We start from the raw sequence: 57671 nt of genomic DNA, 5'->3' as shown, positions 1-57671 counted from the left end.
TGTAAAGGATCTTTTGCTGCAAATTCTTGACCAAGTTCAGTGGTCACATTATCAAAAAGCCAATTTAAACGATCACGTGCTTTCATTTTCAAATGTTCATCGCATGATGGACAAACATAGGCATTGAAAGACATTGCAGTACGAGTCACGAGTGCATGACATTCAGGGCACTCAATGGTTGGTTCTGTAAACGTCGCTTTGAGTGTTTGTTGTTGGTCAGGCATATGGATGCCTGGAACTGTACGATCTGTCCACGGCGTTGTTGCGCTGAGGATTTTCCCTGATTTCACTTCTTGATTCATACTAACTCATCGAGCGCGGCTCGAAGCTCCTTGACTTTATTCACTGCTGCTTCAACAGCTTGTTCTGGTGCAAGATTTGCAAATGGTTTGACAAAAGCACTTCCGACAATCACTGCATCAGCAACTTGACCTACTGCTTTTGCAGAAGCGGCATCACTAATCCCAAAACCTACCCCAACTGGAATATCGGTAAAGGTTTTGATTTTTTCAATACGTGCTGCAACTTCCGTTGTATCCAATGTTGCTGCACCCGTTACGCCTTTTAGAGACACATAGTAAATAAAGCCACTTGCTTGTTTCACTACATGCTGAATACGTTCATCGGTAGAGGTTGGTGCAAGCAAGAAGATTTGATCCATATTGTACTTTTGCAATACTTCATCTAAATCTTGTGCTTCTTCAGGTGGTAAATCCACAAGAAGTACACCATCAACACCACAGTCATTCGCATAAGCCACAAACTTTTCATAACCAATCACTTCAACAGGGTTTAAATACCCCATTAAAACAACTGGCGTTGTTGTGTCTTTTTGGCGAAATTCTTTAACCATATTCAAGGCATCAAAGGTATTGGTACCCGCAGCTAAAGCGCGCTCTGCTGCAAGTGCAATCACTGGACCATCTGCCATAGGATCGGAAAATGGCAATCCAAGTTCAACTACGTCTACGCCTGCTGCAACCATTTGATGTAACAATGGTACGGTTACATGTGGTTGAGGATCACCCGCCATAACATAAGAAACCAAAGCCTTACGCTGTTGAGATTTAAGCTGTGCAAAACGAGTGGCTAAACGTGACATAGGATTGTACATTCCTTGAATTGTTCAAACTTGAGGAGTTTTTAGATCATTAAACACCAGTAAATAAATTCAAAATGGATTTATTTACGGTTTAATCATCCAAATGTATAAATACAAGACACTGCATTGTAACGCTATTTTTTACTCAAAGGATAGAGTCACATAGTCGCTCTCGCGTATCTTGTTTTATATCACAAATAATAAAACAACCCATGGATACATTTAGCGCTATTTTCAAGTTGAGGACAATGATCAAAGCTACCTATTTTCAAGCTTGTAAAAAAATATCATTATGAGTAAAAAATAAAGTTAAATCATCACCCTACAGCCAAACACCCTATCACCTACATCACTTAATTATTTTTCAGAAATTGCAAAAGCTGTTTATACTAGTCAGGATTCTGATTTTTTATCTCCTCTTATGACCACACATTCTCAGGCTAAAGTGCAAGCCAGCGTGCTTGCGCTCTTGCCGCTTATTGTTTTTTTAGCCATTTTTTTAGGCAGTGGTATTTATCACACGATCATTGGTACTGAGTTTGCTTTTTATCAAGTGAAAGCCCCTATTGCTGCTCTTCCTGCAATTATTTTGGCCATCCTGCTGTATAGAGGGAAAATCAATGCCGCTATAGAAACATTTTTGCATGGTGCAAGCCATCCCAATTTAATTTTGATGTTTATGGTCTTTATGCTTGCAGGTGCCTTTGCCAGCGTAACCAGTGCAATCGGTAGTGTGGACTCCACTGTTCAATTTGGTTTATCGATTATTCCATCTGAATTTGTCCTCCCGATGCTTTTCATCATTTCGGCCTTTATTGCCACAGCAATGGGAACATCGATGGGAACCATTGCTGCATGTGCGCCGATTGCTTTTGGTTTTTCTCAAGCAACGGATATTCAGCCCATTTATGCAATTGGTGCTGTGGTCAGCGGGGCAATGTTTGGTGATAACTTATCCATGATTTCAGACACCACCATTGCAGCAACTCGAAGTCTAAATGTAGAACTGCGTGATAAATTTCGGGTGAATATCTGGATTGCACTGCCTGCTGCGATTATCACTATATTAATTTATATTTTGACCAGTCATCATGCACAAACCATTGAATATAAAAACTATAACTTATGGCTTATTTTGCCTTATGTGATCGTGTTCTTTTTAGCATTTACACGTTTACATGTACTTGCAGTGCTGACCATCGGAATAGCACTTTCGGGTTGTCTTGGCATCATTGAAAATCCTGAATTTACCCTGCTTAAGTACAATGCCGCTATTTATGATGGTTTTGTGGGTATGTTTGAAGTTGCCTTACTTTCTATGTTCTTAGGTGGTTTATCTGCGATTATGCAAAAAGAAGGCGGTTTAGAATGGTTAATTCAACGTATTTATGCCTTAACTCGCCGATTTAAAATCGGTCAGCAACGTGCGGGAGAAATTGGAATTAGCTTCCTTGTGGTTTTCTCAAATGTGTTTGTCGCAAATAATACGGTTGCCATCATCTTATCTGGAGACATGGCACGAGAAGTTGCCAAAGAATATGCTGTTGATCCCAAACGTGCAGCTGCATTTATGGATATTTTCTCTTGTGTGGTTCAGGGCTTGATTCCATACGGTGCACAACTATTACTTGCATGCTCAATTGCCAAACTGTCCCCTGTTGAGCTGATTGGTTCGATTTATTATTGTTGGGTATTGGCGATATTTGCAATCTTGGCAATCGTATTTAGATTTCCTAAATTAAAGATAACTTGAAATCATGCTGAATCATGGTTTTAAAAAACCAATTCAACAATCAGATCAACCTGTGTTTTGTGAATAAATTAAAAAATTACAATCATACTAAGCACTTAGATAGTAGCAATACTATCTAAATGCTTTTTTTTAAAGCATAATTTATTTGAACTGTTTTTTCACAATGACTTCAACTGTTGTTTTTTCTCGAGCAGGGTCTGCCCACTAAAAGCCTTATATGCTCTGGTTAAAGCTGACTGATCTGAATAACCTAACTGCATCGCAATTTCACTGAACGGCATGTGGCTTTCCAATAAAAAATCACAACGCTTCATCCGTTCAATCTCTACAATTTTTTTAAACGACGTCTGTAAGTCACTTAACTGTCGTTGTAAAGTCCGGGTGGATATATGAAGTTCTTGAGTAAGTTCTTCAATTTTTGGGGCTTGTTGTTTTAACTTTAAATATTCTGCCACAATCAAATGTAAACGCTGAGCAATGGTTTCATAGCGAGGTTTAGATGCAATAGCTTCCTCTGCCTGCTTGACCAAAAGCTGCATTAAGGATGGATCTGCCTGTTGGATTTTTAAATTTAAACCTGCTGAGGCTAAGACAAAACTGTATTGCGGTTGATGGAAAGAGACTTCACAGCCGTAGAACTTTTGATAATGATAGAATGCCATCTGTGGTGCATGAGCAAAATGCACCGCATGCAATGGAAATTGATTTGGCGGTACAATTTTACGCGCGAGATGCATCATTAACGCATTGGTAAATTCATTAATAAGAATATATTTTTCATGATGAAAGGGCCAAATTAAATGTACATATTCTCCCTTGAGCTGCATTTGCATTGGAATAACTTCGTCACCATCAATCACCAAACGGCTAAAGCGCATAATATTTTGTAAAGCTTCTGCCACGGTTGTACTTCGTGATGCCATATAGCCCAAAACACCAAAATGCTCAGGTCGCACATATTCTGCCATTTCAAAAACGATCTGAGGGCAATCTAGCGCTTGTTTGGTTTTTTCAATCAGTTGATGAAAGAAGAAATAGGAAGATTGTGTATCAATCGGCTGTGACAAAATTCCAATTAAATGTTTTTTTTCATCCGCTTGTAAGAAATCAAGCGTCGCAAGATCAATCCCTCGTTCAGACAGATACATCTGCCAGAGATGAAAATAACCATTTGGGATCTGTAATTCCTGCATCGTCTTGCACTCTTTTTAATCCTTTAACTTAGAAAATTGACATTGCAAATTTTCATTTTGTCGTAAAATGTATAAAAAATGGCAATATCTGTCAAAACAAACTTGCAAAATCCCGACATACTGAAATCATCAACAGTGATGCAAGTAAAATAAAATGAATGCATTAGTTACATATCAGATCGATCCAGTGGTTCGAACCAAGCTCAACTTTAAACTTGAAGAAGTGCCACGCTTCTGGTTTGGTGGAGATCCCTTCCGCACACGACTATTTGACGCACTCAGTCTGACCTTCCCGGATGGTGAGCGCTATTTCATAGAAAGTGTCCGGCTCTTCCGTGACAAAATCACCGATCCAGATTTACAACAACGTGTTGCTGACTTTATTCGTCAAGAAGCCCAACATGGTATTGCGCATGACAAAATGAATCAGGTCATGAAAGATCAAGGCATGCCTGTCGATCAATTTATCCAACTTTTAAGTAAGATTTTTAAATTTGAATTGAGCCAACGCTCGCCTCAATACAATATTGCGATGACAGCTGCTGCTGAACATCTCACCGCTTTGATGGCAGAAACATTTTACCGCCATAAAGCAACCTTATCTGAAGCACACCCTTATGTCCGGGCCTTACTGGCGTGGCATTCTATTGAAGAAATGGAACATCGAGATGTGGCCTTTGATGTGATGCAACAAGTCGGTGAGGTCCCTGACAACTTACGTCGATTTGCTTTAGCCTTTACCACCATAATGATGTTCAACTTTACCCTCTACCGTGCCAATATCATGCTTAAACATGATGGATTCAGCCGTATAGAACGTTTAAAAATGGCAACGCAAGGATTGCCTTGGTTCTTCGGTAAAAAAGGGATTTTATCTGCAATGAAAAATGAATATTTAGACTTGTTTAAAAAAGATTTTCATCCGAGCCAACACCCTGTAATTCGACAATATCAAGTTTGGGTCGATACGATGGCTGAAACCAATGATCCTATTCAAGCAGGTGAAGCATTTTGGCAGGCTGGACTATAGCTGTCTTGATATAAACCGATCAGTTCTATCCTGAATAGGGATTTGAACTGAATAATGCGAGAAATAAAACAATGAATGCATATGTAAAACACCAAGTTGATCCTGTGGTTCGTAGCAATTTAGATTTTAGATTGAATGAAGTTCCACGCTTTTGGTTTGATAATGACCCTTTTCGTACCCGTATGTTTGATGCGCTGAGTTTGACCTTTCCTGTAGGGGAAAGATATTTCATTCAAAGTGTTCGTGCACTGCGTGACAAAATCACCGATCCAGATTTACAGCAACGTGTCACGGATTTTATTCGACAGGAAGCACAGCACGGTATTGCACATGACAAAATGAATGAAGAAATGCTGCACCAAGGCATGCCTGTTGATCAGTTTGTAAAATTTATGGGTGCACATTTCGAGCATATACTGAAACATCGTTCCAAACAGTACAACATTGCCATGACTGCCGCAGCAGAACATCTTACCGCATTAATGGCAGAAACTTTTTATAGTAAACAAGAGACTTTAGCGGAGGTCCATCCTTTTGTTCGTGCTCTATTTGCTTGGCATTCAATCGAAGAAATGGAACATCGAGATGTCGCTTTTGATGTCATGAAAGAGGTTGGAGAAGTTCCTGAAAACTTACGTAAATTTGCGCTTGCCTTTGTCACTTTACAAATGTTTGGATTTACCTTTTACCGTGCCAATGTCATGCTTAAATACGATGGATTCAGTCGTTTGCAACGTGCTCAATTTGCACTCAAAGGTATTCCATGGTTTTTTGGCAAACACGGTAAATTATCAGCAATGCGTGAACAATACCTAGATTGGTTTAAACCTGATTTTCATCCGAGCCAGCACCCTGTGATTCGACAATATCAGGTTTGGGTCGATGTTTTGGCCGAAACCAATGATCCGATTCAAGCAGGTGAAGCGTTTTGGAAAGCCGCGTTATAAGGTTAAAAAAGCTTTAAATTAGAACAGCCTTACCATTTCGCGTAATGCTGTTCCAACAAGCCATAGGCTTGGTCTAATTGAATACACTCACCAACTTCAGATTCGACCGTACCACTAATGCGTGATTGCCATTGGCTAAACTGACTACCCACCAAACGTAAATTTAAGTTTTCAAATCTCCGCCAGCCGGTTTCAACTGTCAGATTTAATTTCTGGTCTAAAGAACGAATTGACCAAAGGTTCGCATCTATCTTTTCAAACAGTACATCGGCAACTGCATATAGAACACCATTGACCCACAGACAATTTTCATTGCCAAAACTTTCATTTACACCCGAAGCGAGGTTTAAGCCTATACGGTTTCCTTGCGTATCCCAAAAGTTACACGATAACCAAAACCACGCTGTTTCGGGTCTTAGAAATCCACAGGTGTCATCGAGAGATGCCAATGTTTTTTCATTAAAATCTATACGCGCTTTATCTTTATTGATAAAGAAGCCTTCTACAGCCAAGGTGGTTTTCTTTTGCGTATAGGTCCAACCATTAATACCATTGGGACTGCATAAGCTTAAAGGCTCTGTTCCTGCACAAAAAATGCGGGCTTTTAACTGCTCTTCACCATTTCGAGTTGCCCGTATATAACGCACACCATTGGCATGTTGCATTTCAAATTCAAAAGGTGATTTACTAAAGTGACTTTGGCTATACAAAGGCTGCTCATCTAAGCTTGTCCCTCGCCCTAAAATCGTATTGGCATTCCATTCTAAAACTTCATTCGTTGAATGGTCATAGACATAAATAAAGCCATGCCCTGCCCAACCAATATCTGCAATTGCAATACCGATAGAATAGTGTTCATGCTGGATACCACAAAACTTAAACTTTTTATATTTTAAATGTTTACGCCAACCTGTTAATACTTTGCCATACGGGGTTTTGTAGATATATTGATTAACATTAATCTTACTTGGCACATCTTTAAAACGCCCATAACGGGGTTGACCATTGCTTTGTATTAAATCCATGTGAGTTCCCAATCCTTTTATAAGGGAAGTATCAGACTTTAGTCGGTCCTTCGATTATTGCTATTTTTTCAAATTTAGCAACACCATCACACACCAAATCAATCCACTTTTATCACGATTTAACCTATAAAATATTCGCTTGATAGATAAAATTTAGCTTTGATTTAATTCATAAAAAATAGGGCAAATGCCCTATTTTTTAATCTGAAAAAATTACTTTGCAGGACCACCCCATTGATTTGTTTCAGGTTTGGTATCTGAAGCAAACCAGTAAATTAAAACAAAGGCACCAAAAGGAACAAAGATAAGCAGATACCACCAACCTGTCTTTCCTATATCATGTAAACGGCGAGCTGCAACTGAAATTGAAGGCACGATCAGTGCTAATACAGTGATCAAATACAACACAAACGGTTTTTTAAAAATGATTGAGTCTAAAATCACTGCAATGATCAGTACAACAAACTGTATCAATACAAAGTACCAATATTCTTTACGGCGAGCACGCCCAGAAAAGTTGGCATAATTACTTAGACATTTTTTAAACCAATCAATCGCATTATATTGATCTTCGGTTTTATTTTGTGACATTGCTTTTCTCTCTTTATTTTATAAGTGTTACTGACATTTTTTGTACTAAAGCTGTAGCCAGATACTAACTGGTTTTGCATGTTTTTCATACACTTTTATTCTATAAAAAGTAAAATCTATTCGAAAAAAGAAAGAGGTACTTGACCTCTTTCTGTGCAAATCATTGTCTAATCTATGCTTGAGACATTCATCTACAATTTTTAAAGCAATATATAAAAATCAGATAATCTTTCCATGTGGAATTTGATCAATTAACTTTTGCGGTGCTTTAAAACGTTCGCCATATTTTGCTTCAAGCGAGTTCGCTCGAACTAGAGCTTTTTCTAAACCATACTGATTTAAGAATTGAATCGCACCACCCGTCCACGGCGCAAAGCCAATACCAAAAATCGAACCAATATTGGCATCAATCACAGATTCCAACACATGCTCTTCATAGCAACGTAAGGTATCTAAAGCTTGAACAAATAGGAAACGGTCGATCATTTCCTGCTCAGAAATATCAACATTTTTCGTCCAATGGCTTAAGCCATCCCAAAGATGCTTTTTGCCACCTTCCGGATACTCATAAAAACCAGCACCTGCAGCCTTGCCTTTACGTTCAAAGGTGTGAATCATAGTTTCAATAACATCATCAGCACCTGAAAGCGGTAAATCCTTACCTTCAGCCTGAAGTGCTTTACGGGTTTCTTTGGCCACATGCTCAGAAAGTGTTAATGCCACTTCATCTTGAATCGCCAATGGGCCAACAGGCATACCTGCTTTCAGTGCTGCCATCTCAATACGTGCAGGATGTACGCCTTCATGCAGTAAACGTAGACCTTCTTGCACAAACGTTCCAAACACACGGCTGGTGAAGAAACCACGGCTATCATTGACCACAATTGGCGTTTTGCCAATTTGTTGCACATAGTCATAGGCTTTTGCTAAGGTTTCGGCAGAGGTGTTTTTACCTTTGATGATTTCAACCAATTGCATTTTATCGACAGGACTAAAGAAATGTAGACCAATAAAATGCGTATCATCTTTAGAGGCTTTGGCTAAACCTGTGATCGGTAATGTTGATGTATTTGAGGCCATGACACCATTATTGGCAAGAAATTGTTCCGCTTCTTGAGTCACTTTGGCTTTTAATTCTTGATTTTCAAATACAGCTTCGATAATCAAATCACAGTCTTTTAAGTCTTCTGCAGATGCTGTTGCGGTAATCAAACTTAAAACTTGATCACGCTTTTCCGCGCTCATACGACCTTGCGAAACACGTTTATCCAATAGTTTTTGACTATAAGCTTTACCCTTTTCAGCATTTTCCACAGAGACATCTTTTAGCACAACTTCAATGCCTTTGATTGCTGTCGAATATGCAATACCCGCCCCCATCATGCCTGCACCAAGTACACCCACTTTGGTCGCTTGCCACTTAGCAATGTTTTTAGGACGACTTGCACCTGCTTTAATTGCATTCAAACCATGCCAGAACGTGCCAATCATATTCTTGGCAACTTGCCCTGTTGCAAGATAAGTGAAGTAACGGCCCTCTATTCGGAAAGCTGTATCTACATCAACTTGAGCGCCTTCAACCGCGGCAGCCATAATCGCTTCAGGCGCTGGATAACAGCCCTTGGTTTTATCACGTAGCATTGCCGGTGCAATTGCCAGAATCTGAGCAACCGCAGGTGTTTTAGGATCGCCACCCGGAATTTTATAACCTTTCATATCATAAGGCTGTTGAGATTTTGGATTGGCTTTGATCCAAGCAATCGCTTTGTCCAGCATGTCTTGCTCGCTATCCGCAAGCTCATTGACCAAACCTAAAGACTTGGCTTTATCTACCCCGAATTGCTTACCTTCCATAAGGAATGGGAATGCATTCTGTAAACCCAGCAGGCGCACCATACGCACCACACCACCGCCACCAGGAAGTAAGCCCAGTGTTACTTCTGGCAAACCTAATTTGGTTTTTGGATCATTTAAAGCAATACGATAATGGCAACTTAAAGCAATTTCCCAACCACCACCTAGCGCTGTACCATTAATCGCCGCAACCACAGGAACACCTAATGTATCAATCGCACGAAGATCACCTTTTAGCTTGGCAGTCATTTTAAAGAATTCAGTGGCATGTTCTGGCGTTGCCTCAATCAGCTCATCCAAATCACCGCCGGCAAAAAAAGTTTTTTTCGCAGAGCGATAAATCACACCTTTTAAATCGGTTTCAGATTTAAGTTTAGACACAACATTTTCTAAAGCCACACGAAAATCAGCGTTCATGGTATTTGCAGACTGGTTTGGAGAGTCCATCGTTAAAATAACAATGCCATCCGCATTTTTTTCATATTGAATTGCACTCATTATTATTCTCCTTATACCAACTCAATAATGGTCGCAATACCCATGCCACCACCTACACACAATGTTGCTAGACCACGTTTTTTACCCTGACGTTCTAATTCATCAAGTAGCGTACCAAGAATCATTGCACCTGTTGCGCCCAATGGGTGCCCCATTGCAATTGCACCCCCATTTACATTGACCTTTTCAGCAGGAACTTTAAGTTCAGTCATAAAACGCATCACCACAGATGCAAAGGCTTCATTCACTTCAAAGAGGTCAATATCTTCAATAGTGAGACCTGCTTTTGCCAGCGCCTTACGCGCAGCAGGTGCAGGACCTGTGAGCATGATGGTTGGATCTGTTCCAACCAATGCCGTTGCCAACACTTTTGCACGAGGTTTTAAGCCTTGCTCTTTGACTGCTTTTTCAGAAGCAATCAGCACCACAGCTGCGCCATCTACGATGCCCGATGAGTTTCCAGCATGATGTACATGGTTAATTTTTTGCGCTTCTGGATATTGTTGTAATGCAATCGCATCAAAGCCCATTCCACCCATCATTTCAAAACTTGGATTGAGTTTTGCCAAGCCTTCAGCAGTTGTGGTCGGTTTAATGAATTCATCTTTGTCAAGAATCGTAACACCAGCTTTATCTTTAACCGCAACCACGGACTGATCAAAGCGTCCCGCGGCCTGAGCAGCAGCAGCTTTACGTTGTGAGTTGGCAGCAAACTCATCCACATCTGTACGGCTATAGCCATCGAGCGTGGCAATTAAATCCGCGCCAATCCCTTGAGGAACAAAATGTGATTTTAAATTTGTTTCAGGATCCAGTGCCCAAGGTCCACCATCGGAACCCATTGGAATACGTGACATAGACTCTACGCCGCCAGCAACAACAATATCTTCCCAGCCTGAACGTACTTTTTGAGCAGCCATATTGACAGCTTCAAGACCTGAAGCACAAAAACGGTTGATTTGCACACCGGCAACATCATTGTCCCAGCCTGCCGCAATTGCAGCAGTTTTAGCAATATCACCGCCTTGATCGGCAATTGGTGTTACACAACCCAGTACGATATCGTCTACTTTTGAAGTATCAAGCTGGTGACGATCTTTCAATTCATTGAGCAATGTGGTTAATAATGTAATTGGTTTCACTTCATACAGTGAACCATCTTTTTTTCCTTTTCCGCGTGGTGTGCGAATGGCATCAATGATGTAAGCCTCGCTCATAGCTGTTCCTTCTTATGACTTCTAGGTTGTTATCTGCTTTGAGTGTACGTTATAAAGTTGAGAGTTCAATGACGAGAACGAAATAGTCAGTTGATATTTTTTGTCAATTGGCTGGTTTGCTCTGAATGGGTAAACAAAAACAAATCGCGTATTTCAATTAAGCGCCAATCTCATTGCACATCTGCTGTTACGAGAAAAACCATATGCAACTTCATGCTCAAGTTTATGCTCAAGATAGAGAGGCATCTCAAGCGCATTGATCTTTTCAAAGCCTAATTTTTCATAAAATGGTCGATTCCAAATCACATCATGAAAGGTGGTTAAGGTCACAGCATCACAGCCCTCTCCCTGAGCAGTAGCAATCACATATTCAATCAATTGCCGACCGATCCCTTGTTTTTGAAATGCGGCACTCACATCTAACTCGATAATATATAAATCAAGCGCTTGTCTTTCTGCATATAAAAAACCTGTAGCTTGATTCTTTTGATTAATCGCAACAAATGCATAAGCAGAAGAAATCAATTGCAAATGATCTTGTGCTGACAACACTGGGCTTTCGACAAGCCAAGATAACTCGGGAATACTTGAAAATGCTTGAGTAGCAGATTTTTCTATTTCGATCAGTTGCGCTATATCCGAAGGGTCAATTTTTCTAATCAAACATGTCATCTATATATCCAGTATAAAAATATTTAAATATCATCTAACTAATTAGCTCAAACCTAAAATAAGCAGGTCCGATATTCTCTTTTTTCATAATCATCACAATCATAGCGAAGATTATTCAATGCGCTATTGAGTGGATAAATCTAAATGATAGAACTGATTGAAATCAGACTCTTGATATTCTGAAAAAGAAGCACCTTTGATAAAGCCAAATTTTTTATACAAGCAAATTGCGGGTTCAAAAGATGAGTGTGTTCCCGTTTCCAAACTCAATTTTTGGTATTCACGTTGTTGTGCAATCAATAAAAGATGTTTCAGCATTTCTGTTGCAGCACCTTTACGTAAATGTTTGGGATGTGTCCGCATAGACTTTAATTCAGCATGTGTAGATGACAACTCTTGAATTGCACCACAAGCTAAAAGTTCATTTTGTTCCCAAAGGGTAAAAAAGCTAATTTCGGGTTGTTGTAACGCAGTTAGATCTAATGCAAAACTATGCTCAATCGGTGAGTTTTCATGCATACCATGTAAATGAATTCTGAGTAAATCTTGTACTTGCACATCATCAAACTCAGCAAGTCTAATCATTTTTTAATACCCTATTCTTGAAAATTCTTTCACTTTATCGCTTATATCTTACAAGAAATTTTAGGTGAAATGATCAGGCATAAAAAAGCCCAAGTATCACTTGGGCTTAGGATCAGCAAAATTACTTTTGAATTCATCTATGTCGAATTAATGATAACCATGCAATTGACGATAAAGTCCTGGGGTAACCCCTGTCCATTTTTTAAATGCGCGATGGAAGGTACTGGTTTCACTAAAGCCCACTTGTTGTGCTACATCTTCCAAGGTTAAATCCGGATTTAACAACAAATGAATCGCAGCATCTCGACGTAAGGCATCTTTAACACCTTGGTAACTCTTACCTTCTGCTGCCAAGCGACGGCGCAAGGTTTGTGGTGATAAATACAACATTGAAGCCACATCATTTAAGGTTGGCATTTCTTCACCAATTTGACTCTTTAAGACTTCACGAATACGCGAAGTTAAAGAATTGGTGTTTTTGAACTTCACCAAAAGCTGAGCAGGCGCAGCTTTTAAAAACTCTTCTAAACTTGCTTCATCCTGACGAATCGGTAAATCCAAATAGTCTGCGGCAAAAGTAATTTCAGTACGTGGCATATCAAATTGCATCACAGGTGCAAAGAACAGCGCATCATACTCATCTGCATGATTTGGACGCGGGTAACCAAAATGTACCCGTTCTAAAGGAATACGACGTTCAATTAACCATGAAGCTAGACCATGCCAAATCATCAACATACTTTCAGTAATAAAATGATCAGGGTCCATGGTTTTTGGAATCAATGGTACTAAACGCGCTTCATGTTTATCACGTTCAACCGCGACCGACCATTCGTCACCAAATAATTTATAAAATTGTGATGATAACTCTAAAGCATCACCCAAAGTTTTAGCGTGGATAATCAATTGGCACATGATGGCAAAAGATCCCAAACGACGAGGTTGGATATCAAATCCAACATGTTCATCTTGGGTTACCATCCACAGCATTTTCACAAAACGTGTATATTGCTCTGGTGAAATACGTGCTTTAGGTTGGCGAAGTAATTCTGCTTCTATGCCAACATGTGAAAGTAAGGTGTCAACGTCCATTCCTAGACGCTTCACACCTGTTAAGGCGGCATTCACAAAATGGATACTGATCGTATCACGACTCATGGTAAATCCTTCACTCTCTTTGATGTTCACTAACAATTGACCTAAATGACGCTAAAAAATGTTTTATTGGCGATTTACAACAGTGCAGATCACCTTTTTACATCATAAATTGCCGAAATGATCAAGGTAAATGGCTGAACATGACATTGTTTTGTTAATTTTATATTTCTATTATGGGTGTAAAATCAAGACAGTATTGGTAAAAACAATTATGACAACAGCTTTAAAGGGATTGAAAGTACTCGATTTTTCCACTTTATTACCAGGTCCATTTGCAACTTTATACCTTGCAGACCTAGGTGCAGAAGTGATCCATATTGAATCGCCAACGCGTCCAGATCTGGTACGCTTGTTCCCGCCTTATGCCAATGGACAAGCGACTTCACACAGTTATCTCAACCGAAATAAACAATCCGTCACTTTAGATTTAAAAGATCCTGCCAGCATTGAGCAAGTTAAACAGAAGATTTCTGAGTTTGATATTGTCGTTGAACAATTTCGTCCGGGGGTGATGCAACGTTTGGGTTTGGATTATCAAACTTTGGCTGAAATTAACCCACGTTTAATTTACTGTTCAATTACGGGTTATGGCCAAACAGGTTCATATAAAGATAAAGCTGGACATGATATTAACTATATTGCCCTGTCTGGTATCGCTGGACACTGTGGTCGCCAAGACAGTGGACCACCGCCGATGGGGATTCAAATCGCAGATGTAGCAGGTGGTTCCTTACATGCTGTCATCGGTATTCTTGCTGCTGTAGTTGAACGCCAAAATAGTGGTCTGGGACAATATATTGATATTTCCATGACCGATTGTGTGGTGGGGCTCAATAATATGGCAGCCGCAGCCAGTTTGGCTGGTGCTCAACAGCAGCAACGTGAATCTGAACAGCTTAATGGCGGGACCTTTTATGATTATTATGAAACGGCCGATGCTCGTTACTTATCTATTGGTAGCTTAGAGCCACAATTTATGAATGGACTGGCAAGCGCCTTAGAATTGCCAATCCTTCTACAAAAAGGTGCTTCTTTCGATACCGAAGATCGTCAAATACTCAAGCAAGCGATTCGAGATAAAATTAAAAGTAAAAATCTGGCTGAATGGAATCAACTGTTTGAACAACTGGACGTTTGCGTAGAACCCGTACTGAGTTTAGACGAAGCACTGCAATCCCAAATTTCTCAACAACGTAATTGGGTGGTCAATGTGCCATTGAAGCCTAATTCTGATCAAACTGAACCACAGTTAGCCTGTCCAATTAAGTTTTCAAGATCACAAATGCAATATCACTATATTGGTCAGCAACTGGGTGAAGGGAAATGGTAATTGCCCATTTAATACAGCACAATTCAAGTTAAATAAAATTACAATTCTGTCATTTTACTTACAATTTGTATAATTTGTAACCATGGCATCCTGTGTAATCTTAATTCTAAATACGTTACACAGGTACCCTGTTCTTCTCAGATCAATTTTAATCCATGGTTTTTCAATTAATTTTTAAATAAAATTTAGTATTTTAAAAACAATAGATTAAATTGACCAAAAACATTCAAAAAGCCAATATTCATTTATTAAAAAATTATCACCATGAGATAAAATACTCACATTAATTACAATTAAAAGTCAAAAATAATAGATTTTTATACAAATATGAGAGTATTATAAATAATTAGTTACAAAGTGTTATCAAGGTCACCAAATATGAATAAATCTAAAGGTCACTTTTATTGGGCTATCAGCTTATTATCTTTATGTAGTTCTTTTCAAAGTGCTCATGCAGCTGAAGCATTTAATGCAGAAAGCCCATGGATGTTTGGTGATTGGAACAGAAAAAGAACCAAGCTCCAACAAAAAGGTTATGACTTCAGCTTCGGCTATACCGGCGAATTAGCCACCTTATTAGATTCAAAAAACCATTCAAGCCATGGTACTGAGTATGCAGATCAGTTTGCGATTGGTAGTCATGTAGACTTGGAAAAAGTGCTTGGATGGAAAGACACAGAAGCCCAAATCACCATCACTGAACGTAATGGTCGTTCATTGTCGCAAACCTCTGATGCCCTTGCAGGACAACTCAGCTCAACCCAAGAAGTTTGGGGTCGCGGTCAAACTTGGCGCTTAACTGATTTTTGGATCAAGAAAAAATTCTTTGAGCAAAAATTAGATATTAAAGTGGGTCGTTTTGGCGAAGGCGAGGATTTTAACAGCTTTGACTGTGATTTTCAAAACCTTGCACTTTGTGGCTCTCAAGTGGGTAACTGGGTAGGCGACCAATGGTATAACTGGCCTGTTAGCCAATGGGCTGCGCGAGTTAAATATAACATCCAACCTGACTTATATGCTCAAGTCGGTGCTTATGAATACAATCCTGAAAACTTAGAACGTGGCAAGGGGTTTAACTTAAGTACAGACGGTTCACATGGTGCAATTATTCCTGCGGAAGTGGTTTGGCAACCAAAACTCAGTGCTGCAAAATTGCCAGGCGAATATCGTTTGGGCTATTACTATAGTACTGTCGATGCACAACGCATTAAAAATCCAAATGAAACAGATCATAAACAAGGTGGATGGCTGGTTGCCAAGCAACAATTTACAGCACATCACGGTGATGTACGTCGCGGCTTAACGGGTTTCATTAATTTAACCCTTCATGACTCAGACACAAACACTGTCGACAATATGCAAAATATTGGACTGGTCTATAAAGGTCCTTTCGATGCGCGCCCTCAAGATGATGTCGCAATCGGTTTTTCTCGTATCAGCATCAACAATGATGTGAATGATACTCAAATTCGTCAACAAGATGAAGAGTACAACACTGAAATTTACTACGGTGTACATGCAACAAATTGGCTGACGATCCGTCCAAATGTGCAATATATTCGTCATGTTGGTGCATATAAAGATGGCGAAAATGCATGGGTTGGCGGTATCAAATTCCAAACTGCATTCTAGTGTTATAGATCATAAATATTTCGATGCAATTTTAACTCTTCTCTCCCCTCGCATCGAAATATTTAAAATCTAAAAATTTAAACAATGTGCTTCATTAATCCTCAATGGAAAGGTAAAGCGTAAAAAATTAATCAAATAGATAGGTGGTCAATATGCAAACTCCATCTTCAGGACTCAGAACCCTAACAGTTGTGATTGCAATTGTTTTCGGTGTAGTTCTATTAGGCGGCGGAGTATGGCTGGCAGCACTGGGTGGGTCTTGGTACTACATCATTGCCGGGATACTTTTCATTGCAACAGCAATTTTATTACGCAAATTAAATAGTTCTGCTTTATACGTTTATGCAGCCTTAGTACTCGGCACAGTTGTCTGGGGACTATGGGAAGTCGGTTCAGATTTCTTCGCGCTTGCACCGCGTTTAGATATTTTAGGTGTGTTTGGCTTATGGCTACTCATTCCAGCAGTAACACGTGGTTTCGATGCCAAAAGTGCTAAAATTGCACTTTCAGGTACATTGGCAATCACCATTGCGGTTATGGCTTATTCTATCTTTAATGATCCACAAGAAATTCGTGGGACTTTAACCAGTAAACAACCAACGCCAGCAGCGATTGATGGTATTGCAGATGCAGACTGGCCGGCTTATGGTCGGACTCAATCTGGTTTACGCTATTCTCCGTTGAACCAAATCAACTCAGAGAACGTTAAAGATCTTAAAGTTGCTTGGACCTATCGTACAGGTGAATTCAAGACCGAAAATGATTCAGGCGAAACAACCAATCAGGTCACACCGATTAAAATCGGGAATAACATGTACCTGTGTACAACCCATCAAAAATTGGTTTCTCTTGATCCTTCTACAGGTAAAGAGAAATGGGTATTTGATCCAAAACTCAAAGCTGATAATACCTTCCAACATTTAACTTGTCGTGGTGTTTCTTATTACGATGCAGACAATACCGTTGGTTTCGCTGCAAGTTTACAAGCAAAAAAATCCTCATCTACCGAATGTCCGCGTAAAGTTATTTTACCAGTCAATGATGGTCGTATCGTTGCGGTAAATGCTGAAACAGGTAAAGCATGTTCTGACTTTGGTCATAACGGTGAAGTTGATTTACAAAAGGATATGCCATTCCCTTATCCGGGTGGTTATATTCCAACATCACCACCTGTTGTCACAGGCACCACAATTATCATTGGTGGTTCAACGACAGATAACTATTCGACTCAAGAGCCTTCTGGTGTTATCCGTGGTTATGATGTAAATACTGGTGCATTACTTTGGGTATTTGATACAGGTGCTGAAAATCCGAATCAGATTCCGGGTCCTGGTCAGAAATATGTCCAAAACTCACCGAATGCATGGGCTCCGCTTGCATATGATGCAAAACTCGATATCGTTTATGTACCAACAGGTGTAGGTACGCCAGATATTTGGGGTGGTAACCGTACAAAACTGCATGAACGCTATGCAAACTCAATGTTAGCAATCAATGCAACAACGGGTAAATTGATCTGGAACTTCCAAACGACTCACCATGATTTGTGGGATATGGATGTACCATCACAGCCAACCTTAGCGGATATCAAAGACAAAACTGGACAAACTGTTCCAGCAATCTATGTATTGACTAAAACAGGGAATGCCTTTGTTTTAGACCGCCGTAACGGTAAAGCAATTGTACCGATTAACGAACGTCCAGTACCACAAAGTGTAAAACGTGGTCCGCAAACTAAGGGTGAATTCTATTCTCCAACGCAACCGTTCTCAGACTTTAACTTAGCACCTCAAGAAAAATTAACGGATAAACAAATGTGGGGCGCAACCATGTTTGACCAGTTAATTTGTCGTGTGTCATTCCACAAGTTAAATTATGACGGTATTTATACTCCACCTTCAGAAAACGGAACTTTAGTTTTCCCTGGTAACTTGGGTGTATTTGAATGGGGTGGCTTATCACTTAACCCTGATCGTCAAATCGCAGTCATGAATCCAATTGGCCTACCTTTTGTCAGTCGATTGATTCCTGCTGATCCTAATCGTAAACAAACAGCCAAAGGTGCAGGTACAGAAGCGGGTGTTCAACCCATGTATGGCGTCCCTTACGGTGTTGAAATTAGTGCATTCCTTTCACCATTTGGCCTACCATGTAAACAACCTGCATGGGGTTATGTTGCTGGTGTAGATTTGAAAACGCATGATGTAGCTTGGAAACGTCGTATTGGTACAATTCGTGACAGTATGCCGGGTATTCCATTGCCACCATTTAAAATGGGTGTGCCAATGTTAGGTGGTTCGATCTCAACTGCGGGTAATGTGATGTTCATTGGTGCGACTCAAGATGATTACATCCGAGCGATCAATGTCAGCAATGGTGATGAGCTGTGGAAAGGTCGTCTACCTGCGGGTGGGCAAGCAACACCGATGACCTATGAAAGCAATGGTAAACAATACGTTGTGATCATGGCGGGTGGTCACGGTTCATTTGGTACCAAAATGGGTGACTCTATCGTTGCTTATGCACTACCAGATAAATAATCTTAAATTGAGGTAAATAAAAAACAGGTCTTGATGACCTGTTTTTTATTACTTTATCTAATCCCATACCCTTGTATAAAAGTGAATCTGCTTTTTGGATGAGACGGATGTTCTATCCCCCGTTTGATCGCGATATCCATATCACCATGCGATAGCCAATCCTTAAAATGCCCTGCTCTTTACCTGACCATCAAAATGAAAACAATCTTCTATACGAATTTTTTGCACAGGTGAAAGTTGCTCAAAGTCAAACCATCGATACTCAGAATGCTCTTCACTTAAATTGATTGGCTGATCGTTCTGCAATGTACACTTAAACATAAATGCGTGGGAATTTACTGCAGCATGATAATAAACCCCTGATAAATATTCGATCAAAACTTCGCAGCCTAATTCTTCTTGGCACTCACGAATCAGCGCCTCATGCACTGTTTCACCTTGATCCAATCCACCACCAGGTAAACCCCATGCACAATCAGCATAAGTCGCTTTCAATAACAGGACTTGTCGATTTTCATTAAAAATCACAGCGTGCGAACTCAAACGATAAAAATCATGAAATCCCATTGCTCAAAACCCACTTAATTGATTATCTTGCCAAATAACATTTTGAAAAAATTAAACGTAGCGCATAAACAATTGCCATAGCAAAAACAGCATAACCCACTTGGGTAAAGATCATCGGAATACAGAGTACGATGGCGGCTGTAATTGGATAAAACCATTTCTTGATTCCTGAAAGATGGTGAATTTCCTGTAACAACCAAAGGCTCGCAGTATAGACAATCAAAGAGATAGCAACAAAATAACTGACGATGTCAGCCGAGATCTCAGCCTTATGCGTCACCACATCCACCGCAGCAGCTAAACCCGCACCAAGGGCTGCAATACTCACGAAAATAAAAAAGTGACCATAGCCCCATGAAAATGCACGTTTACGACTATTGAGTCGTTCAGCCACATCATGATCGAAATATGCCCACCACATGGTAAACATAATCAATAAGCCACCAATGGTCAAAAAGATTAATTCTTGGCTTAACAACTGATTATTTAATGCATCAGAAATTGCTGCGAAACTTCCAATGATCGATTCACCAAGGACAATGATGGTTAGTAAGGCATAACGCTCAGAAATATGATGTGGATGCCACGGTGTCATGTTATTTACTTCAGCAAAGATGGGCACACTCAGTTCAGCAATGACCAAAAGTAGAAACAAATAAATGGTAAAATTTATCGGTGTAAAATGAAAAAGTAACCAGCCAATCTGTACGATGATAATACCAGCCGCATATCTCAACGCTGTTTGTTTACGCTCAGGATCATTTTTGGCAACACGAAACCATTGTGTAACGAGGCCCAAACGCATGATGACATAACCAATAATGATCACATCAAAATCTTGTTGCTGAAATGCGCTAGGTATCCCTGCTGCAATCACAAGTGAACCAATAATCTGCACAAAGGTCATGATTCGATAAAATACATCATCATTGTCGTAGGCAGATGCAAACCAGCTAAAGTTCATCCATGCCCACCACAACGCAAAGAACACCATAAAATAAAGTGTTAAGCCATGTGATAAATGATTTTCGATAATGCTATGGTGTAATTGTTGCCCTGCTGTAGCAATGGCGACCACAAAAATTAAGTCAAATAACAATTCTAATGAGGTTGCAGCGCGATGTGGTTCGTGTGGATTTCGTGGTGCAAGTGGCTTTAACCACCCATATTTTACAAATAATGAATTTGGCATTATTTTCACATTATTGAGATTATTATCATGATTTTTCCAAAACTCTAGCTTTCATTCAAGTAAAAAACTGAGTTCTTTTGACAATTTTGTTAATGATCTAACATCTATCTCTTAAATTTAAAAATTCATAAATAAAAAGCCCAATCAAAGGGCTTAATAACAAACAAATCTAGCTTGCTAAACCACTAATTTCAATTTAGCAATGTCTTTGATCACGATCGCTTTACCAGTGCTCATATCAATCGGCATCGAAATATGTTGATGTACGACTAACCATTGATCACCTTTCTTTTTCAGACACAATGTTGTTCGACACCATGGCATCTGCAACTTATCTTTAAGCACAGAATTTTCCACTTTTGAATGGCAATGCAATACAGCCAAATCGTTTGACGCATAGATCTTCATATTGCGACGTACAATTTGCACATTTTCACTAAAATATGGACTGAATTTCTCCCATTCTTTTTTGTACACATCGATACCGTCTAATTGTATACTCACATCAAACATATTGATATCATCCGCACATTGATCTAATAGATGATCAATTTTATTACCAAGAACAGCAGCATCCCATAATTCAATTTGAGATATTATCTCGTCGGCAATTTTCACATTACCATCGATTGCTATTTTCATCATAAAACCTCATTATTCTTATTTGTGATGAATTTAACACTTAATAAGTATTATGTGAAGTGTTTTGTTTATTTTTTCATATCTAATCAATTTAAATCAAAATAATCATTGTTAATTAATCTGATTTAAGCAGTTTATAAAACCAACCATATTATGCTTAGATATTAACCAAAACCTTTCACAAAAATAAATCACTCAATAATACAAATAGATATAAAAAATTTGCCCTTCATCATAAAAAGCTTATTTTTAATTTAATTAACAATTCTTCAATAATTTATTAACTAAATTTAATAATCTTCTTAATTAATGTTGAAGCTGTTATTAAATAATCATTCTCCTTTTATTTAATATTGAAGTTAGCCTAACATATTTAATCTCTAAAAAATCTTTAAAAAAATCATAAATGACCATGAGAAAAAATCATACTAGCCTTCCAATATAAGGGGAAGCTCAAAACTTAAGATATAAATAGATGATCTAAACTGATATCCAACTCAAGTTTATATATTTGGTTCGAGGTGATTATTCTATACAACTTAATAATATATATTTTTATGGTTTAATTTCTATGTTTTAAAACCCATTACAATCATTCAAATATTAGGATTTTATTACCATAAATAGACACTTATTTTCATCGTCTGTTTTTTGAGTTCAAAAAAAAGCATGTCGTTGCAATGACATGCTTTTACTGATTGATGTGGATCATTTATTGCGGATTTAGGTTGGTTCTGTTAAATCTTTTATTTTCTCTGAAGGGCCATTTTTCTTCACCGACTCAATTCCATTATCTCGAGCAGCATCGCCTGAATAGAATTGACTTGTTCCGATAATTTGATGATTCGCCGCTTTCAAGTTGAAATAAGGTTTACCATTTTTCGCTTCTAGACGATCATAACGTACATCATCTGGGCTATTTTTTTGCACAGAGGCAATACCATTTTGTGCAGAAGCTTTTGCTTTATAGAGCTCACTGGTGAGAATAATTTCCCCATTTCCTGCTTTTAATACAAAGCGATATTGACCATCTTTAGCTTGACTAATTTCATACCATCCTGACATGGTTCACCTCTTCATTATTTTCGGTTTATTTTATTTCACAGCGCTTATTGGACATAAATTACGCTACTGATATGAAATATAAATGACTTTTCATGTTAAAAAAAGATTAATTTGTTATAACTTTATTGTTTATGTAACGATGCAGAGTTACATAGTTCAAATCAGAAGTATGCTTTTATTATTAAGTCACAATAAAATTTAAAGCCATTTAAAAAAATGACTTTAAATTTAGATTCTGCATTTAGCCACTAACGATCAATGATCAAAAAAACCTGTGCTGGTATAACCTGGATAGACTGTTTTCATTAAACGCTCGATTTCCGAATCATTGCCACGTAAAAAATTTTCCAAACAATCCCGAAATGCCGCAAAAGGAAGGTCATCGTTATCAAAACTGGGCATCTCTTCAGATTTAAACAAACCAAAAAAATGCGATTTTTGTTGTTTTTGATAGAGTTCAGCATGTGCATTAAAGTTATATTGATTGCGACTATAAACCACAAATAGTCCGCCGAACTTACGTCCAGTTTGAATATGCTCAATTTGAAAAAATGGAAAATCACCGTGGTGCTCCTCCATGTATCCCCAGACGACTTGTTGCATCCAATCAATCTGATCAAAACGACTTAAAATTTGCGTTGCTGCATTACTTTCAAAATCAAGTGAAGTTATTTCAAGCTCTTTAAATAACTCAATTCGAATTTTAAAACTCATCAGGATTACCTTTTATACACATCGCTTATTTAAAGCATTCAGATTTTTTAAAAGCGACAAGAAAACAGCAGACTCGGAACACTATGAATCAGCTGTTTCAGCACTCAATTCGATGAACAAACTAACAGATTACTGGAATATCAATCCATGCACTGTTCGGAAAATGTTTCACCAAATAATGCTTTAAAAATTCTGCGGTATCTTTTGAAATCAGTTCATCCTGAGATTCATCATTTAAATTATAAGCAAGTGCATAAAGCTTAAGCCCACGACTTTTTAAAGCCTCTAAACTTAAAATCGTATGATTAATACTACCCAAACGCCCTGAGCTGACTAAAATCACAGGAAGCTTTTTCTGGGCCACATAATCAATTGAAAGTAAGCTGGTGGTTAGGGGTACCATCAATCCACCTGCACCCTCTAATAAGACAACATCGTACGTTTCAGCCAGTTGTTGAGTAGCATCTGCAATTTTTTCAAAATCAATCTCACGCCCATCAATTTTGCTGGCTAAATGAGGCGATGCAGGATAGCTAAAGATTTCAGGCATGGTGAGCTTGGTTTCATCCTCTGGAAACCAGCCCATTCCCATAATTTCACGATGTTGTTCGATATCTTCTGAAATATCGGTATTACCAGTTTGGATTAATTTCTGAGTAATGGTTTTTTGACCCTGCTCGTTCCATAATTTAGCTAAATACCCGGTGGTATAGGTTTTGCCAATTCCGGTATCTATTCCACTGATAAAGTAAACTGATCCAGTCATGACATTCTCCGCAAAATACAATAAATAGGGTGATAAGTCAGTGAGTAGCGTATTTTCCCTGACTGATCAATCTGTGAAAACTGTTGATAGTGATGATAAAAATCGGAGAGACTCTGCTTTGTCCATCTAAAGCCAGATGCTGTCGCAGTCACTCCTGTGGCTTTTAAATGCTGCAAAATATATTTGGGGTGAGAGAAATTGAGATGCTCCATTTGTTCTGAAATATGTAGAATTTCAAAACCATTTCGCTTTAATTGTTGTTGCAGATCGTCAAGGGATAGGTAATTCAGACCTTGCCCCGTTAAGCTTTTAATTTCCTGTAAGTTATGCTGTCCAAAAGTTGAAAAACAAAAATACGCATTAGGATTTAAATGATTAAAGGCTTGTTGAAAAATGCCATTTAAATCACTCATCCATTGTAAAACGGAACTTGAGCTAATTAAGTCTAAATATTTTGGAAATTCAAGCTGTTCTATATCACCAATCCGATATTCAATCGGTTTATCCGCAGAAAAATGCTGCTGAACTTCCGGATATAGATCATTTAAAATCAAATGTTTAATTTGCAAATTTTGCAGTAAAAGCTCAGTTAAATTTCCTGAACCACAACCAATTTCAAACACATTTTCATAGTGTGCTGGGCAATATTCACTTATTAAATTAAACAGTTGTTGTGCAATAATTTTTTGTACGACCGCATGTTCAGTATAGCTCTGCCCTGCCTGAGCAAAACGCAAGGCAACCTGTGATTTATCAATTTCTGGATGTTTCACATTCAACTCACAACAACGGAGTTAGCTGATCTAGATCAGCATGGGTGATTTGAGCAGTTAAACAGATACGTAACCGTGAGCTGTATTGCGGTACAGTCGGGGGACGTACAGGCATAATATAAAATCCCACATCTTGTAATGCTTTGGCCTTTTCAACCGTTTTAATTGAGTCGCCTACAATGACTGGAACAATATGTGATGTTGATGGGCACTCAAAACCTTTGCTTTGAACAGCCTGTTGTAGATACTGACTTGTAGACTGCAAATATTGACGGCGCTGATCTAAGCCTAAAACTTTTTGAAAAATAAAGTTTGTCCATGCCATACATATTGGCGGTTGTGCTGTACTGAAAATTAAAGGACGCATAGTATTAATCAAATAATCCCGAATCACAGCATGACAAATTAAATAACCGCCAACTGAAGCGATTGCCTTACCAAAAGTCCCCACGAGTAGATCAATATCATCAATCACCGCATATTGTTCAGCACAACCTAAGCCCTGCTCACCACGTACTCCAATTGCATGTGCCTCATCTACATAGAGTATGACTTTGCAAAACTGTTGCTTAATACTCACCAATGCAGCTAAGTCAGTTTCATCACCATCCATACTAAAAATCGACTCAGTCACGACAATAATGCGCTCGAAAGCCTCACCTGCATGATATTTTTCTAAAAGCTGAGTCAAATGATTTAAATCATTATGACGATAACGCACATATTTGGCAGAGGATAAACGAATCCCATCAATCATACTGGCATGAATCAATTTATCTGCCAGAATCAGCGTTTTACTGTCTGCAAGTGCAGGTAAAATACCAATATTCATATGATAGCCGCTGTTAAATAACAATGCCGCCCGACCATGAAAAGCCTGAGTTAAACTATTTTCAAGCAGTTCATATTCTGGAAAATGTCCAGTCAACAAACGTGAAGACGAAGAACTCATTCGTCGTTGATCATTTGGTGTTTCATCAAAAAACTGTTCACGTAATGTGAGATCAGATGCCAATCCTAGATAATCATTTGAAGCCAAATTGAGCATTTGATGCTGATCAAGGCGAATATAACGGCCTTGCTGAACATTCGAACGAAATTGGCGTAAATTGCCTTGCTGTTTAAGCACATCAAGCTGCTGTGAAAAATGTTCAAGGTGCGTATTGATCAAGCTCATGTGCTTTGCTCCATACCTTTGACCACTTCGACCAATTGTTCCAGCAAAGTTTTTAATTCTTGTGCTGTGATGACATATGGAGGCATGACATAGACCAATTTACCAAATGGTCGTATCCAGATACCACGACGTACAAATTCCTGTTGTAAAGTTTTCATATCGACATTCACAGTCAATTCAACCACCCCTATCGCACCAAGAACTCGCACATCATCAACATGATTAAGGGACTGTAAAGGCTGTAAGGCATCTCTAAGCTGAGCTTCAATTCTTTGAATATTGCTCTGCCAATCTTGAGAAATTAATAATTGTGTACTTTTGACAGCAACGGCGCATGCCAAGGGATTTGCCATAAAGGTTGGGCCATGCATAAACACACCCGCTTCACCCTGACTTATCGTTTCAGCAATATGCTTGGTGGTTAATGTCGCAGAAAGCGTCATATAGCCACCCGTTAGGCCTTTACCAATACACATAATGTCAGGTTCAACTTGTGCATGCTCCCATGCAAATAGTTTTCCTGTACGCCCAAAACCCGTAGCGATTTCATCAAAAATCAGCAAAACATTGTATTTTTCGCAAAGCAATTTGGCTTGACGCAAATATTCAGGATGGTAAAAACGCATCCCTCCCGCACCTTGTACAATTGGCTCAAGAATTAAACCTGCAATCGTTGCATGCTGTTCAGCCAAAGTTTTCTCAAGTTCAGCAATGTCACTTTGATCCCATTGCTCATAAAATCCGACTTGAGGGGCTGGAACAAATAAGCGATTGGGCAAACTTGAACCAAAAATTTGATGCATGCCCGTTACAGGGTCACAAACAGACATCGCATTCCAAGTATCGCCATGATAGCCAGATCGTGGGGTAACAAAATTAGTTTTCTCTGTATAGCCCTGTGAAGACCAAAACTGTACAGCCATCTTCAATGCCACTTCTACAGCGACAGAACCAGAATCGGCAAAGAACACCTTATCTAAATTAGGTGGGCTAAGTTGAACCAGTAATTTTCCAAGCTGGATCGCTGGATCATGGGTAAATCCACCAAACATGATATGTGACATATCCTGTAACTGATCTGTCACTGCTTGATTCAACTCAGGATGATTATAACCATGAATCGCACACCACCACGAAGACATCCCATCTATCAATTGGCGTCCATCTTCAAGTTCAATGGTTGCACCATAGGCTTTTTTAACCTTAAAGGTCGGTAAAGGATTGGTCATAGAAGTATATGGATGCCAAATATGTTGCCGATCAAAGTCCAGATCATCTAACTTTGATTGTTCAAGATCGACATCATCAAACCCATTATTTAAATCGGTCATCCGTTCACTCCATGTGCATTACAATTACAGCAAAAAACAGTTTAGCGATGTTAAACCTGCGCGCAATAAAAATAAATTGCGAGATTCACCACTGATCCATAGATTTATTCTATTTTTTGTAAATATTGGCAGATTTTGTCACTTAGACTTAAAAAATTAAAAACTGGAATACCATGTGAACCATTTACCAGCTCAACATCTAAAAACTTTGCTGTGAAATTTTTGAAATTCTCATAGACTTTGTGACTAACTAAAAAATCCTGTTGAGCAAATACATGATACTGCTTCCCTGCATAGTTTTTTAAGATCGCCACATTATTTAATTGTTCGAGACAGACCAATCCCTGTTTTAATAACGCTAAATTTTGTGGCTGAATCAAACTTTGCAAATGTACAAAATCTTCACGTGTGGTTGCTGTACCCTGACAAACCATAAAACCAAATTTCTTTAATGTCGCAATTGCATCATGTTCAAAGGACTGTTTAAAGTTATGAAACATTGCCTGCCTCATTGCCGTTTGCCATTCAGCATTTGCGACAAAACAAGGATTTGAAGCCAGTGTAATCAAGACTTTTTGCTGTTGATATTGCTGTTCAATTTGCTCGACTATCAAAGTCGCCAATTGTCCACCTAAAGACCAACCACAAATCACATCAAAATCTTTGGCTATTTCCACATGCTGTTGTAAGACACGTTCATCCAACGCATTAAAGATATTGATTAATACAACTTCATGGCCTTGCTGTTGTAAAGTCTGTTGTAAAGCATGAAGTAGTTTGGTTCCACCGCCCCAACCTGTGATCAGCAAAATACGTCGATTCAATTTAAGTCACTATAAAACAATAACGATGTTTTATTAGATCATGCTTAAAATTGAACGACAATCGGACTTATAACTATTTCTGATGGTGTAAATCGACCAATAAGCTGGCTGGAATCACTTTTTGCCAAGTGCGTTTAAATTGCTGATGTACTTGATCGATTGCAAACTGACTTTTTTTCGAAACTTCATGTGCTTTTGCAATATCATCTGCACGTGTATAAGCAATCAAATAATCTAGTCCATCCAGTTCCACATGGAACCATGATTCAACATGCACGCCTTCAGCCTGAAGTGTTTCAATTGCCTCATGCTTACGCCTATTCAATTGATTTTGCCATGCAACAACATCGTCTCGTCCATCACCGCTACTTTCAGTTGAATCAATACTGCACCAACATCCATAATGTTAGGTTCTATTTATTTTAAATGGTCTTTCATCATAAATGGCATGTGAACAATTGCAAACATTTTACATACCGCCAAAACCTTAAAATTTGCTAAGATCAAATCAGGATCAATTTAGGAAAGTGTTTGTCATGAAATTATCACGACTGTTCAGTATTAGCTTACTTTCCGTTTCAGCTTTATGCATATTGAACACGGCCAGCCATGCGGAAAGCTCTATCCTCTCCAAACTGGATTCCAACCAAAAGCAATGGGTAGGTAAACCTGCGCCAAGTTTTAAACTACAAGATCAAAATTCAAAATGGCATGAACTAAGTCAATATAAAGGTAAATGGGTTGTTTTATATTTTTACCCAAAAGATGATTCACCGGGCTGTACACAAGAGGCCAATCAATTTAAATCACTCTATCCACAATTTATAAAAAATAATGCGGTGGTGCTCGGTGTCAGTTTGGATGATGTGAAATCTCATCAAAAGTTCTCCGAAAAGCTGGGACTAAATTTTCCAATTCTTGCCGATAGCAATCATCAACTCGCAGACCAATTTGGAATCATCCGAAACTTAGGCATTGCTAAAATAGCAAAACGAGAAACTTTTTTGATTGATCCACAAGGAACGATTGTGTATCACTATAGCAGTGTAAATACCCAAACACATGCCGATCAAGTTTTAGCGGATATTCAGAAGTTTTCAAAGAAATAACCACTGAAGCATTAAAAAAGCCTTTAGATGAATATCTAAAGGCTTTTTTAATCTAAAATTTCTCACCTTAAGCAAGACGCTTAGTGTGTCTTACATTTGAGATTGAATATAATTCTGTAAACCAATTAACTCGATCAAACCTAATTGTTTTTCAAGCCAGTAAGTATGATCTTCTTCAGTATCGTTCATTTGTTGACGCAGCATATCACGGGTCACGTAATCGCCTTTTTCTTCACATAGCTTTACGCCTTGCGCCAATTTTTCACGTACATGATATTCCAATGCCAAATCGGCTTTTAAACAGGTTACAACATCTTCACCTGTGACAATATCGTCACGCTTCATGTTCGGCGTACCTTCAAGGAAAAGTACACGGCGAATTAAAGCGTCTGCATGCGAAGCTTCTTCTTGCATTTCATGATCAATACGTTCATAAATTTTGCTTAAGCCCCAATCTTCATACATACGTGAATGAATAAGATACTGATCACGAGCAGCCAGTTCGCCACCGATCAACATATTTAGATAGTCTATGACTTCTGGATTGCCACGCATTTCAATTACTCCACATTCTTTTGCAATAGTATGGACAAATTTTGCAAGTTTTGCAAAAGACAAAATGTGTAAGTTTATGATTTTTATAAAATTAAAATGATAAACATACGCATTTGCAATTTGAATAAGTATTTTTTCATATAAAAAATAACCGCTTACAATATTTCATTGATGGTTTATTGGTGATTTTTCATCAAATTTCAAAATGATTTATTTTGTAACCATTAAAAATGCTTCTTATTCACCCTCATTATTCCATTTTCTGTTCATTTTCAATGACAGAACCATCACTTTATCTTATTGGCTTTTTTTAATGCTAATATTTCAAGACAATTTTAACTTTAATATTTATGATATTGAATATTAACAATTAGCAGGAAAAAAATAATGTCTCAGGGAAACACATCAGCACCTATTCTAGTTACAGGTGCAACAGGCTATATTGCCAGTTGGGTTATTCAAAAATTACTTGAGCAAGGTTATACCGTTCATGCCACTGTACGTGATCTTAATAAGAAACAAAGCTTTGCACATTTAGAGAAAATCGCACAAGCCAGCTCTGGCACACTAAAACTATTTAAAGCCAACCTTTTAGAAAATGGTTCTTTTGATGAAGCCATGCAAGGCTGTGAAGTTGTGTTGCATATGGCTTCACCATTTGTTGTGACCAATTATAAAGATGCCGTTAAAGATATTATTGAACCTGCAATTTTAGGCACGGAAAATGTCTTAAATAGTGTCAATAAAACAGATTCTGTCAAACGAGTCATTGTGACTTCAAGTATCGCGTCTACTTATGGCGATGCAATTGATATTTTAAAAACGCAGCATAATCAGTTTGATGAATCTCACTGGAATACCACCAGCTCAACCACGCACCAACCGTACCCTTATTCAAAAGTTATGGCAGAGCGTAAAGCATGGGAAATGGCGGAAGCACAAAATCGTTGGACGCTGATCTGTGTCAACCCTGCACTGGTACTTGGCCCATCACTAACCGCAAATACACAGTCAGGGAGTGTAGAAGTCTTAGAGCAATTTGCCAACGGCATGACCTTACTCGGTGTCCCACCGATGTGGAATGGTATTGTGGATGTTCGTGATGTTGCTGATGCGCATATTTTGGCAGCATTCAAGGAAAATGCAGCTGGACGTTACATTATTAGTGGTGGCTCACTCAGCCTTTTGGAAATGGGTAAAATTTTACGTCAAAATTTTGGACAAAAATTTCCTTTTCCACGCAACCAAGTTCCGAAAAAAGCATTTAAATTTATTGGACCTGCATTTGGTTATTCACGTGATTTTATTGAAAAGAATATGGGCTACCCTATCTTTTTTAATGCTGATAAAAGCAAACAGGAACTGGGGATGAGTTATCGTAATATTGAAACCAGTTTAGTCGAGCATTTCCAGCAGCTTCTTGATGACGGTGTGGTGAAGAAATATATTTAATAACAGCTCAACTGATTCTTAAATCAAAAAAGCCTTTTTCAATCATGAAAAAGGCTTTTTGGCTTATAGCGTTCAATATCAGCTAAGGCTTAGAAATCAAAAGTTACACCGACTTTATAAGTTCGTGCACCACCGACTAAAGCATAGTTTGAATTAAATACACCTTCCCAATATTTTTTATTGGCAACTTTATCAACATTTGCGAGGAATGTGGTATTTACCCCACCAAGTTTGGTTTTATAGCGAGCGCCTAAGTCAACAATCGTATAGTCTGGTAGTTCTAGCGTATTCTCTTCATTCAAATATTGCTCACTTACATAACTTACACGGGTATTGACATGAAGCCCCTCAACGTTAGGAATGGCATAATCAAGCCCTAAAGAAGCAGTAAAATCGGGTACACCATATATTTTATTACCTTCGAAAGCGACCTTCGCTGATTTCACATATTCAGCATCGATATAGGCCAAATTCCCCATCACAGATAAAGTATCTGTAACATTGCCAGAGAATGACCATTCCACCCCACGAGAACGCGTTTCAGCATCATCGTTGACTTTATTACTTATGCTGTCCAGATAAGCCTCAGGCTTTTTAATCTGATAAAGTGCCAAAGTATTTAACCACGAACCCAACTGATATTTTGCACCTAACTCATATTGCTTGGTTTGATAAGGTGCAAGTGTCTCACCTCTATTTGTCGCAGTTGGATAGGTCGTTTCTGAGACAGTAATCCCTTCAGCTAAGCCTTCTACATAGCTTACATAAAAAGATAAATCCTCTCCAAATGGTTTGACAACAATCCCCAAACTTGGTGATAGCTTATCTGCACTATAAGCTGATTTTTTGACAAGATTCTTAGTATCGATATCTTGATAACGCCCACCTAAAATCAGTTGTAATTTATCATCCAACATTGAAAGCTGATCCGTTAAGGTATAACTCACATACTCATTATCACCATAAGGAACAATTTCTGGGTAGGTTGTTGGCATTGATCCTGTATTTGATGGATCATATAAATTGGTCGTAAACCCCGAACTGGTTGCGGATTTATGTTGTGAATATTTACGGGTTAAATAATCAGTACGCAATCCCAAAGTATGCTTGATCGCACCTGTATCAAATTTTGCTTCAAAGCCTGCATTAGCGGCAGTGTTATGTTCTTTTGATCCCACTCGATAATATTGTGAGGTTGCATTTCCATTTAAATTATTGACAATCATACGTGTGCCAAAAAGGTGACCATCATATGATTTTTCTACATATCCAATACCTGCAAATGCTTTTAAATCAGGGGTAAATTTATATTCACCTGACAAGCCTACAAATTGACTGTCGGTATTGCCTTCTAAGTTTGAAAAGTAGTTTAAATCACCTTTAGGTGCTGCAAGTACATGATTAACACTGCCCTTGCCACCCATGGCGACCATTGCAGGTGAACCGCCTTTACGATTTCCTTTGACCGCATAAGCATCTAAATTAATCTTTAGTTTATCCGTGGTGTAATCCGCAGCAATTGCCCCTAGAGCTTGACGATCATTCATTCCATCAATGATATGTTCGCCATCTGCATAAGCGCCATTCACACGCACACCAAACTCTTTGTTCTCACCAAAACGACGAGATACATCAAAGCCTGATTGATAATATCCTTCATCTTGAAACGATGCAGAAACTCGGGTGAGTTCTTGATCTGCACGTTTAGAATGCCCCATCACAATCCCGCCCACACTGCCTGTAGGTGCAACACCTGCAACCAATGCATTTGGACCTTTAAGTACAGTCACTGACTCTAAAAATTCCGTAGGCATCCGACCATATGGTGCAACGCCATAAAAGCCGTTATAATTTAAATCCTCATGATTGACATCGAAACCACGGATTTTAAAGTTTTCATTTAAATGTCCTTGATTGGTTGTGGTTCGAATACTGACATCATTTTTTAACACTTCCCCCGCTGTGTTTGCTTGTTGATTTTCAATCAATTGTGCTGAATAAGACGTGATACTAAACGGCGTATCTATAATTTTCTTATTTCCCAATGGCCCCAAATCTGTATTTTTTTGCAAAGCACCATTGGCAAATGTTGGTTTTTCTTGTTCTTTTTCAGCAGCGACTTTAATCGTAGGCAAAGCAGTAATTTCATCATTTGCCCAAATTGTTTGTGTAAGTCCCCCACCAAAAAGCACGATTGAAATAGAATTGACTAGAAATGTTCGAGAAAAATTTTTCATATAAATAATAAGACACTTTTTAAATGATAATGATTATTATATATACTTTCACTATTGTTAAGAATTGTAATTTCTCATCTAAAGTTAAGTTTAATGGAAAATTCTAATAAATAAGAATTATTATCATATAGCGTGCTAATGATAGATCAAGCAACCTTGCGAAATACAATCGCTAAAATACAGTGCTCAAAGTTTTATTAAAAAATGATGACTTGTTGATTTGCTATCGCATCAATCCCAAACTGATGATTTTAATTTTTGAAAACTGCAAAGATACAAAAACTGTATCTTTACAGTAATTTTAGAGTTAATTTAAACGAATCTATGCCTGTCCATACTCAGCCATTAATGCTAAAAACTCCTGTTCATTCAGTACAGCGACACCCAGTTTCTCTGCTTTTTCAAGCTTAGAACCGGCTTTTTCACCCGCAACCACACATTTAGTTTTACTCGACACACTGCCACTGACACGCGCACCAAGTGCTTGTAGCATTTGAGTCGCATCATCACGGCCCATGGTTGCCAATGTGCCTGTAATCACCCAACTCTCACCATTTAAAGGCTGACGGGTGGGTGCAACTGGTGCATCCCAATGGATCCCAGCTGCAAGCAAACGATCAATTACTTCAAGGTTATGTGGGGCTTGGAAAAAATCAACAATCCACTCAGCGGTAATATCACCAACATCTGGAGTTTTCTTCAATGCTTCAAGATCAGCATGACGAATCGCATCCAGCGTCTGGAAAGTGTTGGCAAGCATACGTGCCGTGGTTTCACCTACACCACGAATACCCAAGGCATAAATAAATGCAGCAAGTGTGGTTTTCTTACTGTTCTCAATCGCATCCAATAAATTTTGGACAGATTTTTCACCCATTTTTTCAATGGTCAGTAACTGCTCACGATGCTCATGTAAGTGGTAAATGTCGGCGACATCCTTTAACAAATCAAGATGTAATAATGACTCTACCCAGCGATCACCGAGACCTTCGATATCCATCGCTTTACGTGAAACAAAGTGGCGAATGGCCTCAATACGTTGTGCAGAACAATATAAACCACCCGAACAACGTGCCAAAGCCTCACCTTCTGGCATTACCACTGGAGAAGAACATACTGGACAATTTTCAGGTAAATGTACTTCTGTCACGTCATTTGGACGGAATTCTAACCATACTTTTTCAACTTTGGGAATCACATCACCGCTACGATAGACACTGACCGTATCGCCAATACGAACGTCCAGACGGTGAATTTCACCAATATTGTGCAAAGTCACATTAGAAACCGTTACACCGCCCACAGCCACAGGATTCAAGCGTGCTACTGGGGTTAAAGTCCCGGTACGTCCGACTTGCCAATCAATATTTTCAACCGTTGTTAAGGCTGCAACTGCGGGAAACTTATACGCTGTTGCCCAACGCGGTTCACGACTTAAAAAGCCCAGCTTTTGTTGCTGTTGAAGATCATCAACTTTGATGACCATGCCATCAATTTCAACCGCTAAATTCGGGCGCTCTTGATTGATTTGCTGATATTTTTCTTGTACTTCTTGAATACTTTCACAAATGAAATGACGTTCACCCACAGCAAAGCCAAAGTTAGTCAACCATTCAAGACTCGCTGACATCGACTCAATGCCATGATGCGGCTCACATTGTGCAATACCATAAGCATAGAATGCCAAAGGGCGAGATGCTGCAATACTTGGATCAAGCTGACGTAAACTACCTGCCGCAGCATTTCGAGGATTGGCAAAGGTCTTTTCACCTTTCGCTTCATTTTCAGCATTGAATCGTTCAAAGCCAGCTTTTGGCATCAATACTTCACCACGAACTTCCAACAAGCGTGGCACTGCAACTTTATCCGAAGACAATACTTTCGGTAAATTACGAATAGTTTTTACATTTTGCGTAATCACTTCACCTGTTTCACCATCACCACGGGTTACACCACGTGTCAATACACCATTTTCATACCAGAGCGAAATCGCCAATCCGTCAAATTTTAGCTCGACATCATATTGAATCTTTTGATTGAGCAATCGTTCTTCGATACGGCGGGCAAAAGCAAATAACTCGTCCTGATTAAATACATTGCCCAAGGACAGCATCGGTACAGTATGGGTAATGGTTTCAAATTTAGACAGTGGTTTTCCACCCACTTTATTGATTGGGCTATCTGCCTGAACCAATTCTGGGTATTGTTGCTCTAAAGCTTTGAGTTGGTGAAATAACTGATCATATTCACTGTCTTCAATACTCGGCTGATCCATCACATAGTAAGCGTGATTATGTTTTGCAATGAGTTGAATCAATTGACGCATTTGCGTCACGACAGGATTATTTTCCATAAATTTTTTCACCATAAAAAGGCGGAATACTCCGCCTAAAATTCTGAATACCAATTATAAAGTAAATATGACGTTATGCTAAGCGTCATGTCCTGAACGATAATCGATCGCTTTATGGCGCCAATGCTCTTTCAGTTGTGGGGTAAATTCAAGATTGTTTTCATCATAGACCGTACCGTCTATTTCTCGGGCAATTAAGCCAGCAATACTGACCATGGTATCAAAGCCTTTTTGCACATCTGAATGAGGAAGTGCCAAGAAAAAAGCCAAACCTTGAACTTGTTCAGTCGATAAAGTTTCTAAATCAAAACCATCTGGGCCATTGTCGGTGACACGTAATACCGAAAACAGTAAATGGCTTTCTTCCTCTGGATTCTCATAACGATGGAAGCAAGAGAGTTCACCAAAACGTAAACCATATTTGAGCAACATTTTTAAGGTTTTGTCCCCAGACAATGCTTTACGTGGATTCGGATAAACATTCAGCGCAATAATGGTTTCAGCCGTAGACAATACACTTTCATCATCATATTTTTGTTGCTCATTTAAATGAACATCTAAAATACTACTTTCCTCATCAAACTCTTTGATTTCAGCGGTTTCAACATTGGCATTAAACTGAAACGCTTCCTCTTTATCCTGACTGACTACAGCTTTGGCAGAATCATGAGTTTGAGTCATCGGCTCTGTCTGCACATCAAGTGCTTTTACAGATTCTGTTGCGGATTCAGTGCTTGCCACTGTTTCCGTCTTTTCAGTTTGTTGTGTAATTGTGGCATGCTCAAGCTCAGTTGACTGAATAGCATTCGACTCCACTGCTACATCCTCAATCTTTTGCTGTTTTTCATCTGCAACTTCGACCGAGTCTAAAGCAGTTAAATTCGGTTCAACACGCACTTGCTCTTGAGACTCACGGTCTGTTCGCAATTGATCTCGTACATGACGAGGAATTACCGGTTGTTTACAGTCTTCATTGATATGCAATTCAGACTCTAAAGAAGGTGCGGCATCATTGGGCTTTCGTAGCACCATCCTTAAACCCACCAGAATGATGATTACTGCAACAACAATTCCAATAATTGTGGTGACTTCCATACTACGACTCCGCGGCTAAACCGTATTCTCTTGCCTCTTCCAAATTCACAGTGACGAGCTTTGATGTGCCTGGTTCAGGCATCGTCACACCCAGCAAATCGGTTGCCATCGTCATTGCAACTTTATTATGTGTAATGTAAATGAATTGGACTTGATCAGAAAGCTCTTTTACTAAATTACAAAAACGACCAACGTTAGCATCGTCTAAAGGTGCATCAACTTCATCCAAAACACAGAAAGGTGCAGGATTCAAACGAAAAATAGCAAATACCAAAGCCAATGCCGTTAATGCTTTTTCACCACCAGATAACAAAGCCAATGAACTATTTTTCTTGCCGGGTGGGCGTGCCATCAACTTCACGCCAGACTGCCAGTCATCTTCAAGACTTAAACTGGCTTCACCACCATTAAAGACTTTTGGAAATAATACTTTTAATTCAGCATTAACCTGATCAAAAGTCCCCATAAATAATTTTTTAGTTTCTTGGTCAATGGTCTTCATGGCATCTTTCAATTGCCCAACCGTATTTTCCAAGTCTTGCATTTGATGGGTTAGATCTTCAAAGCGCTTAGAAACTTCTTCATATTCTGCTGAAGCGGCTAAATTGACCGCGCCTAATTTTTCAAACTGACGCTGTGCTTTCTCAAATTTTTCTTGATGTACAGGTAAATCAATCAACACGCCTTGCTTAACTTCAGCATTCATCTCTTTAAGTTGATCGGAATAATGCTGTAAATCTGATTTTGCCGATTGCCAAGCCAAACGTCGCTCTTCCAGTTTTGTACGCAATTGCTCATCATTTTGCTGATGCAAATGGCGCATTTCTGTAAGTTGTTGCTGTTTGGATTGAATATTACTCAATTCAACTTGCCACTCACTCCAAGTTTTTTGCAGTTTTTCAGTTTGTTGAGCCTGCTCAGCATATTGCGATTCTAGACTTGGTAATTCCAATTGAATTGGATCTACAAACTTCTTGGCTTGCTCCATTTGCGCAATAATTTGTTGATATTGCGTTTTAGAGAAAGATAGGTCTTTGTCTAATAATTCAATTTGCTGTTTATTTTGTTCAGCTAGACGACGTGTAGTTTCAGAATCTTGTTGTTTAAGCTGTAATTGCTGTTGCTGTTCTTCAACCTGCTCATTGAGCTCATCCAACTTGAATTGCAAGGTTTTAAACTCAGGAAGATTTTGTTCAAGCTTGAGGATGACCGAGTGCATATCGATTTCAAGATCATCTTTCTGCATTGCATCTTCTTCAAGTTGCTCATCTAATTGCTGTAATTGACTATTCAGCTGAACTTTCTGTAACTCAAATGCTTGTGAAGCACTTTGCTGCTTCGCAATTTGCAGATCAAACTGTTGTAGCTGTTTTTGCTGATGTTTTAGCGTGTCTTGCTCTGTTTGAATCTGTTTTTGTAGGTTCAGCAATTGCTGATTTAAATTTGGCAATACCGTTTCAGCTTCAATCAACTGTGGTTGTAGCTGTGCAAGTTGTGTTTCAATTTCTTCAAGGCGAATACGATGACTAAGTGCACCCTGTGCGGCTTGGCTCGACTCATCAAAGAACAGACCAATCACCCAATCTTGACCAACATGATAACCATCCAGCGTCAATATGCTTTGTCCTGCTTTTAACTGTGCTTGTACCGCTAAAGCTTGAGCGAGGTTTTCAATTACAGCGACTTGATTCCACAATGAATACTGTGGAGATTCAATCCAATCTGCTAAACATGCCAATCCATTCAATTGAATTTTATCTTGCGAGCTTGTTGCTTTAAGCTGGCGTGCCACACTTTCAGCAAAATCAGCATCTTGATCAACAATATGGGCTGACAACCATTTGGCTAAAAACTTTTCAACCAGCGGTGCATGTGCTTTGCCTTGTGCATTCAGCGTTAATACCTGCATCAATTGCACAGTATCAGCCTTGCTATTTACAGCACTTTTCGCCATTAATTGGGTGAGGTTTTTCTGTTCAGATTGCAACACTTGTACATCAGATTTTAAAGCTGAAATCTGAGTTTTTTGCTGATTAATGCTTTCCTGTAGTTGTTCAAACTGCTGCTTTGCTTGATTAATTTTTTGTTCTAATTCAACAATTACAGCTTGGATTGCTATTTTATCTTGCTCAAGTTGTTGAACATCTTCAGTTTGAAATTGACTTTGAACCTGAACAGCTTGGGTTTTTAAGGTGTCTTTCTGCTGTTCAATACGCTCTACATTTTTTGCAAGTTGTTCAATTTGCGCCTGCATTTGTGCTTTTTGCTGCTGTTGCTTTTCAACTTGAACTTTGACCTGTTCATACTGTTGTTGTGCTTGCAATTGCTGCGCTTTTAAATCGGTAAAGGACTGGCTACGTTGTTGTGTTTCAGACTCAGCATGTTGTAAATGTTCAGTCTGCTGCTCCAATTGACCGTGCAAGGTTTCCAATTGCAATTCCATCAACTGAATCTTTTCTTTGGTTTGAGCTTTTTGCTGTTCAAAATTTCCCAAAGCTTCTGAGTTCTGTTGAAATAAACTTTGTTTCTGTTCCAAAGTCATTTTCAACTCAGAGAGTTTTTTCTCAGCTTGTTGCCACTCATTTTGCAAAGGCGTGGACTGTTGAATCAAACGTTGGAACAACTCATTGGTTGAAGTCAGATCATGTTCCAAAGTACTCATGTCAGAGCGCACCAGTTTGAAGTGCTCTCCCAATTCGTTCATTTCAACCGTATATTGTTCTTGTAAACGAGAACTACGATCACACTGGAAAGATAGAATTTCAATCTTTAACGTACGAATTTCAGTTTCTAAAGTCTTATATTGAACCGCAGTTTCAGACTGGCGTTTTAAAGTTTTAAGCTGTGATTTGAGTTCTGAAGCAATATCTTCGAGACGGTCTAAGTTCTGCGTGGTATGTTCTAAGTGTTGTAGTGTTTCACGACGACGAGCCTGATAACGAGAAACTCCAGCAGCCTCTTCAAGAAAAATACGCATTTCTTCAGGTTTGGCATCAACCAAGCGGTTAATCATTCCCTGTTCGATGATTGCATAGGAACGAGGACCTAAACCTGTACCCAAGAAAATGTCAGTAATATCACGACGTCGGCACTTCGTCCCATTGAGAAAGTATTCAGATTTTCCATCACGATTCACCTGACGGCGAACAGCAAGTTCAGTATAGGCGTTATAAGCCCCACCTAATTTGCCATAGGTGTTTTCAAAGCGCAGTTCTACACTTGCCATACCTACAGGTTTACGTTTTGCCGTTCCTGTAAAAATAACATCCTGCATACTCCCACCACGGAGCTGGCGTGCACTGGATTCCCCCATCACCCAACGGATCGCGTCAATCACATTGGATTTACCACAACCATTAGGACCTACCACCGCTGTACGGTTATCTTTGAATTGTAGTGTTGTACTATCGGCAAAAGATTTGAAGCCTGAAAGTTTTAAGCTGCTTAAACGCATAATGTCCTAGTAATTACCGACGCGATCTCCGCGCCCAAGCGAGTTCGATTTGTTTCATCCGTGTCAGAGATTCCAACACCAGATTACGTAAGTGTCGACAAAAATCTTCCATAAATAAAGTAGCTTGTTGTGATTTTCGGATTAAAATTGCGTCAATCACCAACTTAAGCAATTCTAAAGCTTCTTGAAGCTCGCGTCTTGAAGTATTTAAGGTTAAAAAATAACTTCTTCGTAGGGATGGTAACAACTCTTTATAAAATTTCATCAGGTAGGGATTCCCAACCATGTCCTGTTGCCCTGATAAAAATTGAAATATGCCATCATAAAACTTTTCAGTATTGCCTTGCTTCACCTGCTCAACCAAATGATTCATCATCTGCTGAATCGCTTCAGCTTCATGATTGCGCCATGTTTCACTCATACGTTGCACGATTTGACCTAATAACAATGCGCTGGTATCGAACAATGCACGGACTTGTTGTGCTGACATTTCTGAGACAATTGCACCACGACGAGGATAAATTTCAATCAGATGGGTTCTTTCTAAAAGCAAAAGGGCTTCACGTACCGAGCCACGACTGACATCCAGTTCTTTGGCAATACGTAGTTCTTGTATTCTTTCCCCTTCAACCAACTCGCCACTAATAATTTGTTCACTAATATGTTTGGCAATCTGTTCTGAAAGGCTATCCACTTCTTCCGAATGCATATAATTCCTATCTTGGTTTATTATTCTTTACTTGGACAATGTCAATTGTCATTATTTTAGTTGTACCTGATTTAATTCAATTGAAACCATGACATTGTCCGACAATTTTAATGTATTTTAAGTCAACTCAGTGTTTAGAAAAAGTACCATTGATCGGAATCTACTTAGTAATACCTTGATAAATAAAATAAAGACCGACCACTGTAAGTAAGCATGCAAAGCATTTTTTCAACATCGCTGGAGAAAGTGCATGTGCCACCTTTGCGCCAAATTTGGCAGTGATAAAACTCATTACACTGATCCCAATAAAGGCATAGATATGCACATAACCAATTGAATTTTTAATTTCGGTTGGTTCTTGTGCACCAAAGAACATAAAACCTAGCGCACCCGCAATTGCGATCGGTAAACCACAAGCTGCTGATGTTGCAACGGCTTTTTGCATCACCACACCATTTTTATTGAGATAGGGAACGGTCAGACTTCCACCACCAATACCAAAAATTGCCGATGCAACTCCAATTCCCCCACCAGCCAGCATTTGCATAGGTGCGGTTGGTAATTGTTTAGATTCATCAACTTTGACATTGGCCCCTTTAAACATTTTAAATGCCACCCAAATCGCAAATGCACCAATAATCAGCTGTAAATGCTGACCTGATAAAATATCTGCAATGCCAGCACCAATAAATGAACCGATCACCAAACCTGGGGCTAAGTTTTTAAAAACATTCCAAAGTACTGCACCTTTTTTATGATGCGCTGTTACGGAACTAATTGAAGTTACAATAATTGTTGCAAGTGAAGTTCCCAATGCCATGTGCATAATGACCGAAGGATCATAGCCCATTTTGGTAAAGACCACATAGAGAATTGGTACAATAATTAAGCCACCGCCAACACCAAATAGTCCAGCAGCAAATCCTGCGATTGCACCAATACCTAAATATATGATTAACTCCATAAATGTTCCTTCACTCTTCTCAGATTCAACATGGATTTAGAGACTCGTCATCTTAGACAACTTCTTACACAAGCAAATGAACTCCCTGAAGTGCTGCTTTTAAAGCAGACGACAGCATCGACCAATGATGATGTGCGTGAAATTGCGCTCAGCGGCGTCAAGACAGTTTTGGTCTGTAGTGAAACTCAGACTCAAGGACGAGGTCAGCACCAACGGGAATGGGTTTCTCCAATTGGTAACATTTATTTAAGCACATTGCTTGAAACTCGAACACCCTTAGATGGGCGTTTAGCATTGGAAATTGCTTTAAATATCTTACAAATGCCAACACTTAAGAATTTACCAGCATTACAAATTAAATGGCCCAATGACTTATATAGCCCTCAAGGAAAGTGGGGCGGAATTTTGGTCGAACCCATTTCACCACATCAAGCCATTGTTGGAATCGGGATCAACTTATTTCCGATCCCCAAAGAAAATGTCACCCAACAAGCCACCTCGGTAATGCAATTAGGCCTACAATTTCCAAATCGAATCCAAATCATTGCAGAAATGTATTTGGCAATTCAACAAGCTGGACAATGGTTTGATCATGGTTGCTATAACCTCGCAGCACGATTCAATCACTATGCTGCCTTTATGGATCAGCAGGTTTATTTTGAACAAATTCAAAATTCAATTGAGGGTATTTTCAAAGGAATTTCTGATGATGGCGCACTGAATTTATTGACAGCTCAAGGCTTAGTCAATGTCTATCAAGGGCGTTTACGCTTAGCTGAAGCATAAATAACGATGTGATCCGTTGTCTAAAATGAGATGGATTGATCAGATGTATCGTGAAAAAGTGATCAGCAATTATTTAAAACAGGGCTTTTTTCGCTATACATTTCGCTATATATTGCGCAGTAATCGTATTGATCCAAAGATCATAGCAAACAGTTACTAACAGTACGGAACAACGTTCAGCAAAATGAACCGCAGGTTATTTGCCCTATTTGATTGATCAGATTAAGATGCTCTCTAAGCCGTTCAATATTTTCAAATAAAATAATTATGCAGATTGTGTTCAGTTTCAATTAGGCAAAATCATGAAAGCACTTTGGTTAGATATTGGAAATACCCGTCTAAAATATTGGATTACTGAAAATAATCAAATTATCCAACAGGCAGCAGAATTACATCTCCAATCCCCTGCGGATCTGCTACTGGGTTTAATTCAACATTTCCGTGGTTTAGGCTTAGACAAAATTGGAATCTCCTCAGTCCAAGATAAAAAGAACAACGAACGCATTGTCCAGATTTTAAAATTACTCGATATTCCGGTGACTTTTGCCAAAGTGCATGCTGAATATGCAGGATTACGTTGTGGCTATGACCATATAGAACAACTTGGGATCGATCGTTGGTTACAAGTTTTGGCTGTGGCGAAAGCTGATGATGACTTGTGTGTGATTAGCTGTGGTACAGCTTTAACAATTGATTTAACCCAAGGCTTACAACATTTAGGCGGTTATATTCTGCCTAACCTCTATTTACAACGCGATTCTTTAATTCAAAAAACCAAAGGTATTAAAATTCCAGATGCGGCTTTTTCAGAGCTGAGTCCTGGTCGGAATACCATAGATGCAGTACATCATGGCATTTTCTTAGGGCTGTTAAGCACCATTGAAAAAGTGCTTGAGCAACAACCACGCAAGCTTATTTTAACAGGTGGTGATGCCAATCTATTTGCACAATTTCTAGAGAAATATCAACCAAGAATTGAATCAGATTTATTACTTAAAGGCTTACAGTTCTATATAGATCGACAAACCGCTTAAACCTAAATACAATTTAATGGAAGATCAGCAATCTTCCATTTTTAATAAATACAACCATAAACACGATAAAAGAGCAATCATTATGAAAACGATACCCTTACTGCTTAGTGCCTGTTTAATGAGCTTCACAATGGTGGGGTGTACCAGTTTACAAACTACGCACTCATCTTCAACAACCATGGCAACAACTGAACCCGTTATTGCTTACTTTGCTCCAGATGCAAGTGAAGAAGCCTTTGAGTGCGGTTTAATCATGGATCAGGGTTATTCACTCACACCCGTAGAAAATGGATATTTCAGAAAATTATTAGGTCGTGATAAAGATGGCCGTTTCTTAGTTCAGGACTTCTATCAAAATAGTCGTAAAAAACAATCTGATCCCTTTTGGATTAAAGCCCCTCAAGGCTTAAATAGCTTTGATAGTAAATATGTCGACGGTGAAGTTGTGGGCTATTTTGAAAATGGAAAAGTCAGCTTTAAATCGACCAGCCAAGACCAGAGATTAGTTGGAAAAACTGAAACGTACTATTCAAATGGTCAACTTGGGCTACAGGAAGAATATTCAGATGATCAGCCCATCGTTCAAAAGGTATGGTATGAAGATGGCAAACCTGCAGCAGAACTAAAATTAAGCCCAAGTGAAGATTATTCGATTCTAGACAGTAAAGTTTGGGATCAACAAGGCAATTTGATTCAAGATGAGCAACGCGCTCAGGAGATTCTTGACGAGCTTTATCAAAAGCTCAATCAATAAAACCACATCACGATAAAATCGAATATGCAGCCTGAGTACCAGCTTGGGATTCAGGTTGTAATAGAACTGCTAACTTTTCCCAAAGTACAGTTAAGCTGGTATAGCCCTCTGTTGCCATAAAATGCCCTGCACCTTTCACCTCAATCATTTGTGAATTCAGCGAATAACCCAATTGAATACTGACAGGCGCTGGCACAAAAGGATCATTGTTGGAGAAAAAGATAAAGCGATTCAGAATATTCATTCTGAGCAGCGCATCATCGACCCGAGCGTGTTGTAAAAATAAGTTAAGTTCAGGTAAAACGGCTAAGTTTTTACTGAATCCCGCAACCAAAAACAAAGCAGCTAATTTTCGCCCCAATAATTCACTCGAAAGAAAATCTAGACTGGCAATACCTCCTAAGCCATGTGCCACAATGATGGTATCTTCATTGAGAGACTTAATTTGCTGCGTAATATTATGCTTCCACAGCTCATATTGGGGCTGCTCTGGATGTGCTAGATCAATCACTTCACATGCATGCCCTGTAGACAATACTTGTTGCTTTAGCCACGGATACCAATGATGTTCAGGGGAGCCTTTATAACCGTGTACGATAAATACTTTTTTCATAAATAAACTTCTTATCAATTATTGTTTAAATCATATTCAAATAATGGGCTCAGAATATCTAAACAGCCAACAAAAGTATGTTATTTTTATTTAACAAAAAAGCGCCCTAAGGCGCTTTTTATAAAAAAAATGAGACTTATTTTTTATCGTTATTACCAAACAATGGCCCCATACCGCCGCCACCGCCAAACTGTTTTTGCATTCCACCCAATGAGCGCATCATTTTTGCCATACCCGATGGATTGGCAAATTTCTTCATCATTTTCGCCATTTGTGCATGTTGTTTGATCAGTTTATTGACTTCAACCACATCCATACCACAGCCTGCTGCAATACGCTTTTTACGGCTCGGATTCATTAAGTCTGGGTTACGACGTTCTTTAATGGTCATCGATTGAATAATCGCTTCCATCTTTTTCACTTGCTTTTCAGGATTTGCTTGTGCAATCGCATCTTGAATGCCTGAATTGCTCATGCCTGGCAACTTATCCAAGAAGCCCATCATACCGCCCATTTTGTTCATCTGTTCAAATTGCATCAGCATGTCTTCAAAGTTGAAGCTCCCGCCTTTTTGCAATTTTTTCGCCATTTTTTCGGCTTTTTCTTTGTCGATTTTACGTTCAACTTCTTCGACTAAAGAAAGTACGTCACCCATACCTAAGATACGTTGTGCAACACGCTCAGGATGGAATGGCTCTAAGGCATCGAGTTTTTCACCCATACCTAAGAATTTAATTGGCTTACCAGTAATCGCACGTACCGAAAGCGCCGCACCACCACGTGCATCACCATCGGTTTTGGTGAGGATAACACCCGTTAATGGTAATGCATCATTAAAGGCTTTAGCGGTATTTGCCGCATCCTGACCTGTCATTGCATCAACGACAAATAGGGTTTCTATTGGGCCAATTGCAGCGTGTAATGCTTTAATTTCGTCCATCATGTCATCATCGACATGCAAACGACCTGCCGTATCGACAATCAAAACATCGTTAAAGTTAATTTTGGCTTGACCAATTGCACGTTGTGCAATTTTAATCGGATCTTCAGAAGCGTCCGATTCAATAAAATCAACACCCACTTCAGCAGCAACTGTTTGAAGTTGCTTGATCGCAGCTGGACGGTAAACATCGGCAGAAACCATCGCCACTTTTTTCTTTTGACGCTCTTTTAAGAAACGTCCAAGTTTTGCCGCTGTCGTGGTTTTACCAGCACCTTGTAAACCTGCGAGAAGAATCACAACAGGTGGTTTTGCAGCTAAATCTAGGCTTTCGTTTGCCTCACCCATCATTTTGGTGAGTTCGTCATACACAATTTTAACGAAAGCTTGACCTGGTGAAAGCTGAGTCATGACTTCTTGACCCAATGCTTCTTCCTTAACTTTCGCAATAAACTCACGAGTTACAGGCAAAGCAACATCGGCTTCAAGAAGTGCCATACGCACTTCACGTAAGGTATCTTTAATATTATCTTCGGTTAGCTGCCCAGAGCCAGTAACATTTCTGAGACTCTGCGTGAGTCGTTCTGTTAAGGTATCAAACATTGCAAAATCCGCTTAAAATAGCTAGTAGCAAAAAAATCTTTCTTAAAATAGAAAATTTATGCTCAAGATGCTATAGGATACTGTAGTTCACATGGAATTTATATCTTATAACATGAATATTCATCATCCTGAAAAAGGTTTGACATGATTAGCCTACCCTTGGTTTATACGATTTTAGCATTAATTGCCTATACCTCTTCATTTTGGTATTTGTTCATGCACTTAATGGCTAAACGTTCCGCAAACCCTTGGTTTATTGGCATCATGTCAGGTTTAGGGCTGATATTACATGCAAGTGTACTGCATAACGACATACTTACACCACTAGGGATTAATTACGATGTCTTTAACTTGATGTCTTTTACCTCTGCGTTAATGTTGGTTCTAAGTATGCTTTATAGTACCTATCGTCCTGTTCTTTCACTAAATTTGATTGGAATTCCTGTTGCCGCCTTTGGTTTGATTCTCGGTTTTTGTTTTAGTAAACCAGATCAATTTATTGAACAGCATTCTATCGGTTTAGACATCCATATCATTCTGTCTTTATCTGCTTATGCCGTTTTACTCATGGCAACCATACAAGCCGTTTTGATTTGGTTTCAAAACCGCGAACTCAAAAAGAAACAAAAAAAACGTATTTGGGTCAACTTCTTACCGTCATATCAAGCCATGGAATCCTTACTTTTTGATATGCTCATTACTGGTTTTGTTCTATTAACTGTCGCCCTATGTTTTGGTTTCTTTACCATTGATGACTTCTTTGCACAGCACCTAGCACATAAGACCGTGTTTAGTATTGTGTCTTGGTTTGTTTACGGTGCGTTGTTAATTGGTCACTATAAGTTTGGCTGGCGTGGTCAAAAAGCCATTCGCTTTACCATGATTGGATTCTTTTTATTGGCGGTTGGCTTTATTGGCTCTAAATTTGTTTTGGAAATGATTTTGCATCGGTGATAAAAAATCAGTTATTAAACGACTAGTACATATTACGAATTAAGATAAAACTATGGAAATCAGCTCTTTTTTTGACTATCTAAAAAATCTAGAAGAAGAAAGGGTCATCAATGATTTCCATATTATTCAACATTCAAACTCTTCATTTCTTTTTCCTCAAGTTATTATAAAAGTAAATTTAGTTTATTGGTTATTTCATACAAATGCTGACACGGATGAAATTGAAGTTCAAATACTGCCAGAATTTATTATCCATAAAAATGATACCATTAAGCATAATTTTACCTTTCATTTAAATAATTTTGCGATCGGAACTGTATATGCAATAGTGAATGAAAGAGGATATACTGATGGGGTGAAATTTTCTATTTACGACCATAAATCACTAAAAAATAATAATTTTTATGGTGTTTTAACATTGTTTTCTTTATCGGGTATAAAATATCGATTTGAACATAATGCAATAGATCAATGTTTTTTAGGTTAGCTAGGCATTATTGCTTTAATTTTTATAGACAACCCTTTCAAAAAAAAGTATAACGCACCTGTTTTTAACTCTTAGGTAAAATCACATTGAAACTTATACTCGCCCCAATGGAAGGCTTAACCGACCCTATCATGCGTGACGTTCTCACACATGTCGGTAGCTTTGACTGGTGCGTGACTGAGTTTATCCGTGTAACGGATTCGGTCTTACCTGACCATGTTTACCATAGCTATTGTCCAGAATTAAACAATCAAGGCAAGACAGCTGCTGGCACACCAGTACATGTACAATTTTTAGGAAATAATCCTGAAATGCTCGCGGCCAATGCGGTACGCGCTGCTGAGTTAGGCGCTCCAGCAATCGATATGAATTTTGGTTGCCCTGCTAAAACAGTAAACCGTCATAGAGGTGGTTCAGTACTTCTCGATGAGCCTGAAGTTGTACATGAGTTGGTCAAGGCTGTACGTGATGCAGTACCCAAACACATCCCTGTATCTGCAAAAATGCGTTTAGGTTATATGGATCGAAATTTTACCCTTGAAAATGCGCATGCCATTGAAGATGCTGGCGCAGCTTGGGTCACTGTCCATGCTCGGACCAAAGCTGATGGGTACACCCCTCCAGCATTTTGGGATCAGCTACAGCCGATTCGTGAAGCACTCAAGATCAATGTGATTGCCAATGGTGAAATCTGGACCAATGCTGATGCGAAGCAATGCCAACTTGAATCAGGCTGCCAAGATTTGATGATTGGTCGTGGTGCTGTGACTACACCAGATCTCACACAATGTATTCGTAAAAATACGGATGAACCACTTATCACTTGGTCTGAACTATTAAATTTACAAATTCGTTTTTTAAATGGCCCATATAAAAAAGAGCTGAACATGGTCGGCCGTTATAAACAATGGATTGGGATGATGTCTAAGCATTACCCCGAAGCCAAAGCCTTATGGGATGAAATCAAACGGTTAAAAAAAATTGATGAAGTGCTGGAGAAATTGAATCCTGCACATTTTTAAATTGCTTCATCAATCTCTAAAATTGCTTTAATTTCTTCAGGTTGAAATTCTTTTGATAATTCAGAAGTTGGATTCAATACCAATGTTGCCCCCTGAGTCATTTCAAAAAACTGCCGTGTATTTAAAGTGATATATTGGGCATCGACTCCAATATCATTTTGAATGGTTTCTAGCTCTATGAAGAATGGTATTGCTTGATCACCTTCTGGTGTTTCTAAAATACGGAATTGAATTTTTTTATGCTGATCTTGTGTTCCCAAACAATAAATATCCGATGCTAAAAGTAGATCGATAAAATCAGGGATCAATTCGTAATTTTCTTGGGTGTTGATAAAGAGTTGTTGTAAATTTTGCATGTTGTTGATTGTCTATTTTTGGTGCCATTAATATAGCTTATTCACAGTAGATATGGAATTGACCTGAGTGCTAAATTGGATATCCTAAAGCTTCGAATTTTAAATTATCAAGATTTAAGTTATTGAATTTAGATTATTATAAAAGCTTTAATCTCGTTTAGGAAACTATATTCATAAAGCATCTACTGCTGAGGGGATACGAAATCACCATCACTATTAGTTTTTCTATAATCACCACAGGATGCCGGAAAAGGGACTAAGCAAAAAAATCCAAACAAAGAATTTCACAAATTGCATTTTTGAGGAATTCCTTTGCTTTGGTAAATATTGAAATAAGTATTATTCTTTGTGAGTTCAGTATTTAATTCTAACCAATAATCCTTAACATTTGCTCTCGTCGTCACTAAAAATTCACAATACTCATTCACATTATTTTTTATATTTAAAATATGTTGCTTCATGAGTGAAACATACACCTCTTTTGCTTTCCTCTCATCAATCACATTTAAAGCAGAAATAAAACTTGTGGGAACAATCGGATCTGTATTCATTTTTTTAAATCTTTTCCCATTGTATTCAATACTTAACCCTAGACGAATACTTTTGAGTTGATTAAATTTAGAGTTCGTTGCATAAATCTCAGAAAAGAAATCAGGTGTTTGACTGTTATTATTAAAAAAATAAATTTTCTTGGTCGTCAAGCCATAGGATAGCACTTCATAGCGTTTACTATTCGAGACTGTATCCCTATTGATATAACCTTTTTTTTCAAGGTTCTTTATTATTTCATCTAAATCTACAGGCATTGCTTTTAAATTAAGCTGGTTTACTGGTGCAAATCTGGAGTAATTTATTTCAGAAGATAACGCTGATATTTCTTTATCTTCAAAATTAAAAATTCGATTTTCTACATTCGCTCCAAAACTATAGGATGTCATAGAAAAACATATCAGAAATACGCTTTTAAGTTTAATAATATAATGATTTTTCATAATTTTTATCTGTCATTTTTGGTATAGTATACAGTATAAGCACAGCTATTGACTTGACCCTTCTCTGCAAACCATTCTGGTCAGATTCCAAGATAGCTTAAACAGAAAACTAATATATTGATGTTTCATATTTTTTATCCGTTTTCTTTGTAAAATAAATAAAAAAATTCAAACTATTATATTTCCTATTTTTAATTTTTTTTCCATCAGCTTCCAAAACAATGTGCATATCATTTACATTCCATTCTTCCACTTCAGGCTCATTTGAATTACTACATTTTAGTTTTTTTATAAAAGTACTAACTTTACTATTCAAATCTTCCCCACCCACTTTATCACCACTTACCACATAAATCTGATCTTTAACCATAGATACAATTTTTTCTTCTAATTGCTCACTATAAGGAACATAGTTATCACTACTAAAAAATATATGATTACCTTTTAAATTACTATTAGCTGAAAGACGGGAAATGTAATCAAAATTCTTCTTCACATTATTATTAATAGTACCATCACTAAAACCTTTTTCAGGAGAAATACTATCTATAACTTTCAATACTAAACAATAACTATTTAACTCAAAATATCTTTTAATAATTTCATTTTGATCATAATTTAAATAAATTTTATTATTTTCAACAAATGATGATATATCTCTAGCTACTCGAACATCATAGCCATTTTCATTTTTTATATTTTCACTATTATTTAAACTACAACTATCCTCAGTTGAATCAAATGAGCAAGCTGATAGATGCATTAAAGCCATAACAAAAATGAAATATTTCATAACAACACTATCTCTTAGCATATAAAAATATTTACTATCAACATCTTATTTAATAACACCATTACTCTTATAAATATAAAAGGTAGTATAATTATTTGTTTGATCAGTATTAAATTCAAACCAAAAACCTGAAACTTTAATTCTATTTGTGACTAAAAATTCTCCATACTTATGTACTCTATTCTCAATATCTGTTATGTGCTCATGCAATAGTTTTTCGTAAACATCCATTAAATATTTTTCATTCAATCCTAAAATATTTGTAAAGATCATTGGAACTTCTGGATCCAAATTAATTTTCTTATATCTTCCAGTAACTTCATCATAATCATGACCTAAATAGATTACTATTTTACGTTGAGACTTAAGATTCTCTCCAGTTGAATATATTGTAGATGAGATTTCAGGTAGTTCGTCACCACGACCAAAAAAGAAGATCTTATTTATACCATATGAATTTGGTTCAATTTCATAACGTTTCTTACTCAAGGGAGCATTTTCCTTATGCTCAATGTATCCTGATTTTAAAATTTCATTTTTAATTCTATAAAAATCAATAGAAATAGCTTCCAATTTAAGCTGATTCACAGGGGCATTTTTACTAAAATCCACTTCTGGGGCTATTAGAGGTTCACTATTATTTTTAAAAATATAATAATTTGTATGATCTTCAATACTACTACCAAAACTATAGGACGTTATAAAAAAGCATATCAAAATTATTATTTTAAGTTTAATAATATAATGATTTTTCATAATTTTTATCTGTCATTTTTGTATAGTATACAGTATAAGCAAAACTATTGACTTGGCCTTTCCCTACAAACCATTCAGGTTCAGATTCCAAGATAATATGTACACCATTAAAATTCTTTTCAGTAATAACCTTTCCGTACTGATCTCCACCTTGACATCGTCCTTTAGTTAAAAAATTTTCTATGAAGTTATCAAGACTACTTTTATCTAAAGCTGCTGAATTTATTAAGAAAATTTGATCAGAAATTGATTGATAGATATTTTTATGGATATTTTCATCAAATGGAACGAAATTATCACTAGCATAATAATTTGTATTTGGACCTTGTCCTGTAGTTCGTACTTCTAATGTAGACATATGATGATAATTATCTTCAAAATTTTCATTGTGAACTATTCCATTATCAAAACCTTGAGTAGCTGATAATCGATCTATAACTTTTAACTTCAAATAAGTTGAATTCATTTCCTTATATTTGCTATATATTTTTTTAAAATTATAGTCCAAATACAAATCATGATTAACAACAAATAAATTAATATCTCTCGATATGTCCTTTAAGTCACTTTGAGTATCGCTTTTTTTAGTTTTTTTATTTATCTGACATAGATGATCTAATGGCTCATTAGGAGCACATGCAAATAGAAAAAAAGAATATATAAAAATAGTTAAAATTTTCCTCATAACTCATTAAGCCTTATCAAAGGTATAAAATTTTTATATAATTTTCAATATTATAGATATAAAAACTAATATATTGATGTTTCATATTTTTTATCCGTTTTCTTTGTAAAATAAACTGTAAAAAAAAGACTTGTTAGTTTTTCATTTTTATTTCCTGATGCTTCTAAAATAATATGAATATCATTTACATTCCACTCTAGCACTTCTTCTTGTGACGAAGTGCTGCACTCGAGCCTTTTAATAAAAAGATTAATATTTTTATCTAAATCTTTATAATCTACTTTATTTCCATTGATCACATAAATTTGATCACCCAACATTTTAGCAATAGTATTGAAAATTTTATCATCGTAAGGTACATAATTCGTACTTTTAAAAAATATGTAATTTGTCTTAAAGTTTATATGTGTATCTAGATTAGACATATAATGCTTATTTTCTTCAACATTATTACCGACAGTACCATCTGCAAACCCTATTTCAGCAGGAAGTTTATCTAAAACCTTTAAAACCATGTAATTGCTATTTAATTTTTTATATCTGTTAATTATTTCTTTTTGAGCATAATTTAAAAAAATTCTATTTTCATCTACAAAGTTAGAAATATTTTTTCCAACTCTAACATCATAACTATTTTCAACATCTGAATTTTCACTATTTTTTATATTACAATTATCCTTATTTGAATCAAATGAACACGCAGACATACTCAAAATTGCTACAAATAAAACCAATAATTTCATAATATCTTTATCCTTTATAATCCAAACTTCTATCTTTTCTCATTTTTAACCATTGATCTCTAAATAATGCTATTTGGTTACCTTTATAGGAGGAGTCTTGTGATTTCTTTTCACCTGTAAATTCATAATCCATAAAATTATCCGTAAACCCTTGATGAAAACAATATGGTATATCTTTCCCATTTTGGAATACATGGGATAATCCAAAGCTATGAACTATTTCATGAACTACAGTCTCTAATTCAGTTGCTCCATGATGATAAATAACAACTGAGTTCCCCCAAACTTTTTCTCCATTAGACCCAGCTTCAGGAGCATAAATTGCACTCCCTTTCCTATTGTAGGCTTGACCATTTCTTGTATAAGAGCATTGTGTATTTGTAAAAAAAACATATGTAACATCATTTGAATCTGAATTTATTAAGCCATTAACTTTTGCATATTTTTGAAATAAAAAGATTAAGTCATGTTTAAAATCATTATCATGTATATTACTAATTATACTATTACCTAAGCTGTTTTTAGGTTGATTTACATAATATTTATTATAAAACTCTTCTAAATCCCAAGTCTTATTTCTATCTAACATATCTTTTATGTTGAATATTGTATCCCTTACGATTTTAGGCCTAATTAATGCTTGATTAAAAGATTGGTATTTCAAGCTATATTCAAGCCCAGTCTTTTTAGGTCTCAGTACTTTATTTTGGTTAAAGCTAACATCGACAAAACAAATTTTTGCTAATGGCACTTTATCATTTGGAAATATATACAACTGCCCAACAACCTCTATCGCTGTACTTTTTTTTGCTTTAACTGTAACTAAAGCTCCCTTTGTTGTTGCGCCATCACAAATTATTCGGATTGAGCCTTGGTTATCATAATACGACCTTTTATTATTAACTAAATCAACGCTCTGTCGGCTCTTTAAAAAATTTGAAAGTGGTAACTCCAAACGATTACTTTTTTCATTACCAGTTGATGTAGATATTTTTATACATTTTTCATTTGTTTCAAATATTATTTTTGTACCATCATCTTGTAAAGGAATCTCATCATCTCCAGCAACTTGATGAATTTCTAAATCGAGCAATGCTCCATTTTTATTAATTGATGTACTTGCATTTTTATCTTTCACATTTGTGGCAAATATTGCCAAGTATGCTGGTATATATTCCTTTCCCCATGGTGCTATTTTCACCATATTCTCTGTGTATATTTTTTTTAATTTTTGAATCGCTTTATTACTGTCATCAACTAATACAATTTTTCTATTTTCATCAATCTTTTGTATTGGATAAATATATTCATCTCTTAGCCAATCAAAACCGAATTCACCGTTATATCTCTTTGTTGCTCGTCCAAGATTATAAGGTCTCCGAAAATGAACCGTAAACTTCCTTAAACACGTTGCACATGAAGCACCCGCTGCAGGACTTGCACCACCAACACCCATCTTAAACCTCCAAATTAATCAAATTTTTTATAAAAACGTTATGATGAAATTCTTTTCCCAATACATACTCTTTATATGATTGGATATCATTGGAATAATTTTCTTGAAGTGAACCCAATAAATCTTTTTGTTTTAAAAACTCTATTTTTTCTGGATAAATAATTGAAAGATTTTCTTGAAGATTGGAATGACTAAAACTCTGATTTAACTGCTCAATTGCTTTAAAAACAAATTTAAAATCATGCCCTAAAACCACACTTTTATAGCTTTCCAAAAGTGTATAAAAAGCATCCACATAAGATACTTGCTCCGCAATATTGTAATGCTGCATTTCATTTTGGAGCCAAAGATATTGCGGATCATTTGCATAATCTATTCCCAAATAAACATGGCTCTTCACCATATATTTGAGTGTATAAATTTGATTGATGCCTTTTTCAATATATAGATTGATCAGGCTTTGGACAGGTTCTAATAGCTGATCAAATTGCCCATTCAGTTTAAGGGCTGAGTTTTCTTTTATAATTTCATAGACAAGGTCATATAAAAATTCTTTATTTTGCTCAACATCTAATTCATATAATTTTTCTTGGCTGAGTATGAGCATTATGCATTCTCCAATACCATTAATTGATTAGAATCTACATCCTGATAATTTCGAATTGAAATGACCCATTTTGTAATACCCTCAAAAAACTCATCTTCTTGTTGATCTGTCAGTATTTTATGAATTTTTTTAACATTTCTTGGATCAAACCATCTAAATAATTTTTGTGTACCATCAGGAAATTCTACTGTGAGATAGCGTTTCATCTTTTTAACAAACTGAGTCAAATCCAATGAACTGCATACCAGATTTAAAGCCTGTTCATCTTTCCATGTTTGATGAATAAAGCTAAACCCTTCTTCTTCGAGCACCTCTAAATCATTGATTAAGACAAGTACAGGGGCAACTTCAAAAGGTGCATTGCCCTCCGTTGTACCTGAAAATAATGAATAAAACTCGAGCCTTGCGTCATTTCGCCATGTATTGATAAAGTGCAAAGTTTGATCTGAAACTTGCGCCGCATCCAAGATTAAATACATGTTCAAATCATGTTGATCATCTTCGATACAGCTTTTTATATTTTTAAATGGAACAATTTTTCTTTTCATTTTATTTATCAACAAATGCCATTCCAAACTTTGCTGCATCCAACAAACAAGGCTTACAGATATTTTCATAGAATGATGGAAGTGAATAATCGACTTTTGCTCCACCAATAAAACTATGTTGCCCTGCCTTCACTTCGAACTTAGCAGCCGTGGTCACAAATACACCTGAACCATTAATTTTTAATTGAGAGCCACCAGAGGTGATAATAATTTCTTTGAGACTCTTGAGCTCAATCATCTCTTCAGTCGAAATGATTTGAATACCTTTACGTGCAATCAAATCCGCACCATCACCTTGTGCTTGGATCTCAACCTTACCTTTCCCAGCAAAAAGTCTTGCACCTTCTTGTGCCGCAAAAAGACTGATCTTTGATTGTGCATGTGCAACTAAATTCTTTTGCGTACTCAGGTTGATACTGTCACCTGCGGTATAACTGATTTGTTTATCCGCAGAAAGATGTAAGTCTTCATTGCTTGCCAATGCGATTGAATTCGGTGCAGCTAAAATCATCAAAGCTTGTTTAAATGCATCCGCTTTGTCTTTTTCACCTTTTTCGATTTGATCAAGAAATTGCTTGAGATTTTCCAATACATCCAGTGGATCAGTTTGCTGATTCTTGGCAATTTCACTTAGGGCCTTGGAATTATTTAGACTACTTTCTAACTGACTTTTCGCGGCTGTTGCATCAAGATGATTACCTGAAGCTGAGTCTTGAGCATAGGTACTCAGCAATAGACCTTGCCCAGCTCGTAACGCTCCCCATTGGTCTGTTCTTAGTTCAAAGCCTTCGCCTCGTCCTTCACTGGTATCAGTTTCTTTAGGATGACTCAGATTACCTAGGTTAAGTTGACTCGCACCGTGACTACTTTGTAGCTGGCTGCTAATTTGCTCTGTGGTATCGTCAAATCTAAGCTGGCCATAGCCACTGCCTTTAACTTCTCGACTTTTGATCCCTGCTAATTTTTTGGTATCAGGCAATTGGCCTTTGTCATCAAATTTAGTTGGACTTCGTTGCGCTTCATGGATCCGCCCCACCACAAATGGTCGGTCAATATTGCCATCAAAGAAATCTATCACGACAATCTCACCGATCCTCGGCAAGAACCGCGCACCATAGCCTTCACCTGCCCACGGGGTCAGTACATCCACCCAAGCGGAATCAGTGTCGTTGTCATTGCTCCCTGCACCACCATCATGACTGTGATCTTCATTGCGAGTAAACAGGAAGCGAACTTTAATACGTCCCCATTCATCCACATGGATTTCTTCTCCACTTGGCCCAACCACTTTGGCTCGTTGTGGATGGGTACTTGGACGGTGTTGTAGTGGATGATATTCAGGAACAGTGGTGATATTACGGCGTTGTAACACCAATTGATTGGCTTGGCGCTCTAGGTTATTTGAATCTGCTTTATTTTCGTTTACCCAATTGCTT

The 57671-nt window shown here is 37.7% G+C and carries 53 protein-coding genes and 1 pseudogene (1 of these 54 running past the window's edge); 14 read left to right on the top strand and 40 right to left on the bottom strand.

Annotated elements, in window-relative coordinates; all coding sequences use genetic code 11:
- Both accD and trpA read right to left on the bottom strand, forming a co-directional pair.
- On the bottom strand, positions 1-302 hold the start of the coding sequence (accD, locus tag FY049_RS19510) for an acetyl-CoA carboxylase, carboxyltransferase subunit beta (protein ID WP_446084194.1). 595 nt of this gene lie to the left of the window's left edge; the window shows 302 of its 897 coding nt (coding positions 1-302); the start codon lies at positions 300-302; the stop codon falls past the left edge of the window.
- Complete coding sequence (trpA, locus tag FY049_RS19505; RefSeq protein ID WP_004723986.1) at positions 299-1102, bottom strand: tryptophan synthase subunit alpha; 804 nt, start codon at positions 1100-1102, stop codon at positions 299-301. Before trpA ends, accD begins: the two co-directional genes overlap by 4 nt.
- A 421-nt stretch (positions 1103-1523) precedes the next feature.
- Here trpA and FY049_RS19500 point away from each other — a divergent pair, with 421 nt between their 5' ends.
- A complete protein-coding gene (locus FY049_RS19500; protein ID WP_105714430.1) occupies positions 1524-2855 on the top strand; it encodes a Na+/H+ antiporter NhaC family protein in 1332 nt (443 codons plus the stop codon).
- Between the two features lie 158 nt (positions 2856-3013).
- Here the strand turns inward: FY049_RS19500 and FY049_RS19495 are convergent, their stop codons facing one another.
- Complete coding sequence (locus FY049_RS19495; protein ID WP_056514004.1) at positions 3014-4048, bottom strand: AraC family transcriptional regulator; 1035 nt, start codon at positions 4046-4048, stop codon at positions 3014-3016.
- Positions 4049-4202: 154 nt separating this feature from the next.
- Here FY049_RS19495 and FY049_RS19490 point away from each other — a divergent pair, with 154 nt between their 5' ends.
- Positions 4203-5078, top strand: coding sequence for a metal-dependent hydrolase (locus tag FY049_RS19490; RefSeq protein WP_446084193.1), 876 nt, complete (start codon positions 4203-4205; stop codon positions 5076-5078).
- A gap of 71 nt (positions 5079-5149) precedes the next feature.
- Complete coding sequence (locus FY049_RS19485) at positions 5150-6025, top strand: metal-dependent hydrolase (RefSeq protein WP_056514002.1); 876 nt, start codon at positions 5150-5152, stop codon at positions 6023-6025.
- A gap of 29 nt (positions 6026-6054) precedes the next feature.
- On the opposite strand, the gene FY049_RS19480 is transcribed toward FY049_RS19485, so the two are convergent.
- From FY049_RS19480 to FY049_RS19450, 7 genes are all read right to left on the bottom strand, one after another.
- Positions 6055-7050 (bottom strand): DUF2804 domain-containing protein, encoded by a 996-nt coding sequence (locus FY049_RS19480; protein WP_056514001.1) that lies wholly within the window; start codon positions 7048-7050, stop codon positions 6055-6057.
- Between the two features lie 213 nt (positions 7051-7263).
- Positions 7264-7641 (bottom strand): DUF805 domain-containing protein, encoded by a 378-nt coding sequence (locus tag FY049_RS19475; protein ID WP_105714433.1) that lies wholly within the window; start codon positions 7639-7641, stop codon positions 7264-7266.
- Between the two features lie 219 nt (positions 7642-7860).
- Entirely contained in the window at positions 7861-9993 is a 2133-nt protein-coding gene (locus tag FY049_RS19470) for a 3-hydroxyacyl-CoA dehydrogenase NAD-binding domain-containing protein (RefSeq protein WP_262782698.1), read from the bottom strand.
- A gap of 11 nt (positions 9994-10004) precedes the next feature.
- Positions 10005-11210 (bottom strand): acetyl-CoA C-acetyltransferase, encoded by a 1206-nt coding sequence (locus tag FY049_RS19465; protein WP_154130643.1) that lies wholly within the window; start codon positions 11208-11210, stop codon positions 10005-10007.
- 153 nt (positions 11211-11363) lie between these two features.
- Positions 11364-11882, bottom strand: a complete 519-nt coding sequence (locus FY049_RS19460) for a GNAT family N-acetyltransferase (RefSeq protein WP_056513990.1) — start codon at positions 11880-11882, stop codon at positions 11364-11366.
- A 123-nt stretch (positions 11883-12005) separates the two neighbouring features.
- Positions 12006-12467 (bottom strand): GNAT family N-acetyltransferase, encoded by a 462-nt coding sequence (locus tag FY049_RS19455; RefSeq protein WP_004817773.1) that lies wholly within the window; start codon positions 12465-12467, stop codon positions 12006-12008.
- A 147-nt stretch (positions 12468-12614) separates the two neighbouring features.
- Positions 12615-13625: an AraC family transcriptional regulator gene (locus tag FY049_RS19450; RefSeq protein WP_004724010.1), complete on the bottom strand. Its 1011-nt coding sequence runs from the start codon at positions 13623-13625 to the stop codon at positions 12615-12617.
- A 211-nt stretch (positions 13626-13836) separates the two neighbouring features.
- Between FY049_RS19450 and FY049_RS19445 the strand changes: the two genes are divergently transcribed.
- The 3 genes from FY049_RS19445 to FY049_RS19435 all read left to right on the top strand — a co-directional run bounded on the left by FY049_RS19445 (position 13837) and on the right by FY049_RS19435 (position 19127).
- Positions 13837-14955: a CaiB/BaiF CoA transferase family protein gene (locus FY049_RS19445; RefSeq protein ID WP_446084192.1), complete on the top strand. Its 1119-nt coding sequence runs from the start codon at positions 13837-13839 to the stop codon at positions 14953-14955.
- 378 nt (positions 14956-15333) lie between these two features.
- Complete coding sequence (locus FY049_RS19440) at positions 15334-16587, top strand: carbohydrate porin (RefSeq protein WP_446084191.1); 1254 nt, start codon at positions 15334-15336, stop codon at positions 16585-16587.
- 152 nt (positions 16588-16739) lie between these two features.
- A complete protein-coding gene (locus FY049_RS19435; RefSeq protein WP_234624272.1) occupies positions 16740-19127 on the top strand; it encodes a glucose/quinate/shikimate family membrane-bound PQQ-dependent dehydrogenase in 2388 nt (795 codons plus the stop codon).
- 162 nt (positions 19128-19289) lie between these two features.
- Here FY049_RS19435 and FY049_RS19430 read toward each other — a convergent pair whose 3' ends face one another.
- The 11 genes and pseudogenes from FY049_RS19430 to FY049_RS19380 form a co-directional block, all read right to left on the bottom strand.
- Positions 19290-19694 (bottom strand): NUDIX hydrolase, encoded by a 405-nt coding sequence (locus FY049_RS19430; RefSeq protein WP_224964263.1) that lies wholly within the window; start codon positions 19692-19694, stop codon positions 19290-19292.
- Positions 19695-19716: 22 nt separating this feature from the next.
- Positions 19717-20886, bottom strand: a complete 1170-nt coding sequence (locus FY049_RS19425) for a low temperature requirement protein A (RefSeq protein ID WP_004724015.1) — start codon at positions 20884-20886, stop codon at positions 19717-19719.
- A 177-nt stretch (positions 20887-21063) separates the two neighbouring features.
- Positions 21064-21528: a YybH family protein gene (locus tag FY049_RS19420; RefSeq protein WP_446084201.1), complete on the bottom strand. Its 465-nt coding sequence runs from the start codon at positions 21526-21528 to the stop codon at positions 21064-21066.
- A gap of 723 nt (positions 21529-22251) precedes the next feature.
- A complete protein-coding gene (locus FY049_RS19415; RefSeq protein WP_056513973.1) occupies positions 22252-22593 on the bottom strand; it encodes a YegP family protein in 342 nt (113 codons plus the stop codon).
- 255 nt (positions 22594-22848) lie between these two features.
- A complete protein-coding gene (locus tag FY049_RS19410; protein ID WP_224964266.1) occupies positions 22849-23307 on the bottom strand; it encodes a hypothetical protein in 459 nt (152 codons plus the stop codon).
- Positions 23308-23428: 121 nt separating this feature from the next.
- A complete protein-coding gene (gene bioD, locus FY049_RS19405; RefSeq protein WP_224964267.1) occupies positions 23429-24073 on the bottom strand; it encodes a dethiobiotin synthase in 645 nt (214 codons plus the stop codon).
- Positions 24070-24846 carry a malonyl-ACP O-methyltransferase BioC gene (gene bioC / locus FY049_RS19400; RefSeq protein WP_056513967.1) on the bottom strand — a complete coding sequence of 259 codons (777 nt, stop codon included), beginning with the start codon at positions 24844-24846 and terminating at the stop codon, positions 24070-24072. Before bioC ends, bioD begins: the two co-directional genes overlap by 4 nt.
- 7 nt (positions 24847-24853) lie before the next feature.
- Complete coding sequence (locus FY049_RS19395; protein WP_056513964.1) at positions 24854-26023, bottom strand: 8-amino-7-oxononanoate synthase; 1170 nt, start codon at positions 26021-26023, stop codon at positions 24854-24856.
- Positions 26020-27354 (bottom strand): adenosylmethionine--8-amino-7-oxononanoate transaminase, encoded by a 1335-nt coding sequence (gene bioA / locus FY049_RS19390; RefSeq protein ID WP_004724027.1) that lies wholly within the window; start codon positions 27352-27354, stop codon positions 26020-26022. The genes FY049_RS19395 and bioA overlap by 4 nt, the downstream gene beginning before the upstream one ends.
- A gap of 104 nt (positions 27355-27458) precedes the next feature.
- Entirely contained in the window at positions 27459-28178 is a 720-nt protein-coding gene (locus FY049_RS19385; RefSeq protein WP_224964269.1) for a hydrolase, read from the bottom strand.
- 73 nt (positions 28179-28251) lie between these two features.
- Positions 28252-28580 (bottom strand): annotated as a pseudogene (locus tag FY049_RS19380) (DUF6176 family protein).
- 134 nt (positions 28581-28714) lie between these two features.
- Here FY049_RS19380 and FY049_RS19375 point away from each other — a divergent pair.
- On the top strand, positions 28715-29287 hold the full coding sequence (locus FY049_RS19375) for a peroxiredoxin (RefSeq protein WP_105714444.1): 573 nt from the start codon (positions 28715-28717) through the stop codon (positions 29285-29287).
- A 90-nt stretch (positions 29288-29377) separates the two neighbouring features.
- Here the strand turns inward: FY049_RS19375 and ftn are convergent, their stop codons facing one another.
- Positions 29378-29842: a heteropolymeric bacterioferritin subunit Ftn gene (gene ftn / locus FY049_RS19370; RefSeq protein WP_004724037.1), complete on the bottom strand. Its 465-nt coding sequence runs from the start codon at positions 29840-29842 to the stop codon at positions 29378-29380.
- A 387-nt stretch (positions 29843-30229) separates the two neighbouring features.
- On the opposite strand from ftn, the gene FY049_RS19365 reads away from it, so the two are divergent.
- Positions 30230-31294, top strand: a complete 1065-nt coding sequence (locus FY049_RS19365; RefSeq protein ID WP_151957679.1) for an SDR family oxidoreductase — start codon at positions 30230-30232, stop codon at positions 31292-31294.
- A gap of 89 nt (positions 31295-31383) precedes the next feature.
- On the opposite strand, the gene FY049_RS19360 is transcribed toward FY049_RS19365, so the two are convergent.
- From FY049_RS19360 to FY049_RS19335, 6 genes are all read right to left on the bottom strand, one after another.
- Positions 31384-33531: a TonB-dependent receptor gene (locus tag FY049_RS19360; RefSeq protein ID WP_446084190.1), complete on the bottom strand. Its 2148-nt coding sequence runs from the start codon at positions 33529-33531 to the stop codon at positions 31384-31386.
- Between the two features lie 322 nt (positions 33532-33853).
- The gene (gene ligA / locus FY049_RS19355) at positions 33854-35884 is read right to left on the bottom strand and encodes an NAD-dependent DNA ligase LigA (protein ID WP_446084189.1); all 2031 of its coding nucleotides are present in this window, start codon (positions 35882-35884) and stop codon (positions 33854-33856) included.
- A gap of 78 nt (positions 35885-35962) precedes the next feature.
- On the bottom strand, positions 35963-36979 hold the full coding sequence (locus tag FY049_RS19350; protein WP_446084188.1) for a cell division protein ZipA C-terminal FtsZ-binding domain-containing protein: 1017 nt from the start codon (positions 36977-36979) through the stop codon (positions 35963-35965).
- A 1-nt stretch (position 36980) separates the two neighbouring features.
- The gene (smc, locus tag FY049_RS19345) at positions 36981-40433 is read right to left on the bottom strand and encodes a chromosome segregation protein SMC (RefSeq protein WP_446084187.1); all 3453 of its coding nucleotides are present in this window, start codon (positions 40431-40433) and stop codon (positions 36981-36983) included.
- 13 nt (positions 40434-40446) lie between these two features.
- Positions 40447-41142: a GntR family transcriptional regulator gene (locus tag FY049_RS19340; protein ID WP_004724049.1), complete on the bottom strand. Its 696-nt coding sequence runs from the start codon at positions 41140-41142 to the stop codon at positions 40447-40449.
- 160 nt (positions 41143-41302) lie between these two features.
- Entirely contained in the window at positions 41303-42106 is an 804-nt protein-coding gene (locus FY049_RS19335; protein ID WP_004724050.1) for a sulfite exporter TauE/SafE family protein, read from the bottom strand.
- A 30-nt stretch (positions 42107-42136) separates the two neighbouring features.
- Here FY049_RS19335 and FY049_RS19330 point away from each other — a divergent pair, with 30 nt between their 5' ends.
- The 3 genes from FY049_RS19330 (at position 42137) to FY049_RS19320 (ending at position 44680) form a co-directional block, all read left to right on the top strand.
- Positions 42137-42892 (top strand): biotin--[acetyl-CoA-carboxylase] ligase, encoded by a 756-nt coding sequence (locus FY049_RS19330; protein WP_004817811.1) that lies wholly within the window; start codon positions 42137-42139, stop codon positions 42890-42892.
- Positions 42893-43194: 302 nt separating this feature from the next.
- Complete coding sequence (locus tag FY049_RS19325; RefSeq protein WP_004724053.1) at positions 43195-43926, top strand: type III pantothenate kinase; 732 nt, start codon at positions 43195-43197, stop codon at positions 43924-43926.
- Between the two features lie 82 nt (positions 43927-44008).
- Positions 44009-44680, top strand: coding sequence for a toxin-antitoxin system YwqK family antitoxin (locus tag FY049_RS19320; protein WP_446084186.1), 672 nt, complete (start codon positions 44009-44011; stop codon positions 44678-44680).
- Positions 44681-44687: 7 nt separating this feature from the next.
- On the opposite strand, the gene FY049_RS19315 is transcribed toward FY049_RS19320, so the two are convergent.
- Together FY049_RS19315 and ffh are read right to left on the bottom strand one after the other, a co-directional pair.
- A complete protein-coding gene (locus FY049_RS19315; protein WP_224964272.1) occupies positions 44688-45293 on the bottom strand; it encodes an RBBP9/YdeN family alpha/beta hydrolase in 606 nt (201 codons plus the stop codon).
- A 136-nt stretch (positions 45294-45429) separates the two neighbouring features.
- Positions 45430-46836, bottom strand: a complete 1407-nt coding sequence (gene ffh / locus FY049_RS19310; RefSeq protein ID WP_446084185.1) for a signal recognition particle protein — start codon at positions 46834-46836, stop codon at positions 45430-45432.
- 144 nt (positions 46837-46980) lie between these two features.
- Between ffh and FY049_RS19305 the strand changes: the two genes are divergently transcribed.
- From FY049_RS19305 to FY049_RS19295, 3 genes are all read left to right on the top strand, one after another.
- Entirely contained in the window at positions 46981-47790 is an 810-nt protein-coding gene (locus FY049_RS19305) for a cytochrome C assembly family protein (protein WP_004724062.1), read from the top strand.
- A gap of 52 nt (positions 47791-47842) precedes the next feature.
- Positions 47843-48277, top strand: coding sequence for a DUF6334 family protein (locus FY049_RS19300; protein WP_234624258.1), 435 nt, complete (start codon positions 47843-47845; stop codon positions 48275-48277).
- Between the two features lie 86 nt (positions 48278-48363).
- The gene (locus tag FY049_RS19295; protein ID WP_178283385.1) at positions 48364-49299 is read left to right on the top strand and encodes a tRNA dihydrouridine synthase; all 936 of its coding nucleotides are present in this window, start codon (positions 48364-48366) and stop codon (positions 49297-49299) included.
- Here FY049_RS19295 and FY049_RS19290 read toward each other — a convergent pair.
- From FY049_RS19290 to FY049_RS19245, 10 genes are all read right to left on the bottom strand, one after another.
- Positions 49296-49655: an SseB family protein gene (locus FY049_RS19290; protein WP_224964275.1), complete on the bottom strand. Its 360-nt coding sequence runs from the start codon at positions 49653-49655 to the stop codon at positions 49296-49298. The two genes, FY049_RS19295 and FY049_RS19290, sit on opposite strands and share 4 nt — an antisense overlap.
- Before the next feature lie 284 nt (positions 49656-49939).
- The gene (locus FY049_RS19285) at positions 49940-50647 is read right to left on the bottom strand and encodes a hypothetical protein (RefSeq protein WP_419306363.1); all 708 of its coding nucleotides are present in this window, start codon (positions 50645-50647) and stop codon (positions 49940-49942) included.
- 109 nt (positions 50648-50756) lie between these two features.
- Entirely contained in the window at positions 50757-51440 is a 684-nt protein-coding gene (locus FY049_RS19280; protein WP_446084184.1) for a hypothetical protein, read from the bottom strand.
- A gap of 45 nt (positions 51441-51485) precedes the next feature.
- Entirely contained in the window at positions 51486-52196 is a 711-nt protein-coding gene (locus tag FY049_RS19275; RefSeq protein ID WP_446084183.1) for a hypothetical protein, read from the bottom strand.
- On the bottom strand, positions 52174-52881 hold the full coding sequence (locus FY049_RS19270; protein ID WP_446084182.1) for a hypothetical protein: 708 nt from the start codon (positions 52879-52881) through the stop codon (positions 52174-52176). The genes FY049_RS19275 and FY049_RS19270 overlap by 23 nt, the downstream gene beginning before the upstream one ends.
- 65 nt (positions 52882-52946) lie before the next feature.
- On the bottom strand, positions 52947-53624 hold the full coding sequence (locus FY049_RS19265) for a hypothetical protein (protein WP_446084181.1): 678 nt from the start codon (positions 53622-53624) through the stop codon (positions 52947-52949).
- A 7-nt stretch (positions 53625-53631) separates the two neighbouring features.
- The gene (locus FY049_RS19260) at positions 53632-55080 is read right to left on the bottom strand and encodes a M12 family metallo-peptidase (RefSeq protein ID WP_446084180.1); all 1449 of its coding nucleotides are present in this window, start codon (positions 55078-55080) and stop codon (positions 53632-53634) included.
- A gap of 1 nt (position 55081) precedes the next feature.
- The gene (locus tag FY049_RS19255; protein ID WP_446084179.1) at positions 55082-55687 is read right to left on the bottom strand and encodes a hypothetical protein; all 606 of its coding nucleotides are present in this window, start codon (positions 55685-55687) and stop codon (positions 55082-55084) included.
- A complete protein-coding gene (locus FY049_RS19250) occupies positions 55687-56235 on the bottom strand; it encodes a DUF4123 domain-containing protein (protein ID WP_171527291.1) in 549 nt (182 codons plus the stop codon). The genes FY049_RS19255 and FY049_RS19250 overlap by 1 nt, the downstream gene beginning before the upstream one ends.
- A gap of 1 nt (position 56236) precedes the next feature.
- A partial coding sequence (locus FY049_RS19245; RefSeq protein ID WP_446084178.1) for a DUF2345 domain-containing protein occupies positions 56237-57671 on the bottom strand: 1435 nt, incomplete at its 5' end.

Source organism: Acinetobacter sp. 1125_18A (genome assembly GCF_052824985.1).
This window is presented reverse-complemented; position numbering and strand designations above follow the sequence as displayed.

Bases quoted from the DNA above. Each gene is read 5' to 3' on its own strand.
- trpA (WP_004723986.1), bottom strand. From the start codon at position 1,102: ATGTCACGTTTAGCCACTCGTTTTGCACAGCTTAAATCTCAACAGCGT.
- FY049_RS19500 (WP_105714430.1), top strand. From the start codon at position 1,524: ATGACCACACATTCTCAGGCTAAAGTGCAAGCCAGCGTGCTTGCGCTC.
- FY049_RS19495 (WP_056514004.1), bottom strand. From the start codon at position 4,048: ATGCAGGAATTACAGATCCCAAATGGTTATTTTCATCTCTGGCAGATG.
- FY049_RS19490 (WP_446084193.1), top strand. From the start codon at position 4,203: ATGAATGCATTAGTTACATATCAGATCGATCCAGTGGTTCGAACCAAG.
- FY049_RS19485 (WP_056514002.1), top strand. From the start codon at position 5,150: ATGAATGCATATGTAAAACACCAAGTTGATCCTGTGGTTCGTAGCAAT.
- FY049_RS19480 (WP_056514001.1), bottom strand. From the start codon at position 7,050: ATGGATTTAATACAAAGCAATGGTCAACCCCGTTATGGGCGTTTTAAA.
- FY049_RS19475 (WP_105714433.1), bottom strand. From the start codon at position 7,641: ATGTCACAAAATAAAACCGAAGATCAATATAATGCGATTGATTGGTTT.
- FY049_RS19470 (WP_262782698.1), bottom strand. From the start codon at position 9,993: ATGAGTGCAATTCAATATGAAAAAAATGCGGATGGCATTGTTATTTTA.
- FY049_RS19465 (WP_154130643.1), bottom strand. From the start codon at position 11,210: ATGAGCGAGGCTTACATCATTGATGCCATTCGCACACCACGCGGAAAA.
- FY049_RS19460 (WP_056513990.1), bottom strand. From the start codon at position 11,882: ATGACATGTTTGATTAGAAAAATTGACCCTTCGGATATAGCGCAACTG.
- FY049_RS19455 (WP_004817773.1), bottom strand. From the start codon at position 12,467: ATGATTAGACTTGCTGAGTTTGATGATGTGCAAGTACAAGATTTACTC.
- FY049_RS19450 (WP_004724010.1), bottom strand. From the start codon at position 13,625: ATGAGTCGTGATACGATCAGTATCCATTTTGTGAATGCCGCCTTAACA.
- FY049_RS19445 (WP_446084192.1), top strand. From the start codon at position 13,837: ATGACAACAGCTTTAAAGGGATTGAAAGTACTCGATTTTTCCACTTTA.
- FY049_RS19440 (WP_446084191.1), top strand. From the start codon at position 15,334: ATGAATAAATCTAAAGGTCACTTTTATTGGGCTATCAGCTTATTATCT.
- FY049_RS19435 (WP_234624272.1), top strand. From the start codon at position 16,740: ATGCAAACTCCATCTTCAGGACTCAGAACCCTAACAGTTGTGATTGCA.
- FY049_RS19430 (WP_224964263.1), bottom strand. From the start codon at position 19,694: ATGGGATTTCATGATTTTTATCGTTTGAGTTCGCACGCTGTGATTTTT.
- FY049_RS19425 (WP_004724015.1), bottom strand. From the start codon at position 20,886: ATGCCAAATTCATTATTTGTAAAATATGGGTGGTTAAAGCCACTTGCA.
- FY049_RS19420 (WP_446084201.1), bottom strand. From the start codon at position 21,528: ATGAAAATAGCAATCGATGGTAATGTGAAAATTGCCGACGAGATAATA.
- FY049_RS19415 (WP_056513973.1), bottom strand. From the start codon at position 22,593: ATGTCAGGATGGTATGAAATTAGTCAAGCTAAAGATGGTCAATATCGC.
- FY049_RS19410 (WP_224964266.1), bottom strand. From the start codon at position 23,307: ATGAGTTTTAAAATTCGAATTGAGTTATTTAAAGAGCTTGAAATAACT.
- bioD (WP_224964267.1), bottom strand. From the start codon at position 24,073: ATGACTGGATCAGTTTACTTTATCAGTGGAATAGATACCGGAATTGGC.
- FY049_RS19395 (WP_056513964.1), bottom strand. From the start codon at position 26,023: ATGAGCTTGATCAATACGCACCTTGAACATTTTTCACAGCAGCTTGAT.
- bioA (WP_004724027.1), bottom strand. From the start codon at position 27,354: ATGACCGATTTAAATAATGGGTTTGATGATGTCGATCTTGAACAATCA.
- FY049_RS19375 (WP_105714444.1), top strand. From the start codon at position 28,715: ATGAAATTATCACGACTGTTCAGTATTAGCTTACTTTCCGTTTCAGCT.
- ftn (WP_004724037.1), bottom strand. From the start codon at position 29,842: ATGCGTGGCAATCCAGAAGTCATAGACTATCTAAATATGTTGATCGGT.
- FY049_RS19365 (WP_151957679.1), top strand. From the start codon at position 30,230: ATGTCTCAGGGAAACACATCAGCACCTATTCTAGTTACAGGTGCAACA.
- FY049_RS19360 (WP_446084190.1), bottom strand. From the start codon at position 33,531: ATGAAAAATTTTTCTCGAACATTTCTAGTCAATTCTATTTCAATCGTG.
- ligA (WP_446084189.1), bottom strand. From the start codon at position 35,884: ATGGAAAATAATCCTGTCGTGACGCAAATGCGTCAATTGATTCAACTC.
- FY049_RS19350 (WP_446084188.1), bottom strand. From the start codon at position 36,979: ATGGAAGTCACCACAATTATTGGAATTGTTGTTGCAGTAATCATCATT.
- smc (WP_446084187.1), bottom strand. From the start codon at position 40,433: ATGCGTTTAAGCAGCTTAAAACTTTCAGGCTTCAAATCTTTTGCCGAT.
- FY049_RS19340 (WP_004724049.1), bottom strand. From the start codon at position 41,142: ATGCATTCGGAAGAAGTGGATAGCCTTTCAGAACAGATTGCCAAACAT.
- FY049_RS19335 (WP_004724050.1), bottom strand. From the start codon at position 42,106: ATGGAGTTAATCATATATTTAGGTATTGGTGCAATCGCAGGATTTGCT.
- FY049_RS19330 (WP_004817811.1), top strand. From the start codon at position 42,137: ATGGATTTAGAGACTCGTCATCTTAGACAACTTCTTACACAAGCAAAT.
- FY049_RS19325 (WP_004724053.1), top strand. From the start codon at position 43,195: ATGAAAGCACTTTGGTTAGATATTGGAAATACCCGTCTAAAATATTGG.
- FY049_RS19320 (WP_446084186.1), top strand. From the start codon at position 44,009: ATGAAAACGATACCCTTACTGCTTAGTGCCTGTTTAATGAGCTTCACA.
- FY049_RS19315 (WP_224964272.1), bottom strand. From the start codon at position 45,293: ATGAAAAAAGTATTTATCGTACACGGTTATAAAGGCTCCCCTGAACAT.
- ffh (WP_446084185.1), bottom strand. From the start codon at position 46,836: ATGTTTGATACCTTAACAGAACGACTCACGCAGAGTCTCAGAAATGTT.
- FY049_RS19305 (WP_004724062.1), top strand. From the start codon at position 46,981: ATGATTAGCCTACCCTTGGTTTATACGATTTTAGCATTAATTGCCTAT.
- FY049_RS19300 (WP_234624258.1), top strand. From the start codon at position 47,843: ATGGAAATCAGCTCTTTTTTTGACTATCTAAAAAATCTAGAAGAAGAA.
- FY049_RS19290 (WP_224964275.1), bottom strand. From the start codon at position 49,655: ATGCAAAATTTACAACAACTCTTTATCAACACCCAAGAAAATTACGAA.
- FY049_RS19285 (WP_419306363.1), bottom strand. From the start codon at position 50,647: ATGAAAAATCATTATATTATTAAACTTAAAAGCGTATTTCTGATATGT.
- FY049_RS19280 (WP_446084184.1), bottom strand. From the start codon at position 51,440: ATGAAATATTTCATTTTTGTTATGGCTTTAATGCATCTATCAGCTTGC.
- FY049_RS19275 (WP_446084183.1), bottom strand. From the start codon at position 52,196: ATGAAAAATCATTATATTATTAAACTTAAAATAATAATTTTGATATGC.
- FY049_RS19270 (WP_446084182.1), bottom strand. From the start codon at position 52,881: ATGAGGAAAATTTTAACTATTTTTATATATTCTTTTTTTCTATTTGCA.
- FY049_RS19265 (WP_446084181.1), bottom strand. From the start codon at position 53,624: ATGAAATTATTGGTTTTATTTGTAGCAATTTTGAGTATGTCTGCGTGT.
- FY049_RS19260 (WP_446084180.1), bottom strand. From the start codon at position 55,080: ATGGGTGTTGGTGGTGCAAGTCCTGCAGCGGGTGCTTCATGTGCAACG.
- FY049_RS19255 (WP_446084179.1), bottom strand. From the start codon at position 55,687: ATGCTCATACTCAGCCAAGAAAAATTATATGAATTAGATGTTGAGCAA.
- FY049_RS19250 (WP_171527291.1), bottom strand. From the start codon at position 56,235: ATGAAAAGAAAAATTGTTCCATTTAAAAATATAAAAAGCTGTATCGAA.